This is a genomic window from Lunatibacter salilacus (assembly GCF_009797935.1).
GTDB classification, from domain to species: Bacteria; Bacteroidota; Bacteroidia; order Cytophagales; family Cyclobacteriaceae; genus Lunatibacter; species Lunatibacter salilacus.
Genome location: NZ_VOLC01000028.1, coordinates 1 through 57,671 on the forward strand (window position 1 = coordinate 1; position 57,671 = coordinate 57,671).

Below are 57,671 nucleotides of genomic sequence, written 5' to 3' on the forward strand. Positions count from 1 at the left end.
CTGGATTTCATCTGTTTATAATTTGATTTTTAACGGTCAGATGGAATCTCGCAACTATAATCATCCCACTGTGTGACGATCTCGTCATGCTGGATTTCATCTGTTTATAATTTGATTTTTAACGGTCAGATGGAATCTCGCAACGATAATCATCCCACTGTGTGACGTTTTCGTCATGCTCGATTTCATGTGTTTATAATTTGTTTTTCAGAGGTCATAACTTGTCCCGGTTTGCCGGAGTAGCCTGTCCCGAATTTATTCGGGAAAATCTCGCCATGATTATCATCCCGTGTGCGACGATCTCGTCATGCCTGCCTGTCCGGTAGGCAGGCTCGATTTCAGCAAAATTTATACTGATGCGTCAAAATTTATATTGCATTCAGCATTCTTTATGGTTTTGTCCGCAGGGTTGTTTAGTTACTCACTTGTCGCTGGCCTTACTTTGTGCTTCATTCAAAACTATAAAAAAATGAAATCACATAACTTACTTATTGCTATTTTATTTGCAGGCATCCTGGTTATTTCATCTTGTGGCAGCAATTCATCAGGTTCCGAAAACAGAGCAGAAGATATCCACGGGGCTGTTATCTCCGATGATATGGCGGCGGTCGAAATGTACATCAGTAACGGAGGCGACCTTAATGTCAGGGACCCTTTTGGTGGCTCCAGCCCCTTGATTTCAGCGGCAGTATTTGGCAAGCCGGAAATGGCTAAAGTCCTATTGGAAGCTGGGGCCGATATTAATTTCCAGAATAATGAAGGCAGCACAGCCTTGCATACGGCAGCTTTTTTTTGCCGGCCAGAAATCGTAAGGATACTTCTCGACAACGGTGCAGATAAAACGATAACCAACAAATATGGGGGAACAGCCTATGATAATGTAAGAGGATCTTTTGATGAAATGAAGGATTCCTATGACATGATGGGAACTATGCTTGGACCAATGGGGCTTACGCTTGACTATGATTATATCAAAAAAACTAGGCCGGAGATTGCGGCGATGTTGAGGCCTTGACGGAGCCAAACCTGTCAGGTTTAAAAGAAAAATATCCTAGCCTAGTCAGATTCGGTAAAAACCTGACAGGTTTATCTAACTAAAACCTGCAGGTTTCCTTTGAAAAATCTTTTAAGCTGGTCAGAATCATCTAAAACCTGACAGGTTTACCTAACCAAAAACCTGCCAGGTTTAACTTTCCATTTCCCACAAATTAAATTCTATGTCCACCACCGAAAGACGCTACGACATTGACTGGCTGCGGGTAATCGCTATCGGATTACTTTTGGTCTACCATATTGCCATTGGTTTTCAGCCTTGGGGCGGGATGATTGCCTTTATTGCAAATCCCAAGTCCTGGCCAGCACTTTGGATTCCCATGTCCTTGATTAATATATGGAGGATTCCGCTGTTATTCTTTGTATCAGGAATGGGCCTATACTTTGCGATGGGCAAGCGGAATTTCGTCCAGCTGATTACAGAACGCAGCAGGCGTATCTTGCTTCCTTTTGTTTTTGGCGTGTTTGCCATCGTTCCGATCCACCTCCTTATCTGGCGCTATAATAACAACATGAATTTAACGTATATGTGGGATGCTGGACATTTGTGGTTTTTGGCAAACATCTTTGCCTATGTCCTTCTCTTAGCTCCTTTGTTTTATCTGTTAAGATCTAAGAAAGCCAATAAGGTCAGAGATTGGATTACCAGGGTTCTCAGTAATCCTTTGGGTCTGGTACTGGTGGCTGCGGCATTGGTAGGAGAGGCCATTATCCTTGATCCCATTCCTTACGAATTGTATGCCCGCACATGGCATGGTTTTTTTCTGGGATTGTTGGCGTTCTTTTTTGGGTATTGCTTTGTTCTTGCGGGTAGCGGGTTTTGGAAAATGATTCAAAGATGGAGATGGATTTGGCTGGTGATGGGGGTAGGGTTGTTTTTTCTTCGTACATTTTATTTTGGATTCCAAGTACCGATATATTTGGTACCGATAGAATCATTTGCCTGGATTGTTGTGGTGTTGGCCTTTGGCAGCAAACATTTGAATAAACCTGGAAAGCTGTTGGCTTATCTCAGTGAGGCAGCTTATCCTGTCTATATCGTCCACATGATTTTTCTATATATGGGATCGCTTTTGATTTTCCCATTGGATATTGCGGTGCAATTACAGTTTTTGCTGGTGATGATTTTCACGGTAGTGGGATGTTTGGCGGCTTTTGAGGGCATCCGAAGGGTGAAGTTGCTGCGGTTGTTGTTTGGGTTGAGGACGTAATTGCTAGGCCTTTCATCAATTTTGATTTGCGGTTGCATTATTCATTGTTGTGCAAAAGGAATTTTGATGGTCATTTCCGAAAAAATTTATCATCATCCCATTTTTGGGGATTGCTGATGATATAATTGGAAATGCGGCGATAGGATTGTTCGTTCCGGATAATGTTATCCCAATAATTGCGTTGCCATAATTTTCCGTTGAATCGGGGCCATCCCAACGTTTTTACGCCACGAATATATTCGAATAATCATACCCCTTTAATCGGATAGACTTACGATGGTGGATTTTTGGATTGTATCTACTTTTCATTTCCTACCCCTTCCTTAATATCTTCTCCATTTTCTTTCCCTGGGCCAGTTCATCTACTATTTTGTCCAAAAAACGGACCTTCTGTGTCAAGGGATTCTCAATGTCCTCAATTCGGTAACCACAAATCATTCCCTTAATCAGGTGTGCGTTTGGATTTAATTTAGCTTGCTGGAAGAAAGTTTCAAACGTTGCGTTCTGATCAATTAGGTCCTGCACTTTACTCTCGTCAAATCCCGTTAGCCATTCTATGACTTCGTGCAATTCTTCTTTTGTCCTGCCTTTTTTCTCGACTTTGGTGACGTAATGTGGATATACCGAGGAGAAGGTCATTTTTGCCATGCGTTCATTGTGGGTGTCGCTCGTATTCATACCTTTTTAGTTTAGAAACACTTTCCAATATCTAGAATTTTCTTTCCCGATTTATTGTGGAGCTCCAATGTATAAAAAGTTTGGGTTTTCTAAAAGCGTGAACCTAAGATCCTGATTTTAGGTAGTGTATAACCTAACCTAAACCTTTAATATTCCCCGAAACCCCCTTGCTCCGTAATAGGATTCGGCGCCGTTGTGATAAATAAAAACCTGGCCATATCGCCAATCTCCAAAAATGGCACCTCCGAGCTTTCGGATCTCCGTGGGAGTTTCTATCCAACTCGAGGTTTTTGTATCGAATTTACCCAAACGCTGCAAATCCCTGTATTGCTCCTCATTCAATATCTTTATGCCTATTTCTTCCGCCATACCAATTGCACTGTTTTTTGGCTTATGTTCTTTCCGGGATTCCAAGGCCTCATGGTCGTAACAAATACTTCGGCGGCCTTTAGGGTCTCTGGAGAACAGTCTACAAAAATAAATGCTCCGGTTTTCTCGTCCTTGCCAACCACATCCGGTTCACCCTCTGTGATGTCCATTTCATTGAGAGACCAGAGTTTTTTTGGTTCGAACAAAAGCCTGTCTTCTACCTGCTGCCATTCAATCCCCCGGTGGCGGTTTGTATTTTTCAGGAATCGGATTTTCAATATTTTGAGCAAGGATTCAGTAAGGTCGGTGGTAAGTTTCATCGGTAGTTTTTGGATTAACTTAAAGATTTGAGGGATTGAATATGATTTCCCCTAGAGTTCAATCTTTCGTGTTCTAAAAATACGACTGCTACAGGGATAATTGCAAACAAATATATCTTAATTATGAAGCAAAAAGCCGCCTGAAATTTCTTATTTTTCCTTCTAAAAATAAAGCGATAAACAAGTTAAACCATCGAATGGATATTAGATTTCAGTTTATTCTCATTCTATTATTCTTCCAGCCTAACAATCTCTTATTTTGTTGTAGCTCGTAAGTTAGTTATAAATTCATCACACCATGACCCGAAAAGAAGTCCTCTTAAAAAGCTGGGAAATTTCAAACGATATGGAAAACTGGTTTGTCCCAATCAGAAAAGCCCTCGAAAATGTGGATGCAAAACAAGCTGTATGGAAGCCGGAAGGAATCGCTGATTTTAACTCTATTCAGGAAATAACACATCACCTTTTCTATTATAAAGCCAGGTTTTTGTGCAGGCTGTGCGGCATAGATTTTGAGTCAGTGGCAAACAATGAAACGACCTTCCTGGCTGGACTTGCTTGGGAATGGGAAGAAGTCAAACAGGAGCTTTTTTCCGTCAATTCCAAAATTGTCACCCATATCCAATCTCTCAAAGACGCTGATCTTGAACTGCAACAGCCTGAGGAAGCTATCGGTCAGCAAGTATTGGATTTAGCCACGCATGATGCTTACCATGCAGGTCAGTTGGTCTTGATCCGAAAGCTGCAGGGTGCTTGGTAATCCCGTCGGGTAATACCAATTTCCCGATTATCCGGCTGGATTTTCACTGGATCAATATCTTAATTCTCTTTGCAAACATTCAAGGGAACATACTAGGACCGATTAACATTTCCCCCAAAAAAGGTATAGAAAATTTTTTATAATGTTACCTCCTAATAAAAATTTGCAATATTAAACCTACTTGAAGATCAAAGAAAAAACATTCTCTATATGATGTCGACGTCCTTTCAACTATCAATTATTTTATTTTGTGTCATCTGCCAAAGTTGCCAAGAAGGTAAGCATGATGATCTGAAGGATTACAGTCATGTGACCGAGAACATGGTCTTTGCTTCACCAAGGGTTGTGAATCAAAATCCAATAACCGTTCCATTGTCTCCCTTCGAAAGTCTGAAAACCATCAGGATTCCCGAAGGATATGAATTGGAATTGGTTGCGAGTGAGCCGATGATATCAGAACCTGTAGCGATTGCATGGGATGGGAACGGGCGTATGTATGTTGCGCAAATGGAAACGTATATGCAAACCGTAGATGCCGAAGGACAGGATGAAGCCAGAAGCCGGATAATGTTGCTTGAAGACACCAATAATGATGGTAAAATGGACAAGAGCAGCGTATTTTTGGACAGCCTTAGATTACCCAGAATGCTGCTTACTGTGGGAGAGGAGGTTTTTGTAAATGAAACCAACACTTTTGATATATATGCCTATAAAGATACCAATGGCGATGGAAAAGCGGATCAAAAAAGAGCGGTATTTCAATCTGAAGAGAAAGCTTTCGGGAATGTAGAGCATCAACGAAGCGGGTTGGATTGGAATCTGGACAATTGGATATATGTAACCACCGATCCAGTACGGTTCAAGTACAAAGGAGGAAGGTTGGAAGTTGATTCCTTGGCTGGAGGATCTAATGGGCAGTGGGGCTTGACGCATGATGACTACGGCAGGTTGTTCTTTAGCAGAGCGGCGGCAGGTAAGGCAGCAACAGGATTTCAGATCAATCCGGTATATGGGCAACTTGATATGGAGGAAGCATATAGCCCCGATTTTAATGAAGTTTGGCCCATAATCAAAACTCCAGATGTAAACGGGGGTCCCAAAACACTGCGTGCCGACAGTACCGTAAAAACTTTTACCTCAGCTGCCGGACAGGCGGTTTACAGGGGAGACAGATTACCGCACACAATGTCTGGCGATTATTTTGTAGCTGAGCCGGTGGGTAGAATAATTAGAAGGGCTAATGTAAGCTCGGACAATGGGTTGATCAAGCTTACAAATGCCTATGATGAGGAAGAATTTATTTCCTCCACCGACATGAACTTCCGGCCTGTCAATATGTATACCGGGCCGGATGGTTGTTTGTATATCGTGGATATGTACAGGGGGATAATTCAAGAATCTACTTGGGCCCAACCCGGTAGCTATCTGTATGCGCAGATAATGAATAATCAACTACAGAAAAATGTGAGAAACGGCCGGATATACAGGTTGGTTCATAATGATATACCACGTGGTCCTACCCCCAATATGCTGGAGGAATCGACTAAAAAACTTGTCACTTATCTGAACCATCCAAATGGCTGGTGGAGAGATAATGCCCAAAAGGAAATTATCGATCGAGGAGATAAATCAGTTGTGGAGGATTTGAAAACTATAGCCAAAGGAGAAAAAGGTCCATTGAGTACATTTCCTTGCCCTCTTGCAATTATACACGCCTTATGGACATTAGAAGGGCTGGATGCGCTGGATTTGAATGTGATTTCCCTAGCGCTTCAAAATAAGGCACCTGAGGTTAGGAAAGCGGCCGTTTGGATAAGTGAACCCTTTTTGAAAAGCCACCACAAAGAAACCATGGAGATGTTGGAGCCGCTTAAATCCGATGTTGATCCGGACGTTCGTTTTCAGTTGTTGCTATCCCTTCATTCTGTCGAAGACCCACAGACCGCAGAGACGATTGAAGGAATAAGATGGCAGTCAGTAGACAGTTTACTGTTGTCGGGAATCACCAAAAGCTTGGAGAAAAACGAAGAGGCGAAAACCTACGGAGCCAAACTGGTAGCTTTGAATCCCGAGGCAAGGGAAATGGTTATAAAGGGAGCCACTATTTTCAAGACACTTTGCGTAGGATGCCACGGTCCTGAGGGCCAAGGACTCCCAGTCCATATTGCGCCGCCACTGATTGGAAAATTCAAATTGCTGGAATACAAAAAGGGAGTAATCCAGATAATGCTTCATGGGCTGGAGGGTCCTGTGGATGGGAAAGAATATCCAGAAATTATGCCTCCTATGGGAGAAAATGACGATGAATGGATTGCCTCGGTATTAAGCTACGTACGTTACGACCTTGGCATGAGAAGTTTTCCAGAAATGGGTTCGGGTTATCTTGATTTCGCAATCGTCCAGCCGGAACTCGTTAGGCAAGTAAGGAATGAACATAAGGGTAGAAAGCAACCTTGGACTTGGGAGGAAATTAAATTGGGTAAGTAAGACACGTTAATAATTCATAACCAAAAAATTGCTATCAAAAGGACTGGGCTAAAATAGGGGTACAGGATTTTTTATGATGAAGAAAATATCTATTGCAGGTGGGAAAATCTATATTGAAAAAAAGGACAGCACGAAGGAGCTACTTAACATAATTGGAATCTAACCATGACAGCAAATGATTCAAGTATTGATGATTTTTCATTTTCCCAACCTTACCGATTGATACCCCATAAAGCTGACGACTAGCTTCCGGGACGCATCGGCAAATATCGAAAAATCTCCGTTTATATCCGTTACCGTTCCTTTTGTAGTATCCACTATAATAATATGTGCCCCTGGAAGGGTATTTCCTTCGGGGTCACGCACTGTACCCGTCCAAAAGCCATCCGCATAGCTGGCGTCAACTTTCAGCTCACCGTTTCTCTGCTCTACTCCCTCCACGATAATTTTACCTGTAGGATGCCCGTCTTGACCTACCTTTTCCTTGTCAAGGCTAAAGTGTATGGGCAATACCATTTGTACCCTAACCGGACGGCCCCGTTGCATACCCGGTTTGAAAGCCGCAGAATTCTTTACTACCCTAATTGCCTCCTCCTCACAGCCTCCTCCAAGTTCGTTAATGGCCGATACATTGGAAAGTGAACCGTCTTTTTCTACCACAAACTGAACGACAACCTCTCCTTCAATGCCATTTCTCCGTGCCCGCAAAGGATACTCTAGTTCATTTACGACATACATATAAAAGGCAGGCATCCCCCCTTTGAATTCAGGTTGTGTCTCTACCTCGAAAAACGTGTCATCTGTGACCTGATTTTGTTTTTGGCTTGTAGAAGGATTTTGTTGTGCGTTAATTTCTACAGAAAATCCCGCAATAATTAACAAGGATATAAGGCTGAAGCTAAAGATTCGAAACTGCATAATATTTTTGGTTATGGGCTTGTTCATCATGGTTAATCGATTTTTTAATGCGGAGGAGGAAATAGAACTGGTCAATATTCCCGGGTTATTGTGTATTGTCAACTCAAGAAGAAGTTTTTTATACTTTATCGGGTGCGCCGCCTGCTGTACTTCATGGTCTGCAAGGTATTCGTGGTTCAGTACCATGGCTCTTTTTACCAGATATACCACCGGGTTAAACCAGAAGACAACAAGTAAAAACTCCATCCACAGCAGGTCTAAATGGTGCCGGTGATTAATGTGAACCCGTTCATGGGAAAGTATCATCTGTGTGTTTTCGCTACGTTCATTATAAATGGCAGGGTGCATAAAAATATATTTGCCAAAACTAAATGGAGAAAGGACTTTTTCTGACAGAATCAGCAATGCGCCCGGTATGTGCTGAACCGGGGCATTTTTTGTCCAAACAATCAACTGATTCAGGGCTTTTAGTTTTGTTATCAGTAAAAAGAAAAACACTGGAATGTATACAAAAAGAAACCATTGTATAGGTGAGAAGGCTTTGGGACTTGGGTTTGATTGGCTTACTGTCGCCGATTGAGAAAGGTCAATGGGGAGATATTCAATCTGTACAGGGTTTTGATCTGGCACAACTATCGGAAAGCTAAGGAAAGGAATAATCATGGCGGCGGGAATAAGCGCCAACAGTATCCAACGGTTTAGCTGAAATGATTTTTCCTTTGCCAAAAAGAGGTGGAATAGCAGCATCAAAAATGCCGAACAGGCGATAAATTTGACTAAGACCATCATTTCTTTCTGTGTTCAATTTCCGTTTCCACCAGTTTTTTAATCTCCTCCAACTCTTTTGTTGTCAGGTCGGCCTTTTTGGTGAAAAATGAGGCAAACTGAAGCGGGCTGTCGGAAAAGAAATCTCTGATAATGGTTTTCACCTGACCTGAAAAATAATCGGGCTTCTCCACCAGTGCGTGATATTGCCTGGAGTTTCCAAATAGTTTGAAATCCACAAATCCTTTATTTTGCATGCGTTTCAGTAGCGTCGCCACCGTACTTGGTGCAGGCTTTGGATTAGGATGAACTTCCAAAAGCTCTTTCATAAATATGGGCTGATTCGACCATATCAGTTCCATTAGTTTCTCTTCGGATTTGGATAACGCCATTCTACAGAATATCATTTGTTTCTACAAACGTAGAATTAATTTTGATATAATCAAACTATATGTTAAAAATTTTACCACATAGGACACAAAAGCGCACATAGTTTTTAAAATAAAGAATTAGTTTATTTAATTTCCCTATGTGAACTATGCTACTATGTGGTTAAAAAGGCCGGAGCCGTTATTGAATTAGGGCATAGATTTTTGCCGCATAGGTCCCATAAATTTTATTCTTTTTTATGAACCTCTATGTGATAAAAAATCGCAAAATTATTTGCGCAACCAATTAATCGCATTTATATTCGCAACCATATAGTAGCAAATAAAACAGAATGGATGTGAGAAGAGATGTTTTTCAGGCGATAGCGGACCCGACAAGGAGGGCTATAATTCTTTTACTGGCAGTAGGGGCGATGACACCGAATGGTATTGCTGAGCATTTTCAGACCAGCAGACAGGCGGTGTCTAAGCACATTAAAGTATTGGCGGAATGTGATATTCTTACCTATCAACAACAGGGGAGAGAGATTTATTACCACCTCAATACGGATAAAATGAAAGAAATCGAAAAATGGTTGGATCAGTTCAGGCAGCTATTGGCGAAAAGGTTCGATCAGTTGGATAACGTATTATATCAACTAAAACAAAATAAAAAATGAACTCAGCCGTACTTTTCAATTTTAATGTGGACAAAAAGAACAACACCATCCACGTTGTAAGATCCTTCGACGCTCCCCTTGATTTGGTGTGGGCAGCTTGGACCGAAGCAGATATTCTCGACCAATGGTGGGCACCAAAGCCCTATCAGGCAATTACGAAATCCATGGATTTCAATGTCGGCGGTTGTTGGCATTATTATATGCTAGGTCCAGAAGGTGATACCCACTGGAGCAGGTTTGACTTTGAAAGCATAGAAAAGGAAAAGTCCTTTTCAGGAATTGACGCCTTCTGCGATGAATTTTCAACTATCAATGATACTAAACCTCGAGTAAAATGGAGAAATGACTTTTCCGAGGAGACGAATGGTACATTGGTGGATATTTTTCTTCAATTTGACTCTTTGGAGGATCTGGAAGCCATTATTGAAATGGGCTTCAAAGAAGGCTTCACGGCAGGTCTGGAGAATCTGGACCAATATATCAGTGCGCAATAGAATCCATCATTAAAACAGTAGCATTATGTTTATCCACCTTCACCTTATAATATACAAAGGATGTAAACAATGGCAGTAAATTTTAATAATCTGTCGCAATCCACCCTCATTATGTCCAATTCTACCATTGTTTTGGTTTTCAAATTCGGTTAATTTTATACCTTCTGCACTTGGAAAAAACGTTTTGCGGTTTTGAGGAGGATATAGCCTCAATTTGGTATTCCGATTAGAGTAACTATGAAATCACAAAAAACTAAACGGACCTGCAAGTTTGGACATGTCTTTTACAAAAGTAGTGAATGTCCAACCTGCCCGACCTGTGAGAAACTAAAAGAATCAGCGACGGGCTTTCTGGGGCTTCTGAGTAATCCAGCCAGAAACACTTTATTAAATCACGGAATTGATACCATTCAAAAACTTGCTAACCATACAGAGAAGGAAATACTAGCGCTTCACGGAATGGGGAAAGCATCACTACCGACACTACACAAAGCATTAGCGGACGAACAATTGAACTTCAAAAACAGCAACAATGGAAAAAATAACGATTAATGCCGATATACATGTGTTAGCCGTTGCGGCTCCATTCTTTCCTGAAGGGGTTCCAACAGCATTTGACAAACTCCATTCTTTACTGGACGACTCAACTCCAAGAAGAATATTTGGCTTATCCCGACCGGAAAAAGACGGAGATATAGTATATAGGGCGGCGGCGGAGGAAATGAGTGAGGGTGAGGCTCAGCAATTGGAGAGCGAGTCCCTTACCATCAAAAAAGGGACTTATATTTCGATGACTGTGGATAATTATAAACAAGATATTCCCGCCATCGGTAGAGCCTTTGAGGAATTATTGGAAGTCCCAAACTTGGATCCTGAGGGATATTGCGTGGAATTGTATGATCCAAAATCGGCCGGATATGGTACTGCCAACGAATCGGTAATATGCATGATTCGACTTGATGATTAAAGAATCATTTTATGAACACATCCATCAATGCCTTCAATGAATCCCAAGATGAACCCGAACGGGAAATCTGTGAGCTGTTGCGTAAATTAATTGATAAAGAACTTCCGGAGGCTGAAAGCAAAATATGGCACGCCCATCCCGTTTGGTTCTTGGAGGGCAATCCCATCGTCGGATATAGCAAACTGAAGACTGGAATTCGATTGATGTTTTGGAGCGGATTGGATTTCGGCGAAGAAAAACTACAGCCGGGAACGGGCAAATTTAAAGATGCATCCATTCTTTATACTTCTGCAGAGCAGGTTGACAAAGTGGACTTAAACCGGTGGCTTTATAAGTCAACCCAAATCCAATGGGATTACAAAAATCTGATCAAACGCAAAGGAAAGCTGGTAAAACTCAACTAATTCATACGACAATGAGAGCACCCATTCAACCCTATTTACATTTCCAAGATAATTGCAGAGAAGCAATGGATTTCTACCAAGGTCTCTTTGGCGGAAATTTGGAACTGATGCCCATCGGTCAATCCCCTGCCAAAGATCAGTTCCCCGAGAAGCTACATAATCAGATTATGCATGCGAGTTTGAGCAACGGTGATTTCAATATTATGGCGTCCGACATGTGTGGTCAAGGCGAATTGAAACGGGGCAATGCGGTTCAGCTAAACCTTAACTGCGCCACAGAAGAAGAGATCCGAGAGCTTTACCAAAAACTTTCACAAAATGGAAAAATTATTGAGGAATTGAAGGAGCAGTTTTGGGGAGCACTGTTTGCCATGGTTATTGACAAATTCGGGGTACGGTGGATGTTGTCTTTTGATAAAAGCGAAAATGAAGCAGCTTGAAAATTAGGCAAGGTATGCTTATCTTTTCCTGAAATAGCGGAAGAGACACGCTTTGAAAAAACATCGTTTCGAGTGAAAAAGGATATTTGGCACCAAACCAATAAGGAGTTCATCGTCATTTAACGAAAGACACCAAGCAAAAGAGACACAGACAAATGAGAACGAAATGAATAAAAAACAATGGTACGAAACATTATTTGAAAATTACGGTCAGAAATACGACAATGAAAGTTTCACACAGGGTACAATTGGAGAATGCGATTTCATTGAGAGGGAACTGGATTTCAATAAAGAGTTGAAAATCATTGATATCGGGTGTGGCACTGGGCGTCATTCCATAGAATTGTCAAAGAGAGGTTATTCGATGACCGGGATTGATTTGTCTGAATCTTTACTCAAAAAAGCTAAAGAAAAGGCTAAGCAAAACGGGGTAAAGGTTGATTTTATGAGATGCGATGCACGAAATTTACCTTTTGAAAAGGAATTTGACGTTGCTATCATGTTGTGCGAAGGTGGTTTTCCTTTAATGGAGACGGACGAGATGAATTACGAGATTCTGAAAAACGTTTCTCGGTCGTTAAAGGGAAAATCAAAATTCATATTCACAACATTAAACGGATTATTCCCATTATTTCACTCAATGAAAGATTTTCACGATGAGGGAGCTGTTGACGGAAACGCGACGTACGACAGCAAGAATTTTGACTTAATGACATTTAGAGATTACAACATCACAAAAGTGGTGGATGACAGCGGAGTAGAAAAAGAATTAGCGTGTAATGAAAGGTATTATGTTCCATGCGAAATAACATGGTTACTTAAAACACTTGGATTCACAAAAATTGAGATTTTCGGAGCTAAGCTCGGAGCTTTTTCCCGTGAAGATAAATTGAAAACAGATGACTTTGAAATGTTAGTAATTACAGAAAAATAAAAACCACGCGTGTTTTTGGAACAACTTGGATTTGATATAAGCAATTCTCGTGGTTTCAGAAAAGGCTCTTAAAACCCAGTTAAGACAAAGTATTTTAAGTATTGTAAAATATGTATTAGTCCAATAAACCGGGAATTTATTCTGTATCTTGAAGATATGCTTTAATCAATGGAAAGGATTGAAGAGTACCTTGATGGGGTTAATTTTTTTTAGCTAAAATTACCTAAATCCAGAGGCAGGAGTGGTGGATGGTAAATTGGGCATGATGTGTTGAAGGTAAAGTCTAATTGTTTCTATTACTCGATAATAAATTTTGCCTATTCGAAGGTCCTATGGCGTAAACAAAGTCTCTAGGAATCAGAATTTGATCTCACCCTACTAACAAAAGACAAACATTTTGATGACATTGACGGGATATCAATTGAGAAGCTTTGATTACCGACATTGAAAAGAATAATACAAGTACGCTCTTAGGGAAACTTCCCTACGACTTCATCTCACTACAACCCCACTCCATGCTTACGGTTTCAAGCTTACATATGTGATAAGCAAAAAATTCCGAATTCAAACGTTTGGGATGTTTGCGAAATGACGTTTATTTTCAAAAAAAATTATCGACTTAGGAGCCACCTAAACCAATACGCTGTTATTTACCCTAATTTATTAGTTTGTTAACAAAACGATGTATCCTAGGAAGTGAATGGTCAAAGTTTGGAACCTATTACAGCATTATTGTAATTGTATCTAAATCGTCAATTTACGAATAGCAATGCTACATCTTTTTAATTCGGCGTTGAGTTCTGTAAGGGGAAAAGTATCAGGGCTTGCCGGTTTTATTTTTAGTTCAATACGTTTTTTCCTCAACATTGCATATCCACGGGTATACCTCGGATCCACTACTCCGGAACTTATGGGTAAATACTCGGACCGTAAACGGGAAGGAAATAAATATAGGGTGTTGCTCTTGGTTTTGGAGCTACACCCGTCACTGAGTTGATTATAGTATTTTTTCATTTTGCTTATTGATGTGTCACAATATAAATAACCCCATTTGTAGCATAGCGGGGAGGGGGTTGGGTTCCGGGCAAAATATAGAACATGCCGTCAGGGCCAATTTCTAACGTTCGGTTGGGATGTTGCCCTCCACCGGGCAATAAGGACGTCAGTAAAGTAGGGGATCCTAAAGTACCGTCACCATATTCCGAACGGTATATTTCTTTTATGGGGATCATATACAGCAAACTCCCGCTAATGGTGAAATCATGTATATCAGTAAATTTTGCGACTACGTCTCTTCTATTTGTAATTCCATCTCCATTCGTGTCCTCCAGCAAAAGTACCTCACCGGCTCTGTTTGCCACATATATCTGTCCGGTGGAATTGGCCCGCATCATGCGGGGTTCGGCGATGTCTTCGGCAAATTTCTGACCCTGGAATCCGTTCGGAACCGACAGCTGCTGTACCCGCTCGTCGTTCGCATCTAGCAACGCCGGTATAAATACGTAAGTGTTGTTTTGGGCTTGGGTAGTATTTTCATTCGTTTCCGGGATTAATGTGTCCCAAAAATCATCATCAACACAGGCTAATACCAATATGGAGGCAATGGAGACCAAACTTATTGTGTAAATAATATTTTTCATAGTTTAGCTATTTAATAGCAAGCTATGTTTCAATTATTGTTCCACCATTTAAAAATATTAGAAATAAGTCAATTAATGGTGTTTTTTGGCTTTTTTAGATTTTAAATATGATTTTTAATGTTATTAAGTGCTTTAAACACCTCAATATGTTACCTTTTATTCCCGTCTTATTAAGACTGCTTTTCCCTAATGTGGAAACTAACACGTTAAATCCTAGTATGTTTTTATACTTAATTTCTGGAACAGCGGTAAAATTTAAAGAAGAATTGAACCGTTAAATTGACCTAAATTACTTTTTCTTTACCTGCTCCAGCAAAACAACATCTTCCTGCCATTCTTTCAATTGCTTTTCAAAAGCTGCTAGGGTTTTGATAATTCGGAGGGTATGGGGAGAGCCTTTCTTGATGGTCTCTGTGCGTAAGTCTACTTCAACCGCTCTAATCGCATATTCCAGTTCATTTCTTTCGCTTTGATTTCGCCGAAAATCAAATATTTGGTCCACCGGGGAGGCTAGAAACTCTTTGAGAATCTTCCATAATCTTGAAGCATTTTTGGGAAGGTTAGGCATTGGTCTCGACCAGTCGGCCGGCGGCTGGGGTTTATTGTTAACCCGATCCTGTAAATTCGCAACGGTAAAGGTTAGTAACGCCGCTGACAGGTTGGTTTTCTTTTCCAGATTAAGAATCACTTTCGTAAGCACCCCGTTGATGTAGGACCGTTGTTCGTTTTCCATAAGAATGCCCGCTATAGCCGCTACCCATTTTTCTTGCTGGGGGAATGTACTTTCCAGCTCAAAAAGATGGCTTAGAGCAGCAGCATTAACAAGTTGCGTTTGCTGCTGACCGGAGGCGACTTCGCTAAAATATTCCGCCAAAACCGCCGTTTGCGATTCTGCCAAGCTCCTGCCGGAGGAAGTTTCCTTCAAGGCATTTAGAATCACCAGCAGATGGTGCATGTCGGAAATATTTCTCTGTTGGCTTATGCCTTTAAAAATTTTTTCGAAATGGTTGACAGCATAGGTTTCTATGAGTTTAGCCCAAAAGTCAGGATGTATATGTTGGAAAAAACGCAGAAGAAGGGGATAACCTAATTTTTCAAAGTATATTTCGTCACCACGCCCTACTAGCCAATCAGCAACGACGTTGTAGTTGGCTTTGGGTGCTTCACCTTCCGTATTTAACAGGGAGTTTAGGATAGTTTGACAAGTGGTAATTTCCCTCTCAGAAAGTTGGTTCCTCTTGTTGTTATAATAGCCCACCCACTCCAACTGATTGGAAAGGTCCTGACTCAGCAGCATCGCTTCGTGAGCTTCTTTAGGCCAAAAAATTACCGCACCATAATGATACCAGAACATCAGGTCCGGACCATAGTTGCCCATGTATCCGGAATTCTCCTTTACAATCGGATCTCCCTCATTTAGTTTGAAGGTGGCAAGCAGTTCGTCTTCGTCCACCTCGATTTTCAGCAAGGGCGGCGGCCCTTCCTCAGCCCAGTGTTCGATGGATACCCAGCCGTCATGCACTTCCTCCATTTCCAAATCGTCATCCGGTTCATCATCCCACCCGTACCCAGCAGGAGCAGGTATGCCGGTGAGATAGGAGGTGACAAGGCACATTTTGGCATAATATCCGGCATTATCCGCTGCACGGATCAATGCTTCCGCCCTCGTACGGTCATTTAGTTTTAATTGCTCCGTCGAAAAATTTTCAGGGGTATACTGATGCCCTAACAACACGATTCCTGGAGAGAAGACTTTGCTTCCTTCGCACGCCTTCAGGATGGAAGCCAATTGCGAGACATGTTCTCCAAGTGGTTCCAGGCGAACAGCTTTATCGGTTTTTTTCTGAATCAGGTTATAGACTAGACATACTCTATAGCCTTCTGTCAACGGTTTGATTTCATGTTCGCAGTCCGCATAAAAAGCCACATAAGGGATCTTGTAGCTGCTCGCCGGCTCAGCAAAACTTACGGATTTTTCTTCCCCGTCAAATCTGACCAAGAGTTCACCGCCCCTATGCTTGGACGGCACACCAATGATCAGGGTGCCAAACATTCCCTTTTCTTTTTCGGAGTCTCTATGAGAAACAAAGAAATCCCCTTTTTCATAAATAAGCATCTTATACAGCTGAACTTCCACCTCTACCTCTTCGATGCCTAGTTGGGGTTTGATGATAGCCGTCACCTTTAGTAAAAATCTATCCCATTGGGAACCACTAAAATGAAGTTTTCCCGCATCAATCTCCCAAGCACTCCGCACGGAATCGTCAAGGATCGTTTGGCTGCCTTTGCCAAATGGAGCTTTGTGGGCCTCTTGTATCAAAGCCTTCGCCTGTAAGCCGTTGATAGGGTAGGCAATTTCACCAAGACCTTCAACAGATAGACCAGGAAATATAAACCCGGACTGATGACTGGTAACAAAAGAGCCGTTTCCTTTTATCAGGCTAAGACTATCTAACAATTCAGTTCCGAAATTTCGCATTGATGGGGTGGAGTATTTCAACCTCAAAAATAACTAATCCAAACCGCATACTTTTCATGGAATAGAAATTTCTTATGGGGAAGGCTTAGAATGGAGCATAGCCGTTTGAGGCTTTTTATTTCGCAATATTTAATCTATCCCCGAGAGGAATGTGGTCCCTTCTGTAGTTGCCTTTGTTTTGATACCGGAGATAGAATAAACCAACCAGTAAAATCGATTCAGAAAAGTCTCCCCCGGATATGAATGACAATTCCATCATACAACTGAAATCCTCAGAGTCCAAAAAAAATCCAGCTACCAGGGCAATCAACTCTGAGGCGTAAAGGAGACCGTCCGATAACAAGCCGATCTCAGTAGTAGACAAATCATAGAAGTGATGCCAAGCGAGCAACTGGTGAAATACAATTTCATCAATACCTGCCATTATGCCAATGCCAAGAAAAACCCCCGCCCATATTGAGCTAGAGGGTTTTACGATTTCTTTTGGGATCGCCTGCATTCCCTGTCAAGTTATCATTCTATTTGGTCATCTATTTCCTCTATAGGCACTCGCTTGATAAATTCGTCATAATATGGATTATCTTGGTCTGAATATGTGCCGTAAGCATTTAAAATATAGCCTTTCTCGTCTGATTCGCTATGGATAAGGTAGATGACAGCCATATCTGATGGGTCGGATTCCCCTTCGAACCGATATACTTTGACGATCTTTAACTGTTCCGGCTTGTAGAGAGTATCTGAACCGTCAAAGTTCGCACCGGCGCGGTTGATATTCAGTTCTTTTCCATAGCCTCTTTCAGGAAGCAGGTTCAACACCTGGGAATAGGTGGTCATTGATTTGGAGGTGCTCATAAAATAGTTGATTTAAAGTATGAAGCGGATGTATTTCCGCTAAGAAGCATTCTACAAGTATGAGTCCAATTTGGATTAGCTGATAGAACCTCCCTGATTTATGATAAAGATGTAATTTAAATGTGTACCTGTTGATTTTGCCTTGGAAATCTCTTTAAAAAGGAGTCAAATTTGCCACATAATGGGGAGATTTGGATTGGTACAAAATTGATTAATCCTTTTTGGGACCATATTGAAGAGTCTGCGGAGCATATTATTTCTCCGATTTCAATCGGTCCACCCTATCTTAGAATTCCTTTTTTTTATTTAAGAAAAGCAGTTTTCAATTACAGGAATGCTGAAGTAATTACTGATATTTTACAAATGCCTTAATTCCGATTTCCTTTCTAGATTTCTTTTTACGCTTCAAGACTTTGGGGATTTACAAAACCTCAAGGTAAACAGAACAATATTTAAAGTGGCATAATATTGGGATTCCCTTGCAAAAATTATTCTTATAAAATGGAGTAATCAATATTGGAAAGAAAGATTTCTTACAAAACAGAACAAATTATATGAGATTTATTGATTCTAGAACGCATGCCGTTATAGACTACATGTCAGGGATTTTATTTATTGCGAGTCCATGGTTGTTTGGGTTTTTTAATCACGGAGCAGCTATGAGCCTTCCATTAATTGCGGGAGTGTCAATTATAATGATCAGCTTAATAACGGATTTTGAGTATGGCTTACTCCCCGCAGTATCCTTGCCAACGCACCTCAATTTAGATGTGATCATAGGAGTCATACTTTTGGCTTCACCTTGGGTTTTTGGGTTTACTGCAAGAGTGATGTGGCCGCATGTCATTTTCGGGATGGTACTGGTAATTGCAGGTTTGTTTACGGAAAGGCAGATCCGCCCGGCTTTGTATTAATAAAAATATGAAAACACCGAATAAAAATCTAGGAACGGTTTGGGGCAGAGACTCTGAACAACCAGTTTTCAATTCTCTAAACGGTGATTTGGAAGCGGATGTAGCTATAATTGGAGGAGGAATTACAGGTATCAGTGCTGCCTATCTTTTATCAAAGGCCGGATTGCAGGTGATAGTTTTAGAAGCTGCTGAAGTGGGGAAGGGGACTACCGGTTTCTCGACCGGAAATCTTTATGCTCCGATAGACTCAAGACTTTTTTCATTGGACGAAAAGCATGGAGGGGATGCGGTAAAGGAAGTTGTAGCCTCCCGGGTTGCGGCGATTGATTTTATAGAAGAGCGGGTGGATGAATTTGGTATTGAATGCGGTTTCCAACGGGTTCCGTGGCATTTGTTCACCACACCTGTGGAGGATAATGGAATGGGGGAAATATTGAAGGAACATCGCGCGGCGTTAGAAGCGGGATTGGAAGTCTCAACCCGGGTGCCGGCAGATTTTCCGTTGTCAGTTACGGACATCATTACCATTCCCGGTCAGGCGCAATTTGATCCTCTAGTTTATACCCGTGAACTTGCCGCAAATATATCATCCAGGCATTGCCAGATTTTTGAAAACACCCCAGTACTCGATATATCAGACAAAGATCCATGTGTATTGCTTACCCATAATGGCACGGTAAGAGCTAAGAAAGTCATAATGGCTACCCATACCCCGAAGGGCATTTACGCGGTTCAGGCTGCTATGGAATCAAAGCGTGAATTTGCTTTAGCGGTACGATTAAAGGTACCTTTGCCGCCCCCGGCAATTTACTGGCATGCCACTGCCGGCGGACAGTATTCAATCCGCCCATATCAGTCGAGCGAGGGGGATTATCTGATAGTCTTGGGTCGATCCTATACAGTAGGCAAAAACGATCAGATGAAAGGCAGTTACCAGTCACTGGAGAAATATATTCGGTCACGATTTGACGTAGAACGAATCGACCATATTTGGGCGGCTCAGAATTACAGGCCAGCAGATCACTTGCCCTACATCGGTAAAAGTGTAGGTGACAACAATATTTACATCGCAACGGGCTTTGCTGCGGATGGTCTGGTGTATGGGACTACCGCAGCCCTAATTATCAGCGACTTGATTCAGGATAAAAACAATAAGTGGGAGCAACTGTATGATCCGAAAAGACTTACTCCAGTGGCTTCGGCAAAAACGGTTATAAAGGAAAACCTTCATGTCGGAAAGGAGTTGCTAAAGGATTATATTTTTTATGATAGAAATACGGAACTAAACCAACTTAAAGATGGGGAAGGCAAATTGGTGACGGTGGATGGAGAAAAAGTGGCAGCTCACCGAGACGGACAGGGAACCTTGCACCTCGTATCCTCCATTTGCCCCCATATGGGCTGCATCGTTCACTGGAACGAAGTGGAAACAAGCTGGGACTGCCCCTGCCATGGTAGCCGCTTCTCTATAGATGGAGATGTGATAGAAGGACCTGCGTATCAGGGACTGGCTAAGCCTTCGAAGTGAATTTTGCTTTTATTAATTATATTAATGTAGCCCAGATGGCGTATGCCTTCCTTTGCAAATTCAGTATGCCCGGTAAGTGCGGGCATGACGCCTTCGAACAAGAAATTAAAGCCGGTTGTCGCCCAGAAGATTGTTTTTATCCTTTTTGAGGTTTTCATGGGATTTGTGTTTTTGTAGCTATAATGACGGGAATAAAAAAGAGAAATTTTCCCCAAACACCGTATTTTTCACTGTAGAATCATCATTGGTTTATGATTTTATCTCCAAAGCCTTTATCTTTAAAACCCTACTTTTGGCAATCAAATGAAACCAATGGACCCAACAAGCTTACATCAATTTTTAAGTCAGGATATCGCCCCTACTTTAAGTTACCTGGGTGCAATTCAAGGTGTTATTTTGGCGGTGATTGTATGGAATTATCCTCAACAGCATAAAATATCCAACCGAATCTTAAGTCTTTTTTTGTTGTCACTTGTATACTTATACGTTGGTCCCAGGGTACTAGATTTAATCGATTCACCATTTCAGAGGCTATATTATGCTTTTAGAACACTCGCTCCTCTATTCTTACTGTTTTATATTCAAAGTCTACATCAGAAAGTACTCCAGAAGAAATACTTATTATTTTTACTATTAATTCCTCTTGATACCCTAATTGCCTATTTTACTATTAAACATAGGCTGAATGGACAAGTTGATTCATGGGACCTAAACATACTTAGTCAGATCTGGTTCATATTAATTTTCGCACTGTATCTACCTTTCATTTATAATCAATTCAGGCAGTACAGATTCAAAGTTTTACAGAGTGTATCAAGTACCCAAAAAATTGGGCTAAAATGGGTCAATCAATTATTTTTTGGATTTTTATTTATAATGAGTTTTGATTTTATTCTAAGCGTGGTAGCAGGCCGGTATTCATTCCTTGACGGGGCTGCAGCGAGTTTGATAAGTATCCTTGCTTTCACAGTATTTATATATTTCATTACAATAAAAGGCAAATTGTCGCCTCAGATTTATCAATTGAGAAATCTCCCCGATTCACCACAATTGGACAAAAGTCCTATTTCCGAGGAAGAAACAAAGCAATTAAAACTTGTTGCTAAAAAGGTACATCATCTGATGGAGACAGAAAAAATATTTCGAGAGGAAGGTTTATCAGTCAAAGAAATTGCTGATAAAATTGAAGAAAAGCCTTATGTAGTATCACAGGCTATCAATACTTGCCTAGGCAAAAATTTTTTCGAGCTGGTCAATGGTTACCGCGTTAGGGAGGCTAAAAAACTGATGATGGATGACAGCCTTAGTCACCTTTCAATGGTAGGTATAGCCTTCGAGGCAGGCTTCAGCTCCAAAACCGCTTTTAATACTGCTTTTAAAAGACACTCCGGGATGACCCCAAGCCAATTCAAAAAAGAGACGACCCTGGTCTCATGATCATTTAATTTTCACCAAGTGCACAGAGTCCAGTAACGACTCATTTATTTCTCCGTCCATATTTTGATTATGCGGTTCAAAGGAAATGGTAAACGAATTGCTGCCTTTCTCCAGGTCTACTTTCAGCCCATTACTTTTCCCCCAATCTTCCCAATTGCCTAAACCCCTCTGGGGGAATACAAACGTTCCGATTATCTTGCCTTCCAAATACAAAGTCCTCATTGCGCATTTATTGTCTGTATTGATAGGCCCATTACCATTGCTGTATCGGACGTGTAGGGCGTATGTCCCAGGATCTAAAGTTTCAACGTTAAACTTCACTTCTACATTTTCTTTAATATTTATATACCCTCTTCCGGTATAGCCCTGAAACACATTCTCGACCATATCATTAAACAAAGACAGATCGACTTCAATTAAGGGGGAGGAGGTAACAAAAATTGGCTCACTGGCAAATGAGGAGTACCCATTTTCCCCAACCGCTAGCACCTGATATTCACCGGAAGCTAAATCCGGTATATCCCAATGCGACTCCTCAGTCGTTTGGATTGGTGTACCGTTTTCTAAGATTTGATAATAGTGGGCGGATTCCTGCTTATCCCAGGTAAGGCGGAGATCGTGATAGTCTACAATTGGGGTGTGTGGGGAAAAAGCATTCTCCACCAGGTTAAATTGCTGCCGCGTTGGCGAGCTTGATGTTAAAAAAATCCTAAGACTATGGTGCCCATCTAAATCCCCGGGAATTTTCGCTTCCATAATAACATCCCCGTCCAGCGTCACATATTTTATCTCGTTGCCAAATCCCTCAAGCTCAATATCTAGCATGGAATTTCTGTAGACAAACCCAGAAATCTTCTTGTTACCATCGTATTTTTCAGGAACAAAAGGTGTGAAAACCAACCCGTCTGGTGAAAACTCCATCCCAAAAAACACCTTATACACCATGCCGAGGTTGCCCGCAACACTCCATAGTTGCCTGTCTGAATTTTTCACCGTTCCTTCATCATCACCAGTGTGGGCATCAAAATTTTCCTTATTGCTTAAGAATAATCCGGCAGCCCGGAACATAGCATCAAGGCTCTGGGTCAATGCGGCTTCGTTGCCTACCTTCGCTGCGGCCAAAGACCAAAATGCCTGAACAAACGGCCAAATTCCATTATTATGGTATGAAGGTATTTTAGGAATTTGGGGAAAGATGGATGGGATGCCAAAATTTACCACTGGGGAATTGGTCACTACTATCTGCTGCCGTTCACCATCAGCAACGTCAAAAAGGACAGTCAAGCTCTCTCCCAAGGCCTCCGCCCTGAGTGAGAGGCTTTTGTGCGTTCGCCCATATAGGTACTGTCCATAGTATCCTCTATGGGCAATCCATAGATAATCATTGATGCTTTTTTTGATTGCATCTGCAAGGTTTTCTTGGTTTTCAAACAGCTCTCTATCTCCGAGTGTCTTTCCAATTTCCGACAGAATCAGATGGGCTTTATAATGAACTGCATTAGTTCCAAGCGATTCGGATTCATAAATGTCGGCAGGCTGCATCCATTCAGGATAAGACTGCTCCCTCCAGTCCAAAAACGATGATTCGCCCTTCATTAACCCGGTTTCCGGATCAAAGGCGTTGTACCGGTCATCCGCTAGGGTAGCTTGAATGATCGGGAATATTTCTTCCAGCCATGCTTTATCCCCTGTCACTAGATAAATTTCCCAAGCTGCAACAGCCCATACTACCCGATCCGTGGAAACGGGGTAAGCGCCTCCTGTGCCGGTATCTTGAATGATCCTTCCATTTTTTACTTTTTTTCTAAGGCTGGTTTTAGATACTTCTGGATTTAAAAACGCCAAGGAAAGCAAAATACTATAGCTGATATCCCTCGTCCACACACCTTCCCAAAGGGCACCTGTTCTGAAAGTGCCGTCAGATTCGGTGTTAAGCACCAGTTCCTCCAACGACATATTATAAAGCGCATCAATTAGAAGCTGATCACTGGAATAGCCGGGATAACCCGAAATATCTTGGGTCAAATTCCAGGATTTTGGATCCTTCGACGGGTGGGTATTTTTATATTGTCCTGATTTATAAGTTGAAGAAATTGTTGTCGGGGAGGTGGCCTTTGCGGTAAAAGGGCCTTGGACCACACTATCCTGCAAAATTCCGTAGTGATCCTTATTTTCCATTTCTTTATTGAACATCTGTCTTAGTTATTTTTCAAAGAATCAGAATCCCGACCAATAGCCCGGAATTCTGATTTGAAAGAAAGATTGGTTTTAAATTAATTCAACCTGTTTTTTCTGAGCAACCTTTTGACAAAACCAATCAAGAATAATACCGGAACGGTGAAGAAGTCAATTTGATATCCCATATTTCCACTGCCACTTAGAAATATACCAATCTGGTTTTGAAAAGGATTGTCATTGACCACATAGGTCCAGGTGGATGATGGCTTTTTTAGATCCAAAGCATTTAGGTTTTGAGGATCAGCGGCCATGGTTTTCAAATTGGCATCAATGGATGACATGATCTGTTTGAAATGAATATCCGTCTTTTCAAAGAACATCCTCAATGGATCCTGCCCTCCAATTCGTTCCCAGTAAATTCCTTGGCGTAGCTGCATGACAAAGTCCAAATGCTGAGCCCAATGGAGGTCATATTGGTAAAGTATAAATTCCCGTAGGACGGATTGCCATTTATTTTTATGGCTACCATTTTCGGGTAGATAATTGTAAAAAGCCTCGTTTCGGTGGTTAATTACTATTTTCCGTTGGATTTCTATAAAGGATGAATAATTATACAATGTGTGCCGGATCTCGTACATCTGGGCTGAGATAATCCGCTGAGCCTGTGCAATGGTGCTGTTGAAAGTCCGTTGGACCAGTGCGGAATTTTGGTTTACATTCCTGTATTTTTTGGGCAATAGCTCTTGGAGCTTGTATTTTACCATCAGATCATCTTCCAAGCTGACGATAAACTGCGAGGAACCCGGATCTCCCTGCCTTCCAGCCCGACCCCTTAGCTGATTATCGATACGGACACTTTCATGGCGGTTAGTTCCAATGACATGCAGGCCTCCCAATTTGACAACTTGTGTTCTCTCATCTACATCCTTTCCCCCAAGCATAATGTCAGTACCCCGGCCAGCCAGATTTGTTGAAATCGTAATGGCATCCAATTTTCCTGCGTTTGCGACAAGGTTGGCTTCTACAGCATCGTTTTTTGCATTTAAAACAACGCTTTGAAGATTTAGTCTGGACAACTCCAGATGAAGTTCCTCGGATTCCTTTACCGTAAATGTCCCGATTAGAATTGGTCTTCTCAGTTTGTGGACGGCCTTGATTTCCGCAATCAATGCCTGAAGTTTTGCAGCCTTTGATGAGAATATCAGATCTTCCAAATCCCTCCGGATACAGGGTAAGTTTGGAGGGATTACAACCACGCCGAGGTTGTAAAAATTCGAGAATTCCTCGACGGCCTCTTGGGCAGTACCCGTCATACCAGCCAATTTTGGATACAGGTTCATCAAATGTTGTATAGTAATTGATCCCAAGATATTACCTTCGGACTGTATGGGAAGCTGCTCCTTAGCTTCAACGGCAGTTTGAAGTCCATTTTGCCATTTTCTATCTTCAACCACCCTTCCGGTAAGCTCATCCACGAGTAAAATTCGTGAATCCTTAATGATATAATCCACATCCCTGTGTAATAATACCCGAGCCTGTAAGGCCAGGTTGATAGCAGAATGGATCAATATATTGGCATCTTCAAAGAGGTTTTTAAGGCCATAATATTCTTCTGCTTTTTCTATTCCCCGTTGTGTTAAGTAAACATTTCGGCTGTATTCATCTAAGGAAAAATCAATCCCGGACATCATTCCTGAGACGAATTGAGCAACTTCGTAATGATCCAAGGTCGATTGCCCAAATTCCCCAGCCAGAACCAAGGGATTTCGTGCTTCGTCTATCAGCAGCGCATCGGCCTCATCCACAATGGCAAAGTGAAATTCCCGCATCACCAATTCATCGGGATGATAAGTCATGCAGTCACGAAGATAGTCAAAACCAACTTCCTTAGCGGTAGCGTAGGTGATGTCGGCTTGATAGGCTGGGGCTTTTTCTTTTGGCTTCATTCCATCGACCACAAATCCCACTGTTAATCCAAAAAACTCATATACCGGACGCATCCAGTTGGCGTCCCGCTTTGCCAGGTAATCGTTGTAAGTAAGAATATGAACACCCTTTTCAGTCAGTGCATTTAAGATGGCCGGAAGAACCGCAGTGAGGGTTTTGCCTTCTCCCGTTTGCATCTCTATTACTTTTCCCTGATGAAGGGCTATAGCTCCGATTAGCTGTACTTCAAAAGGGGTGACTTTCAATTTCCTTTTGATGACTTCCTTCACCGCCGCGTATATATCCGGTAGATTATAATTCTCATGATTGTCATCCTTTGCCGCCTTTTTCAAGTTCATGCAATGTTTTTTTAGCTCCTTATAGGTCATTCTTTCCAGCATTTGCCCCACTTTATCTATTTCTTGCAAAGCAGACTCGAAAGAACACAAGTCGAAAAGGGTCTTATCGCCGTTCAGTTTATTTAGGTATCTATTTATCGAAGTTGAAATTTTATATGCTTTCATTTTTACACTATTCGTGAGGTTAAAGAAGACAGGAAATCCAGCCCCTGTCATATTGGAGGAGTAAAGAAATTGGGATGTAGTTTATGAAAACCGCATAAATAGATTTACTCAAACCCTTTTCAGGGATGTGCATATCCATTAAACCAAGAAGTTTTCCTGTTAAGTAATCGGTTTTACTAAATTAAACTACATCAGGCTGAAAGCAAGATGGTCTTCGTCGTCAAGATTAAGATGAGGGATGTTGGATTTTGAGGTAACAAGAAAAAAGGCAATGGATGAAAAAGATAGATTTTCTTGGTTAGCTAACTTTTGGTTATAAACGAAAAATCTATGTTTATTGAGAAAAACACCCGATATGCCGGGATGAGGGATTGGTGTTTTATCTAGCCCAGCAACATCAAAAACATCGAAGTTCGGGATATGAATATCCTTAAACAATTCCGTTTCCTGAAAGTATTCGGTATTGGGCTTCCAAGGTAAATCACCTGTACAAAAAAAGTCAACATTCAACAACCCAAAGTCAATACCTTTTACGATCGCCAAAAAGAGGAAAATCCTAGCGAGGTTTGACTTAAAGGAATTAGTGAAGTATCGTTTCAAAACTGATTGTAATATGGAAGAAAGATAACAGAAAAAGTTGGGAATTCTAACATTTAACCGTTTTCACAGATGAATGAAAGGCGCAATTGGTTCTCGTAAGTCTCTTACCAAATTGCCATTCAATCCTTCGTCAGCCAAGATCATGTTCACGGACTTTGCAGGGTAATGGGGACCTTTGACTTATCGCTGCCTTTAGGCCTTCAAGGTTTCGAACACCTTGAAGGTCTGGTCTCGCTCAGGATTTCGTCTCTACACACCTATTCGGTACGTAGAGACTCAACAGGATTCATAAGTGCGGCTTTGATGGCTTCGTAGCCAACAGCTAGCCAAGCCACGACAATCACGATTGCTCCCGCAGCCAGGTAAGTCCAGATGGATATATTTATGCGGTAGGCAAAGCTTTCCAACCATTGACTCATTAGCCACCAGGCTATAGGGGAGGCAACAAGTGCCGAAACAACCACCAACTTTAGAAAATCTTTTGAAAGCATGGCCACGATAGTTGATATGTCCGCCCCAAGAACTTTTCTGATTCCAATTTCTTTATTCCGATGTTTTGCGGTAAACATAGCTAGACCAAATAACCCAAGGCAGGCGACAAAAATGATAAGCCCAGCAAACACGGACAGGATGTACCCCATTCTTCGCTCAGTTTCATAGGCTTGGTAAAAGCGATCGTCCAAAAAGGAATACATAAAAGGCTCGTCTGACGCAAGTACAGTCCACTTTAATTTGATCTCTTCCAACAGGCCGCTTACATCATCTGTATTAATCTTAGCGATCACGGCACCGTCAGTATTGCCTTTCACCATGACCAGCGGAAAGATACGCTCGTGCAAAGATCGAAAATGGAAATCCTTTACAATGCCAATAACCTGATAGGATTTTATATTTCCGTCCTTATCGGTGCGGGTTAGCGTTTTTCCCAAGGCCTCATTTTCCCAATTTAATGCCAAGGCCGCGGTTTCATTCAAGATAATGGAGGTCAGATCGGATCCAAATTCATCGGCGAAATTTCTACCTGCTACCATTTCCATCCCCATTGTCGGGATGTATTCGTTATCCACATCGTATCTCAGTGTTTTTATCTGCTTGCTGACGTCTTCTTCCGGATACAAAAAGAAGTTGTTGTTGTTGGTCAGCCCAGAAGGGAGATATCCGGAAATGCTTACATTTTCGACTCTGGAATCTTGAAGTAACCGTTGCCGAAACACCTCCGCATTATTACCCAACTGCCTAGTGTTGGGGAGAATCAAAACCTGCTCTTTGTCGTAGCCGAGGTCTTTGTTATGTATATATTCCAGTTGACTGTAAACGACAATCGTTCCGATAATTAGGACTACTGACACGGTAAACTGAAAGACTACCAGCCCACTCCGCAAACTAAGCGATCTTTTGCCCTTTAAGCTGGGAAAAAGGGACCCTTTCAATACGGAAATAGGTTTGAAGGAGGATAGGAAAAATGCCGGATAAATTCCGGCAACTATTCCAACCAACAGACCGAATGATAGCAGGGAAGGTAGAGTCCAAAGGTTGGAAAAATAATGAATAGAGATTTCTTTATCCGCAAGTTCATTAAAAATTGGCAACATTAATTTAACCAGCACCATTGCAATCAATAAGGCAAAGAGGCTCAATAGTGTATATTCCGTCAAAAACTGCCAAACAAGTTGTCGTTGATCCGAACCCAGTACTTTACGGACCCCCACTTCCCTGGCTCTTTTGCTGGCACTGGCCGTAGAGAGGTTTATAAAATTGATACTGGCTATCAATATCATAAAAAGAGCAATGGCTCCGAAAATATAGAGGAAACGGATATCCCCACCAGGTCCCAATTCCCCCATCATATCAGAATGTAAATAAATCGAGGAAAGAGGTTGGAGGAAGATTCCTATATTGTTTCCCGCCTGCTTGAATTGGTCAAAACTGATTCCCATAGCCTCTTGCAGCTGCGGTCCCATGTATTTTTCAGCTACTTCTGGAAGTTTTGCTTCCAAGTTTTGGTAATCATAACCAGACTGCAATAACAGATAGGTGTAATACTCTGAAACCATCCAAGAAGGATTTTTCGATTCTGGAAAGGTTGCCATGGAAGCCAAGAGATCAAAATGAAAATGGGAGTTTACAGGCATATCTTCCATCACTCCCGTCACGATAAACCTGTCCATGCCGTCATTCATCCAAAGCTCTTTCCCAAGCGCATCTTCATTTTTAAATAAGGTTTGGGCTGTGGTGGCGGAGATGACAATCGAATTGGGTTCTCCCAATGCGTTTGTTGGATCTCCTGCAATAAAAGGAAAGGTAAAAACCTGAAAAAAATTGGCATCAACAAAAGCGGACGATTTATTTCGGAATGCTTGGCCGCTGTAGGTGATTTTCGGATATCCCATCAGCCGAATACGGGTAGCTTGTTCTACCTCCGGATAGTCTGCCATAAGCGCGTCTGCAACTGGGGGCATTACATGCGCTTCATTTATCAACCCCCCTTGGACTGATCCCCGAAACACCACCCGTACAATCCGGTCTGCATTTTCATGGAAACGGTCAAATACCAGATCGCTTTGAACAGAAGCCATAATCAGCAGGCAAGTGGCGATTCCGATTGCCAGCCCAAGTATATTGATGGCCGTAAAGGCTTTGTTGCGAAGCAGGTTTCTAAGTGCTATTTTAAAGTAGTTCTTTATCATGGTAAATACTTGTTCTCGTTCAGTAAATGCTTATCTTTTTTACCTCTTTCACCGAATTCCCACAAGCCATTTTATTTTGAGAGGCATTTGCAGATACAGTGGCAATAATACGGATGAAGAGATAGTAAGCCTTATTTCGTATTACCTATCTACTTCTATACCACTAAAAATGTACGTAAAAACCGCCAATGAAGGAGAAAGTGGAGTCAATGGCTCGTGTTTTCGTACATAAGCGGTCGCAAGCGGGCAAAAAAATAAGTGCCTTTCCATAATCAAGATGCTGCAATATTTTAAATGTGATTTCCCTATCAACTATTAAAATCGCGAATACGATCGCAAAATTAATATGAAATTTGCGATTGAATTCGCAAAAATAATAGAAAGTCGCCTTCTACACAGTAGTCAAACCATATTTGAAATGTGTATAACTTTGATGTATCTTCACACATCTAATATTATCTAAGTATGCGTACGAATATTGAATTGGATGATGAACTTGTAGAGTAGGCGTTAAATATCAGCAAGTTGAAAACAAAGAAGGACGTTGTTCACGAAGCATTGGAGCAATATGTGGCTTCATTGAAAAAGAAGCAGCTTTTATCGCTTCGTGAAAAGGATTCTTGGGTAGGTGATTTTCGACAAATGGGGGAAATGTGAGTGATCACCTTCGAAAATATATGATGACTCAGACTGCGACCTATTAGGCAAGTATTTCGATTTAAAAATCCGGAAATTGTAACTTTTCCAAAATAAAGGCCAAATCTAAAATACCGATTTACTACATAGACGAAGAGAAGGGTATGGAAATGCTGGTCGAGCAGGCGGTAAATTCAACTTTTGAGGAAAATATCACTAGGTATTTTCAGGTATTGGCATTCAATTACTCCTTGGCGGGAATTGATATTTATAATCATCCCATGGAAAAGAAAATCTACTACATTGAGGATGAACCACAATAAAAAGTAGAAATAGCCAAAGAAATCCATTAACTATGGGGAGGAACTTTTAATGGTTTTTAATAAACCACTCAATATTCTCCCTGATCTTTGTGCCCAAATAGTAAGGCAAATTCATTAACAAATATGGCTTTCCTTGGGGTGTCTGGGTTTTTTCCACCTGGAATATCCCTCCATAGATCCGCACTGCATATGGATGATCTGCTATTTCCACAAATTGGTGTAAGGATCTCAATGAACCAGTCGCACCTGATTTGATTTCAATGGGGATGATTTTGTCCTGCCAGACATAAACGAGATCTACTTCGGCACTGGACTGATTTTTTTCACGTACCCAAAAATTTGGTTTCTGGTCGGAGTAGACCTGCAACGAAATCAATTCTTGGGTAACTAGATGGGGAATAAGTGACCCTTTATATGCGCTGCCAAAATCCTCCATACCGAGAAGTTGGCCCTGAATGCCTAGGGTATAATTAACAAGACCAGTATCCAACATCTGTACTCTTGGGGCCTTTTTTATATCAGCTTGTACTGGTGGCTTTAAATCTTTGGTCGGATAAATAAGCCTCAATATCCGTGCATGTTCCAAGCTGCGGAAACATTCCCCTACTTCCCGAGATCGATAGTTTGAGTTTCCAAAACCTTGGAATTTTATTCTTTGGTCTAAAGCCAACGGTGCGGTTTCCATGAGATGTCTGATGATTTTTCTTTCGTTGTCGTTCCCCGCATATTTCTCTATATCACTTTTGTAGGTTCCCCAAATGCTTTCATAAATCTGAGGAAGATCTGCCAGATTGTTTTTTGACAATTCAGTTCGAATGATCTCAGGCATACCGCCGATTATCGCATACCGATGAAATAATCCCATCAAGACCTTATGGACAGATTTTTTTATTGGGATTTCATTAGTGCGTTCTATTGCTGCCTTATTTCCGACAGCCTCCAAATATTCTAAAAAATTTAACGGGTGTAGGTATAAAAATTGGACTCGGCCAACTGGAAAGCTCCTAACATCTTTTAAGGCAAACTCTAGCAACGAACCCGCCGCAATTACATGAAGTTGAGGGATTTCTTCATAAAAATAACGGAGCAGATGAATGGCCTTGGGTGACTCTTGGATTTCATCCAAAAACAGCAACGTTTCACCCGTTTTTTCGGATCGAATATTATTTGAAAGGAATAATGCCTCGGCAATACTGTGGACGTCTTCAAGATCTTCAAAAAATGCACGATCAAGAGTCTTTTCTAAATTTAGAAGAATAGAATGCTCGTAAGTTTTGGCAAAATCCTTTACCAATGTAGTTTTCCCTACTTGCCTTGCTCCCCTGATAATTAGGGGTTTTCTTTTGTCAATGCTGTTTTTCCATTGAATCAAATAACTGAATGCCTGTCTTTTAAATCCCATCCTATATTATTTGTAACAAAGTAAGGGTAATATTAGCAAATATTTGTAACAAAGTAAGGGTAAATATCGGAATATTTTGTAATAAAGTAAGGGTAGATTTTCATTTATTCTGTAACAAAGTAAGGGCACCTACGGGATATATAGATCAAGTACGCCTGAATATCCTCTTCTTCGATGTATGGATGTTCAATATCGGAAGTCATTCTTCACTATATTCCTACAAATGATTCTTTCGACACCTGACATAATCCCGGATAAATTATATAAATTTAAGATTTAACTCGTTATTGAATTTTCTTAGTGCCTAACCTATGTATGTAAAAAGACATTATAGTTTGTGGATGACCATACGCTGGTCCAGGAAATCACTTTATTATGGACTGCTATACGCTTCATCGGTTACCCTAATTTATGAGTTGACTGATTTGGAATTTACCCTACCCTGGGAGCCAATCAGTGTGATCGGTATTGCAGTTGCTTTCTATTTGGGTTTCAAAAACAACAGTTCCTATGACCGAATGTGGGAAGCCCGGAAGATCTGGGGAGCCATTGTCAATGACAGCCGAACTTTCGCAACGGCAATTTTGACACTGATGAAAACCAACCCTACTGAAAAGGTAGTAAAAATCCAAAAGGAACTGATAAGACGGCATCTTGCATGGCTCTTAGCACTTCAAAATGTGCTAAGAAAAAAACGTACTTGGGAACATAACGAGGATCCTACCAAACTGGGATTTGCACCCTCCTTTTGTGAGGACTACAAAGAGGGGATTGATAATGAGATTTTACAATATATCTCTGCTGAAGAATACGAATTTTATAAAACCAAAAGCAATATACCTTCCCAATTGCTTAAAAAACAGGCAGAGGCCATCCAATTGCTCGAAGCAGAAGGGCTGATTTCTGATTTCAAGCACGTCTGGCTCCATCAGATCATTGGCAAACTTTACGACAATCAGGGCATGTGTGAGCGGATCAAAAATTTTCCTTTACCCAGACAATACGCTTCCACAGCGTTGTGGATGAATTATGTATTCTGTGCGTTGATCCCTTTTGGCTTACTCAATATATTTCAGACATCCTCCGTGCTCCATATCTGGCTGACTATACCGTTTTCGGGACTGATTATATGGATTTTTTTTCTGATGGACCGGATCGGGGATTATTCAGAAAACCCCTTTGAGGCGGCTTATAACGACGTGCCTATTAGTTCCATTACCCGGGCCATCGAAATAGACCTCAGAGAGATGATTGGCGATGAAAATATACCAGAACCCTATCCGGTAGAAAATGGGTTTTTGATGTAAATAAAAATGTTTTCAGTTAATTTTACCACGACTTTTCCCTACGATGCTGAATTTTAGCTTTAGATCTCGTTAATACGGTACTAAGTCTTTTAAAATCAAGAATTGAAAGTTCGAAACCACTCTAAGTCGAGAATCATTTGTGAGAAATGCAATATCTGGTGCAGATTGCGCGGTGGCTAAATGAATGGCATCGGGTAGACGTATACCTTTGAAACTAGCCCGTAAATGTGCAGCGTCCTTTAATATCTGCCTACTTACAGGAATTGCTTAAAAGTGTTCGAATCAGTTAATGTCTTGTCAAACATTTCTTGCGCCTTCAAATCCTTAACAATTATTGGTTTAACAAGGCATTCTGCAAGGCTAAGCTCCGAAGTCAAAGCGGAAAGGTTACCCTTATCAACACTTTCAAAAACGTCTTCAAGTTCTTTACAAAAGGGGTCTATTCCTTCCAATGCGTAAATGAAAATGTTTGCATCAAAATATACCTGAGATTTTTTAAGCCGTTGTAGCTCTTTCAGGATTACTCCCATTCATCTCGGAGTTTATTTATATGATCATCGATTTCTCCAATGGAATTATAGTTGCCCTTTGCGGCTCCAATCATATCGGCAAGACGTATTTTTGCAGTTGTCTTTTCTAATTTATCTTTCGCTTGGTAAAGACTTTCCCAATCTTTGATTACTGCTGTGTTTTTGAGTCTTAACGACGCATATAACAGTGCCGCCTTGATGTCCTCTTTTTCGAGAACAGGATGTTCCTCCAATATCTCCTTTTCCGAAAGCCCACTGGCAAGCAGTTCCAATACATCGCCAACCGGGAATCTTAAACCTCTTACGGTTGGTCTTCCTCCCATTAAGCCAGGCTTGATCGTTATACGTTCTAGAAGTGTTTTCTGGTCAACCGTCATGTCCGATCAAAATCTAGTGCGTTGCAGATTTATTTAATTCTAAAAAAATAAAATTTTTTGAATTTTTTTCCTAAAAAACTCAGGTACCTAATTAACACTTTCAAAATATACTCCCCTTCTATTTCCTCAAAATTTCAAGAAACCTATCAACGGTCTTTTTTCCTAATCCAGGCACATTCAACAATGCCTCGTTCTCCGCTGTAAATACAGCGTAAAGACTATCGAACTTTGCCAACATCCTCTCCGCCCTATCCACGCCAACACCGGGAAAGCCTTTTAGGATTTGCACCCTTTGGATATGTAAAGGAGGTTGTTTTTTAGTATATGACTGAGGAAAAAACCGCTGTTCCTCCAACCTGTCTTTGGTAAGTTGTTTGAAGCACTGCAACATCACCTGGACGGACTCCGGATAATTTTTCGTTTTGATTATGGGAAGCCTGAAGGCAAGGGAGAGGGAAATTAAAATTCCCTGTATGGCCTGTCGGGTAAAATCCGTATCCTTAAACTGACGGTTCCTTCCTTCCAAAATATAGATTGCTGGAATAGGGGATGTTGCGAGCAATTTTGCCTGTTTGAAAAGTCGTCCGTCTTTGATTGAATGGCAGAAGTCGGGAATGGTCTTTCTTTCCACCAACAAATCACTGTCCAACAGATAATCGCCGACATCCATGCGTTGTCGGCAAACAATCATATTCCCCAACTTCCGAAACTCGTCCTCCAACGCAACCGATTCCCGGTCATCGATGCTGACCTGTAACGGAAAATAGGAGGAGGTTTTTAAAAATTTGGACATGGAAAAATGGCATTTGCCTCCCTAAATTACAAACAATTCATATAAAATCAGATAACAGTTAAGTTCTTTTTTTTGCTGACAAGTCAATCTAAAATCTTGTAGTCAAAAAGCAGAAAAAAAGATGAAACATACGAGGCATATAAGTTTTAAAATGAAAACAGAACTAAAACGGATTGCACAGCGACTCTTCCACTTTGTTCCGTGAGCCTCAATCCTGAGTTCCTCAGGTTTTCATCACTTCGCACCTACTCGGTGCGAAGTGATTCAACCCTGATATTAAGGTCAGGATTTCGTCTTTACGCACCTACTCGGTGCGTAAAGACTCAACAGGATTTTTTAGGGCGGCGTTTAGGGCTTGGGAGCTTATTGTGAGGACGGCGATTAACAGCGTAATCACTGCCGCACCCGCAAATATCCACCAGCCCATGTCAATTCTATAGGCAAAGTTTTCCAGCCAAAGGTTCATGGCATACCAAGCAATAGGTGTAGCTAAAACAAATGCAATCAGTGTCAATTTCACAAAATCTTTACTGAGAAGCGCCAAGATAACGGTGACATTGGCACCCATCACTTTGCGGATTCCTATTTCCTTGGTCCGCTGTTGGACTGATACCGTTATCATTCCTAATAGACCCAGGCTGGAGAGCAAAATGCTTAAGCCACCAAATGCCACACTCAATGTCAACGCCCTGCGGTCATCCTTGTACAGCCTGTCAAATTCCTCATCCGAAAAAGAATATTCAAAGGGATGTTCAGGGGTAAATTCATTCCATACGTTTTTGGCATGGTCCACTGCTTGAGTTGCATTTCCCGCGTTCACCTTAACCAAATAAGAAGAAGCCCCAAATTGGTCAATACTAAACACAATCGGATCAATTTTTTCATGTAAACTCTTGTGGTGATAGTCCTTAACCACGCCAATGATAGTGCCATTTTGCTCCCAACCTGTCTGTGACGACCTAGTAGAAAATGAGGTCCCCACTACAGGTTCCTGAAGCTCAAAAATTTTAACAGCGGTTTCATTAATTATCAGGTTGTTGATGTCCGCAGTATTTTCCGCTTGAAACCACCGACCCGAAACCAGGGTTAGGTTTGCCAATTCAGCATAATCTTCATCCGCCCAAATCATGACAGCATCCAAAGGTTCTTTTTGGTCTGGGTAACCTGACCAGGAAATACTGACAGGTCGTTTCCTTTTGTCATCCAGAATTGATGCGCCATTTACTTGGGAGACAGACTGGATGGCACTACTTGCAAGTAAACTGGTTTTAATACTGTTAACCCGGGTTCTATGGCGTTCCTGTGCCTCTACATCACCAAATCCAAATCCCAAAGGCAAAGGGACATGTAACCTAAACACCTGTTCCTTTTGGTAACTCTCTGTTTGCTGCTGAATAAAAGCAAATTGATAATAGATCGTAACAATTCCCACAAGCAGCACAACGGTAAAAACGAGTTGGCCGGTTACCAACACCTTTCTGAATCCCTGACGACTAACTCCTGCCAACACCTGGTTTTTTAACAAACCTATAGGTTTTAATGTAGCCAAAACCATAGCTGGATAAAGGCTGGTCATAATAAAAACCAGCGCAACAATCCCAAAAATTAACAATAAAATTTGAGGATTCATCAGGTTGAGTACAAGGTTTCTTTCTGCAAATACATTGAAATCAGGAAGTATCAAAAAAACCAACAACAAGGTTACACCTGCTGCCAGTATGATGGAAAGGAAGGTTTCCACCATTACCTGAATAAATAAATGATATTTTGACGCACCCACAATTTTCCGAATCCCGATTTCCTTTATACGGGTACCGATCCTCGCAATGGACAGGTTGACGAAATTGACGCTGGCTACCGCAAGCAGTATTATAGCAAGAATTGAAAAGACCCAAAGGTTAAGGGTGTTTCCATGCGGAATAACCTGATCAAGAAGGCCAGTTTCAAAATGTAAATCCGTAAGGGCAATTAATCGGGTTCTCCTGGGTGAATCAGCCATCCATGGTGGCCTATTACTTTTTATGATTTCATCAATTTTTTCTTCGGCTTCTTTGACAGATGCACCTTCGAAGAGTTTTAAAAAAAGTATTTGAGAATACATTCCCCAAGATTTTTTGTCCCCTGCATCCGCAGGTCTTTCATCGTAAAGGGAATTTGAAATCAGGATGTCCTGCTGAAAGGAGGAGTTGGCCGGAATGTCTTCAATAATTGCGGCTACGTCATAGGCAACTGAATCAATATAGAGAGACTGCTCTAAAGGAGGACTGTCGCCAAAGTATTTTGCAGCCTTGGTACGGGTTAGGATAACCGAACGGGGATTGTTGAAAAAATAATCCAAGCTTCCCCGGTGAACTTTATAATCGAACATGTGTACCCAGTCCTCGCCTACAATGAGGGCATTTGTTTCCTTGAATTGGTGGCCATTGATTTCTAATATTTTCCGCCCTAAACTGTAACCTGCCATCGCCATTTGTTCTATTTCAGGTACCTTCTCCTGAATGGCCTCTAATGTTGGGTATGACGAAGTGCCCCCAAAAAGATATTCGGCTTTAATCGTATCATAATCAGCTCTCAAATAAATCCGGTCCGCTTCCGGATAATAGTCGTCGAAGCGCAGCTCATTTTGACTCCAAAGCAGAATAAGAACGGCTGCTGCCATGGCGACAGACAGCCCACCTATATGTATCGCTGAGCTTATTTTAGTCTGCAAAAAATACCGGAAGGCGATTTTAAAATAGTTCTTTAGCATAATTGAGTTTATTAATGATCATCGACCAAGTCAGGTACCTCCATTTTCATTCTTCAAGAAATAATAAAGCAGGATGTCTTAATCTTAGTTTGCGATATTCATGCCAGTGAAAATAAGGTTAAATCTTCGTTTAGAGCCCATTTTTCAATTTGCAATCAAAAACTCCCGAACAAAAATGATCGTATGCGGGCAAAAATACACCAACTTCAATTGGTGATATGCGTCTCCACTCCCCAACTTGTCCGGGCCCTTTGACAAACATCCCCAAACGAAATCTAATGCCCCATGGAACCTGCGGCTTGGCATCGGCTTCCAGGTCCAATGTAATCCAATTTGAAAAAGGCTTTTATTCCATTATTTTTTTAAGGCTACTCTAACTAAACTTGCTGGGTAAATCCGCCGTTAGCGGCTACGTCCCACACTTCCATGCTTTTAAAAAAAGGTTTATCCTGATCCAAATTGATCTGGAGTTTGCCCTGTTGATAGTTTTCTATCGGCCAGGTAACTTCTAGGTATTCTTGCTCTAGTTTGGCCTTGGCCTTTCCGTTTTTATCAACCTTGGACAGATCTACCTGGGTCTGGGCGAAGACGCAGGAGCATACAAGCAAAAGTACTTTTATCAAACTGTATCGGATAAGTTGGGTTCTCATGGGTATCGAAAGCCGATACCCATGCAAATAGATAATTACTCCATACTTCTTCTGTTAATCAAATACAGGAATGGTAATCCTTTCTCCGCCTTTCATAGCGGATTCATGGGCGCAGATCCCCGCACAGGTGTAGTTTGCGGCTTTGACGGCATCTACGGCAGAATCCCGTCCCTCGACCATGGCAGCTACAAACTCCTGGACCAGGTGTGGATGTGATCCGCCATGTCCGGCACCCTGTAGGAAAGATACATGGTTGGGGTCGTCTATTTTTTCTCTTTTAGTAAAGTGTTTTATCGGCTCTATCAACAGTTCATCCGTATCCGGAACGTCGATCCTGCGGGCGTTTTCCCCCCCGTCAAATATCACATGACTTTCATCCTCCAATTGTTCCCATTCGAAAGACATCTTGGTACCATACACGTCATAGGATTCTCTATATTGCCTCACCACGTCAAAAAGAGAGCGGGTAGCTTCTGCCACAACATCAGAATCTTTAAGGGTAAACGTAGCCGTTTCAACCGCAAAGGGTGATCCGTATCGTTTGGCTAGATCTTCGGATAGCCTACCTGACCCATGGCAAACCACCGTTTCCGCAATCGTATTGTTGATTCGTAATAGGGGAGATATAGCGTGGGTGCCGTTTAGCATAGGAGGGAAGCCTTTCCAATATTCCGCCCAGCCTTCCATACTCATATCTTGGATGTGGGAGCCGCGGACAAACTGAATCTTACCCAATTCACCGCTTTCCGCCAGTTTAAGTCCATAAAGGAATTCCCGGGTATAAAGAGCCGTCTCCATCATCATATAGACTTTGTTGGCTTTCTTTTTGGCTTCCACGATGGCCTTACAATCTTCCACAGTCATGGCCATGGGGATGGTGCAGGCAGTATGCTTGTTGCCGTTAAGCGAAGCAATAGTCATTTTGGCGTGCTCCGGCACAGGCGTAACTATATGGATGGCATCCACATCCTCTCTCTTAGGCACGTCTTCAAAATTGGTAAAGCAAAGGTCCCTGTTTAAGTTGAATTTCGTAGCCAACTCATCGAGGGTTTTCTGATTTCGGGTACAAATGCCGACCTCTTTGATATTGGGGTGACTTTGATAAATAGGGATAAACTCTTTTCCGAATCCCATCCCAACAATGACAACAGTGAATTTTTTTTGACTCATTTTTTAGCTGAATTTTTTAGTATGCGGATTATTTATTTAGCAACCCATCGGATTGCGTTCGTAAGCAGTTTATGATAGGCATCCAAGTCATGGGACTCTCCATCGTGACCCAATGCAATTCCCACTATCTTTGTCTTTGGGTGATTGACTACAAAAACCGAAGGGTAAGTATCCGGTTTGTCACTTTTAGCGGTGGCCAACACTTGGATTCCGGGACCTTTTGGGTCCACTTTATAGTAATACAATTCATCCTTCAGCGTGAATTTTGCGGGAACTCCTTTCATTACCGGGTGCTTTTTGTCTGTGACAGTCACTTCGAACTCCCCATACCGATCATGGCCTCTAGATCCCCCGCTGACTATATTTAGATTATACTCTGGCCAATCCGCCCAGTTATACCAAAGGGCAGCATGACCCAAAACAAGCCCTTTACCGCTGTCCGCAAACGCCATAATAGCTTCGCGGGTTTTAGGGTCTTTAAAAGGTTGATTGTTGGTCAGGTAAAGCACGTCGATATCCTCCAATTGATCCAAGACCGAATCGGTATCATCGGTGTAAGTAACATCTGCGAAGTTCTTCTTTCGTAAGATCTCCACATCCCTGCCCTTATACCAAGTATCGAAATCATGCGATTCTCCACCGCCAACCATCAATACTTTGATCGGGTTTTTTGGTGGATCCGCATACACATGTCCAATTAGACCCGCACAAATCAGCAGGATTAGCACTACTAGCCTGAAAAATCCATCTGTTGATAGGAAGGTCTCGGCAAACTTATTTTTTTTCATATAGGTAACTTTAGGGGTTTTTAAGATTTTTCTACCACCATGATTCCACTCATCATACGCCAGTGACCGGGAAAGGTGCATACAAAGGGATAGTTGCCAGGCGTGGTCGGGGCGGTAAATTTGAGCGTGTACACTTCATTTGGTCCCAGCATTTCCGTTGCAAAAAGCACCTCCGGCATATCTGGAACGTAGTGTTTTTCAGATGCCTTCGGGTCTCTGAGCATGGCGTCTGCGGCTTCACCTACTTTTTGGAGGGTGTTTGGTTTAAGGATCAACAGGTTATGCTGCATCCCATCCAAATTGTCCAATTCGAGAATGATTTTCTTTCCGGCCTTTACAGTAATGGTATCTTGATCAAACTTCATCAGTTCAGGTACGACCTCTAACCAAATGGTCGTCGCATCATCCTGTTCGATTTTCACCCGTTCAGATAAAGTCGGATAAGGGGGGATACGATTTGACTTAGAAAACTCCGAAATCAAATTTGTGGTACCATTGCACATGGTCATTGCATCCAAATCTACCCCTACCTCAATACTTTTACTTTTTTGAGATGATGTATTACCTGCAACCCCCAACAGGCAAGCTGATAATACCAGGGTTAATACTCCTTGTTGAATCATAGTAATTTATTGTTGGTTTAATTTAATTCCAAAACCAGCCCCTGTAAATTGCCTTCAAAGGGAAAGTCTTTCTCATAGCTAGCTACATTGTCCTCACCGCCAAGGTCCCTTCCGGACCGTACACTTGGAAACACAGGAGATTTAAATAGCGGAACAGCGGATGCTGATGCGTAGATTTCGTCATTTACAAGAAGGCTGAGTTTGCCGTTACGTTCCAAACTGATTTTTACATCAAAACTGTCCGGTAGCTCTCTACCCTTGGAAGTTAGGGTGGTTGATTGGCCGTTCTGCATCAGGTCAAATATCAGTTGGCCATCCTTTATATACAAGGAATAACCGGACTGACGGTTGCCATGTGCCAAAATTACCCCGGAAGGGTTTTCATCTCTTCTTCCCGAAATATTGGCTTTAATCCGTATTTCCTTATCGGTCAAATCCGGTGAATACTGAAGTTGGTTTCGTCTTCCCAACTCATACCTTTCGGTAGCTACCCCGGTCAAAAGTCTTGCCAGCAACCCGGAAGCCTGTCCAGCCTTGGATGCATGTGCGGTAAATGCTTCGCTATGTACGGAAGTTGCCGCAAAAAGGGCTTTGATCAACCAGTCATCCTGTGCATTTTCTTTTATATCAGCGGCTTCAGCCAGCATCTGACCAACTTCAGGAGAGGTTGGCATAGTAGCAAGTTCCAAGAACGCGTGCATTCTTACATTGAGGTTGGGATCCTTTGTCAGTCCGGCCTGCTGTATGGCGTTTAAGGTCTGCTCAGTCTTTGGCAAAGTGGCTAATGCTGCTTTTTTCACGCCGGCGGCCGGGTGCTTTAAAGCATCTTGCACCGCTTTTATGGCCTGAGGGTTATTTCCCTCCAGTTCTCCCATGCCATGAAGTGTCCAAATGGCATGTACGGCCGGACCGTTAAGTCCTATCTCGTCAACAGATTTGTCGTTTATAAGGGCGATCAGATCGGGAATCACAGCCTTGTTTTTTGATTCCACCAAAAGACGCTGCCCAGTCATTCTCCAAAACATATTACTGTGGGATAGCGCATCCACTAGTCCGTCTGAGTCCTCCTTTGCAAGGGTCATGGGTGCATTCTTCTTGGCATTTTTGTAGATAACCCGGTAAATTCTACCGTGGTTGGTATCCCTTAGCTCACTGTGAAATGCATTGCCCTGTCCATGGGGTTGGTCTTCAAATGGCAGCACCATCCTGGAAGGTGCCTGCCGCTCTACAAACACATTATGTTGAATGATAAAATTATACCAATCCGCTACCCAAACAGCCCCGTCCGGTCCAACGGCGGAGTATACAGGACCAAACCATTCATCGGAGCTGGCCAATAGGCTCCAACCGTCTTTTTCAGCAAATCCCGCTCCTGAAGGCTCTATAATGGCGTTGTGTGTAAGGCGGATAGTGGGTTCGTTTACAAAGGCTATTCTGTTCCAGTATTCTTTTGGAAAATCCCTTGCGGTATAGAAATTGATTCCGGCTGCCGAGGTAAAACCACCTACCACATCTACTTGACGTAGGTTGGGTGTCAGGGAATGTCCGTCATAGTGCCCGTCGATTTTTTGAATTGATTGTATTTGAAAGGGTGGCTTGTCTTCCTCTTCTGTCGCCTCTGGCAGGCTTCGTTGTAAATACTTCGCAGGTACAGAATAGTATGCGGCATGGGTATTGTTGGCCGTGGAAATAAAAACGTTGTTGTCCTCTGTAAAACCAAGACCCCAAGTATTATTACTGGTGGAAGCAAGGTATTCAAAATCCTTTCCGTCAGGCTTCAAATTATAAAGTCCCTGCGGAAATGACATTCTTTGTCCATTTACTGTCCCTTTAAATCCGGAGTAGCCGGTCACCCCCCAGATTTTATTGTCAAAGCCATATTGCAAGTTGGAAGGGCCGGCATGGGTGTCGTTTTTCCCCCATCCTGTCATAATTACCTCCCGGACATCTGCTACATCATCGCCGTCTGTGTCCTTTAAGAAAACGAAATCCGGTGCCATGGATACGATAACCCCTCCGTTGGCAAATACCATGCTCGTAGGAATGTTAAGGCCGTCAGCAAATACAGTGAACTTGTCCGCCCTTCCGTCGCCGTTGGTATCCTCGCAGATTTTGATCCGGTCATTAGCCTCGCCGTCCGTTTCTTTGAATGTATTGGGGTAATCTACAGATTCCACGATCCACAACCTCCCTCTTTCATCCCAAGCCATGGCAATGGGATTCTGTATATCCGGTTCAGAAGCAAACAGGCTGATTTCAAAATCTATGGGCTTTTGGATAAGTTTTTGGGATTCAGAAGGAGATAGGGCTGGCTGTATACGGGGAACTTCATACCTTTTGGTGAAATCTGAGATAGGTTCATCGTAAATGGATACTTGAGGGATATTCAAAGCGGCAATGCTTTGTTGTATACCTTCGCCCATTGCCCAAAGGATTCCGTTTTTCACTAAATTTAGAAAATCCAGGTTTTGCCAGGTCCGCTCATCGTGTCCATATGCTGTATAAAAAACCCTTCCCTGACCAACGTTTCTTACCCAGGTATACGGTTCTGATTTACCATTTTCTTCCCGAATCATCAATACGTCCATATCCTCGTTAATCCGCTGATGCACGTAGGTTTCGTCCCCGGTAGTAAATTCATTGATGCCTTGCATAATGGGATGGTCGGCTTTGACAATTTTACCTGTAAACTCCCCCTCACCATGCGAGGCAAACTGACCGCCAATGGTGTTGATATACCAGTCTGAGTTTTTAAAGCAGCCTGTTGCCGAATGAAGTGGGATTAAGCCTTTTCCGGATTCCACAAATGCTTTCATGGCAGCTTCCTGATCCGGTGAAAGGTGCTCGTGGTTGGCATAGATCACCAAGCCATCGAATTTTGCAAGGTTTTCGGAATTGAGGTCTTCCGTAGTTTCGGTATAAGTTAGATTGATGCCACTGATAAAAATCGCCGTTGCCAGCCAAGGTGCAAACCTTCCCGAGTCATGATGTTCGCTATCGTGTCCGAGAAATAGGATTTCAGCTCTGCGGGGTTTTATGTCTTCGGCATACTCTCCTCCTGTTTTGCGAATATTTGTTTTGTCGGTGCATTGGAAAGCAAGTAAACCTATAAAAAAGAGCAACAGCAACCTTCGAGAAGTATGCTTGATATTTTGGCTTTTTTGGGATTTTGTCATTGGGTTTTTAGGGGGTAAAATGATGCTGATACTTGCGGGGGAAAACTATCCTATTTTATTTTTGAGTGCTAGTTTGTCGGGTTTTTTACAAGGGTACATTGTCTTTCTTATTTGCGTTTTGCTTTGCTGTCATTTGACCGTAGTTCACAATCAATTAATTTAAACAACCGGTTGCGTAAACTTACAGATTATTTTTAATTTGACAACGTTGAAGGTATGGTTTTTTGGTTGAAAAGACCCCCATTAGATGGTGCTACTACTTGAATCCCTGATTTGCAATTCCGCAGTCAGCACTCTTTTTTCGGGAATGTGATCTTGTCCGTTAATTTGATTTAATAATAATTCAATTGAAGTTTCTCCGATCTTAAATGCCGGCTGCACCAAGGAGGAAAGCTGCGGCTCAACCACCCGGGCAATCGGTTCGTCGCAAAAGCCTACGACCGCAACCTCGTCAGGGATGTTGACATGGTTTCTTTTTAAGGTCACCATCACCCCGATGGCGATTGGATCACAAATCGCAAAAATGGCATCGGGCTTTATCCCCCTGTCAAGCATTTCCTGTGCCGCCATACTGCCATTTTCCTGCTCCAGTCCGGAGCCACAATCGATTAGCAGATTTTCATCAAACGGTATCCCATACGCGGACAGTGCGTCTTTATAGCCTTCAATCCGCTTTTGGGTAATCTGCAATAAAGGTGGTCCCGCAAAATGGGCTATCTTCCGGCGTCCCTCCCTAATTAGGTGTTCCACGGCAGTAAACGCTCCCTGATAGTCATCTATTGTCACACTGCTCACCTCCATATCCGCACACACCCGGTCAAAGAAAACGATGGGTACATTTTTGCTTTGATATACCTTAAAATGGTCAGAATTGACCGTTTCTCGGGAAATGGAAACGATCAATCCATCGACTTTGCTGGATAGCAGTGCCTGCGACACAATCACCTCCCGTTCATAGGATTCCGCCGACTGGCAAATGATTACCTTATAGCCGGATTTATATGCCAGTTCCTCAATCCCGGAAATTACCGTGGAAAAATAATAATGGCTAAGCATGGGGACGATTACCCCGATAGTTTTGGTGGACTTTTTTGATAGGCTGTAGGCAATATTGTTGGGGTGATAATTGTATTTTTTTGCCAGATCCTGAATGGCTTGCCTAGTCTTTTTGCCTATAGAGGGATGGTCTTTCAAAGCACGGGACACCGTTGATTTGGAAACTTTAAGTTCCCGTGCTATATCCAACATGGTGGCATCTTTGTACTCCGTCATCCAAATTCTGTTTTATTGCATTTTTAATTATCAAAGATAAATATAGTTCTTTTAGGTTAAGAAAGTTGGGTATCTGAATTTGTATCCACCAGGATGTTCAAATTTGCTTTCAGGATTACTGCATTTTTTATCCTAAGCTCAGAATCACATCAAAAAATTGAAGCAATATATGGAGGTTTCCTCTTTGGGATTCCCCGTCATTTTTCTGAAACTATGACCTGAAAAATCACAACTGAATTCCCGAAGTCGATTTGAAATTTTGTGCAAAATGGCTTAAATGATTCACTCAGACAAAAAACTCGATAAGCAGGAAAGATTAAATTACATTTTTATGGATTTTATTGGATGACTAAAAAGGAAATTTTCAATAAAAATATATTATACAAATATTTATTATTGATATATATTGTATTTGAAGTCTCGTTTTAAGCGGTCTGAATTAGAAATGTTTTTTGAAACTATTTAAAGGTATTTTATAAATTTCGCCTCTAAAGTATCTGCTGTTAGGTGTTGTTTATTAGTATTTTACCTGCAAGATTTGGCAAATAATACTACTACCGTGAATACACAGAGACTTTTCCTCGTATTATTTTTAACCTTAATTTTCTGGCAGTCAGGTTTAGCCCAGAACTATATTATGGTTGGGCAAAATGAAAAGTACAGTGAAATCTCTGCAACCAATTTTGTCTACGTTCACCAAGTCAACACCCCAGTTCATGTAGATCTGTCAATAGCGCGATTTTCCACAAGCCCCCCAAACGCGGTGTTTTATGGTTTCAATTCTCCTAACCCGATTCCGGCTAACTGGGTGTTGGAAATTTTGCCAGGTGTCAATTATCAAATTATCAATCAAAACAATGTCCTATACACGGGAACTCCCAATCAAACCCTGACTGTAAGAGGAAGGGTAAAGAATACGGAAGGCGTTGTAATTTCCGGATTGGGAAATATTGAATTACGATACAGAATTGTGGGGAATTTCACTCTTTCCTCCTCCTTCAACAATACCTGTACCGGTGAATACTTGGTTAGCGTTAACGAACATACTTTTTCCAATACGGTCATCTCCAGGCCGTATACGGTTGAAGTCTTTGCAGGGGGCAACTTAGTCGATGGATTTCCCCAGGTTTTCGATGGTCCGGGCGCAAACATTATCAGTTTGGGGGGACTTGACCTTTCGCCTCCCAATTACGAGTTTGTGGTTACCAACGTAATTGGACAGGAAGTGAGAGGCTCGTTTACCATTTTTGAGGCTTACTATCCCCAAGCCATCGTTACATTTGCCGGTTTTGAGTGTTCTGATTCTCCGTCGGGAAAAATTGACATTGAGGTAGAGGGAGCGGCATTGCCAATAAGATGGACCCTGACAGATGATTTAGGTAGTGAAATAATTAGCAGCGAGAGCACGGGAGATTTTCAGACGTTTGGGGTTTCGGTGGTAATACCCAATTTAGGTGCGGGCAATTATGAATTTACCTTTATAGATAAAAATGAATGTGGTGGATCGGTACCACTGTCCATTTCAAATCCCTTAGAAATAAAACTGGATCTGGTAGATTCCAGTCCGGTTACTTGCCCCTCAGGAAATGACGGTGCTTTGTTGTTCTCCACCAAAGGGGGATGGACCCAGCCTTCTGAGGAGAACCCATTTAATCCCGTCAATTGGGGGCCTTCCTATATATATGAATTGGCAAAAGATGGGATACCTGTTGCAGATGTGCCATTAAGGTATGCCGGCTATGATGACGATAATATCCAAACCAGTTGGATGGCTTACTTTGACAATTTGGAAGCAGGCTCATACACGATTAAAGTTTCGGAAATAATTGCAGCCAATGATCGGGCACCGGAAGACATTGAGTACGCTTGTGCAAGAACGTTGGGACCGTTTATAATTGGAGAACCTGAGGAATTCGAATTGAACCTCACCCAAACTGATGTCTTCTGCCATGGGGAATCCTCAGGTGAACTGTCCATTGCGCCAACAGGTGGTACCCCTGATTATTCCATCACCTGGTACCGGGGTAATTTTTCAGACTTGAATAATCCCGGGGGACTTCCTGAGGTACTTAAAAATGAGATTATTCCCTCCGGGGGAAGCAGCATGCTGGCAGGTCTTCCTATAGGTCCATATGCTGTCTTGGTTGGAGATGCCAATAGTTGTGTAAATGTTTACAACTTTGAAATTACGCAACCGGATGAGTTGCTTTTTTCCGTAGAAGAAGTAGTAGATGTCAGCTGTTTTGGTGAGGCAACGGGTGAAATCACCATACGCATCGACCAAGAATCTGTTGGAGGATATAGCACCTCCCTGACCGGTGTTGATTTCACGGGAGAACTCGTGTCTTTTTCCAGTCCATTTTCTTCCGATCATACGTTTACCGGACTGAAGGCAGGTACCTATGAGGTTTTGGTCGAAGATGCCAATCTCTGTCAGGTGCTAATAGAGGAGATTATGATCACGCAGCCTGACTCTGAATTGGTAATAGAAGCGGGTGAAATTTCAACTTTTGGTGACAAAAACATTTCCTGCTTTGGAGCTAGTGATGGTTGGATTTCTCCTGCCATACTTGGCGGAGTGGGGGAATATCAAATTAATTGGAACGGGCCGTCAGGTTTCACTGCAACCACACCCGCTATTTCAGATCTGTCTTCCGGGGATTATACCTTGGTGGTGACTGACGAAAATGGTTGTACAGCCAGTTTTTCCTATACCCTGGAACAGCCTGACGACATAGTTGTGTCAGGTTCGATTTTTGATTTCAATGGTTTTGGCGTTAGCTGCCAGGGGGCCTCGGATGGATCCCTCACCTTGGAAGTTGTGGGAGGGACTGCACCTTATGCATTTTCCTGGACGACTATGGGCGGGAGCCTTACTCAGGCACAAATGAGCCAGCAAAACCTCGCGGGAATATCTGCAGGGACTTATATGGTGGAGATACGGGATAACAACGGATGTATTAAGGCAGAGACTTTTGTCCTAAACCAGCCCCAAGAGCTATTATTGGAAGAGGCTGTGGCGGTAGACGTGCTTTGTAAAGGAGATGCTTCCGGATCTGTTGCTATTCAAGTTTTGCAGGAATCTGTAGGACCTTACGTCTTTTCCTTGAATCAAGGCGGCATAGAGCTCACCAATCTGCGCACGGAGCAGCTTGGTTATGTTTTTGAAAATCTTGTAGCGGGTTCTTATAAAATTCTGGTAGAAGACAATAATGGCTGTTTTAAAGAAATTTCCGTCAACATAGACGAACCGGATGCCGGAATAGAAATTATCCCCGGAGGACTTTCAACTATTTCCTGTTTTGGTGCTGCTGACGGCACGATTTCCATTGACGTGACAGGAGGCGGAGGGCCTTCCAATACCCCCCATTATGAATTTTCTTGGACCTTTGACGGTCAGCCTTTTGTTCAGAACGCAAGTTCAACCCCAAGATCCCTGAGAGGCCTGGAACCTGGTAGATACCAAGTGACGGTATCTGATGGAGAGGACTGTTCGGTAATCTCAGAGGAATTCGTTGTATCCCAACCGAATGAACTGGAAGTTTCTGGCATGCTTTCAGATTACAACGGATTTGGCATAGGTAGGCAAGGGGCATCGGATGGTTATATTGCGTTGACTGTGGCTGGAGGAACAGCACCTTTCGAGTATTCTTGGACTACAGTGGATGGCCTGATCCCTGCCGGAATGGAAAATCAAAATTACCTGAATGGTTTAGTTGCAGGAACATACTCAGTGGTAATAATAGATGCGATGGGTTGTAGCACCTCGGAGGAATGGACCCTTATCGAACCACAGGAATTAATCTTGGAAGAGCCTGTACTATATCCTATTGATTGTTATGGAGAAAATAGCGGGCGTGTTTTGATAAGCATAGAAACGGCCTCTGTTCCACCATTCCAATACATCATTTCCGGCATAACTTATGAAAATATATTCTATAATCAGGAAATTTTAAGTCCTGAGAGTTCCCTTGAATTCCAGGGCTTGTTAGCTGGACGCTATTCGGTCACCGTCCGTGATGCCAACGGTGTGGAGGAAACCTTGGAAGATCTCATCCTCTTGCAGCCTGCCACTGGCATGGCCCTTATCGACGAGGAGGTAAATGCCATTACCTGTTTTGGAGAGGGCGATGGGAGCATCAGCATCGGGATTACCGGGGGTGGAGGATTGGAAAGTATGCCGGTATACACTTACACCTGGTATCGGGACGGACAGCCTTATGCCCTGCGGGGTGGGGATTCCCCTAATGCATTGACCAACCTCTCCCCGGGTGTTTATTTTGTAGAGGTGGAGGATGGGCATGGCTGCTCCGTTACTTCTGAATATTATGTGGTCGATCAACCGGATGAGCTACGAATCGATGGGCTACTTACGGACTATTCCACCTATGGAGTCAGTTGTCATGGGGCTTCAGACGGAGAAATCAGCTTAACAATCGAGGGTGGCATCGACCCTTATAAATATACTTGGATTTCTGAGGACGGTACGCTTGACGACGCATTTGTAAACCAAAAGGACCTGACCGGACTGCCTGCCGGAAGCTATTCGGTGACTGTGGAAGATGCCAATGGCTGCACCGAATCCGCTACCTTTATCTTGACGACTCCCAACGAACTTCTTCTGGATGCGCCTTCCAAAGTGGATATACTATGTCAGGGAGCAACCACTGGTGCTATAGTCGCTACAATAAGTCAACAGTCGGTAGGTCCTTATACCTACAGGCTGGTAGAGGGAAATACACTTTTGGCCAGCGAACAAACTACCCAAGCCTCCTATACATTTGAGGGCCTATCCCTAGGCACTTACCTGATAGAGGTGGAGGATCAAAATGGCTGTGTGAAAGTTTCCCGACCCTTAGATATACTTGAACCCGGTGATGGAATTGCATTTACTTTGGAAGAATTTAATTCTATCAGCTGTTTTAATGCTGCTGATGGATCGATCACCATTGATGTAGAGGGTGGGGGTGGACCGTCAAATCAACCGGACTATTCGTTCTCTTGGTCTTTAAATGGGAGTCCTTTTGTGCCAAATAGCAGTTCTACGGCTCGTCAGTTGGTGGGTCTACAGCCTGGAATCTATCAGGTAACCGTCAATGACGGCTTTGGCTGTGTGCTGTCATCCAGAGAGTTTAACCTGACCGAGGCGGATGAATTGATAATCAGCGGTAGCTTATCGGGCTATAATGGTTTTGGCGTCACCTGCAATGGGGCTGCTGACGGAGCCATTACGTTGTCCCTGTCAGGTGGCATGGGGCCATTTTCGTATAGCTGGTCTACTTCGGATGGGATGCTTTCTGAAGAACAGAAATCACAGAAGGACCTTTTCGGGTTGCTTGCCGGCACCTATAGCTTAGAGGTGATGGATGAAAACGGGTGTACCGAATCAGCTTTTTTCACCCTAACCCAACCCAATCAGCTAGAGCTCAGTTTGGCCGATGTGGTAGATGTAACTTGTAAAGGAGCAGCAACAGGATCTTTGAAGGCCAATATCACCCAAGAGGCCGTGGGTCCATACATCTATACGCTTTATGCGGATGTCACTGTCATCAATACCGCGACCACCGCAGACTTAAGTTATACGTTTGAAGGGCTTGTCGCAGGGCATTATAAAGTGCTTGTTCAGGATGACAATGGATGCATTCAGGAATCTTCCACGTTGGAAATAATAGAACCAGAAGCTGGACTTGAGTTTTTACTTCAGGAAAAGTCAGACATTCTTTGTACCGGAGAGGCTGACGGAACTATCGATGTAGAGGTAATAGGAGGGGGCGGTCCGGCCAATTTGCAGGAATACACCTTTTCTTGGTTCTATAACGGTCAGCCCTACGCAGTTAATAGCAGCTCCACTAATACAGCTTTGAGAGACTTGGTCGGTGGCGATTATTACCTGGTAGTAGAAGATGGATTTGGATGCTCAATTATCTCTGATACGTTTTCCATTTCCCAACCCATTGCCATGGAGGTATCCGGTACCATTTCAACTTATAATGGCTTTGAAATTAGTTGTCATGGAGGTAATGATGGAACCATCGCGTTGACTATGTCAGGAGGGTCAGGTGTATTCGCGTTCAGCTGGTCCACCTCTGATGGCAACATACCTTCGGGACAAGAGAGCAACCGGGACCTTACTGGATTGACTGCGGGAACCTATACCGTCTCCATTAGGGACCAAACCGGTTGTGAACTTTCAGCAAGCTATACCATAAGGGAGCCTGAGACCTTGATCTTGAGTGAGGATAGTTCCTTGCGTCGGCATATTGCCTGCTATGGAGAAGCTACTGGGGGCATTGTGGCAGTGGGAGCTGGAGGGAATGCGCCTTACACCTTTATCATCTCAGGAGAAACTTTTGAGGGAAACGATTACAACTTTACCTCTGACGCTACCACACAAAACATCTTTGCTTTTGAGGGGTTGGAAGCCGGGGATTATCGTGTTGAAATCGAAGACCGAAATGGCTGTACTGTCTCCATCGCAAACAACATCACTATCAACCAGACAGTGGCTCCTTTGGCAATAGTAAATGAAGAGTTGTCAGATTTTAATGGATTTGGGGTTTCCTGTTTTGGGGAAAATGATGGGTTTATTCACTTGGAGGTAGATGGAGGAATAGGCCCTTACACATATAGCTGGAGTGGTCCAAATGGATTTACCGCCAACAGCCTAAATTTGGATAGAGTCGCTCCCGGTATATATACCTTCACCCTCAACGACCAAAATGGTTGCGAAGTAACCAGAGATTTTAATTTGGTTGGTCCGGAACCGATTGACGTGCAGACATTGCAACAAAATGTGCTTTGTGGCGGAGAAAACAACGGTAGCATTTTTATACAGGATGTAAACGGGGGTACGGGTAGCTACCAATTTGTGTGGATGAAAGACGGTAGTGGAGTAATCTCCAGAACTTTTCAACCAACCAACCTGCGGAATATTGGGCCAGGCAGGTATATCCTGATCGTCACGGACGACAGTAATTGTGAAGTGATCCAAACCTTTACCATCACCGAGCCGGAACCGGTGGAGGTGCAGGTGACTTCCAAATCTGATAACGCATGTTTCGAAGACAATAATGGCAGCATTGAAGTTTCCGTAGCCGGAGGCACAGCCCCATACACCTATTCGTGGACAGGTCCCGAAGGATTCGTAAACACGTCCAGAAATCTTCAGAACCTGTATGCCGGTGAGTATACACTGCATGTTACCGATGCCGTTCAGTGTGTGACAACAATCAACGTCTCTGTTGATGAGCCGGAAGAGATCCTTATTGAGGAGACATTAAGTCCAATTACCTGTAATGGGGAAAACAACGGTCAGATCATTTTGGATATTTCTGGTGGAGCCGGTGTATTCCAATACAGGTGGACCGGACCAAATGGTTTCTCCTCAACCAACAAGAATATCAGGGATCTCTTTGCTGGAGACTACCTCTTACAGATCACCGACGAGATCAACTGCACATTGGAACGGAAATTCACGATTACCGAACCGGGTGAACTGAAAGCAAACCCCGTCATTTCAAATTATAATGGATTTGAGGTTAGTTGCAAAGGCGGCAGCACCGGATCTATAGACCTACAGCTTTCTGGAGGGACTGGCACGTATACTGTGATATGGGAAGGTCCCCAGGGTTTTTATTCGGAAGCAGAAAGAATAGAAGAACTCTATCCCGGCGAATACGAAGTGTTTGTTAAGGATGAGCGAGATTGTTGGTTCAGGACCACCTACCTCCTGAGGGAACCGGATCAATTGGTAATTGGTGAGGAGAACCTTACGCCTAAGAGGGTTTCTTGCTTTAATGGAAGGGATGGCAGCATATTGGTAAGCCTGCCCAACCAATCTGTAGGGCCATATCTGTATGAAATCAGGGGGCAGTATTTGAATGGAGTTTATCATGAGGATGCAATCCAAACATCAGAATTGTCTCATGAGTTTTCAGATTTAAGGGCTGGCTTATATGATGTTGCAGTCACTGATGCCAATGGTTGCCATATTACGGAAGTGGCCGGGGTGGAGATTAGTCAACCGCAAACTGTTTTGGAGGCAAAGGTCGAGGTTACTGATGTCCAATGCTATTTAGCCAACAATGGTACAGTCCGCGTACAGGCCGAGGGAGGAACTGCACCCTATACCATCCTATGGAACAGCGGGTCCGAAACCTGGACATTGGACAATTTGGCCCCAGGTAGTTACACCGCAGTGATTACAGACCGAAACGGATGTGAGGCGAGTGTCGCGGCAGCGATTCAGGAAGCTCCCGTCTATATAACCAAGCCAGAAGTGTCGGACATTTCCTGTAAAGGATCGAATGACGGCTTTATCAAATTGAATATCCAAGGTGGCGCGGCTCCAGTTAGAGTGAAATGGGACCATGGCCCACAGACACCGGAGCTTTTCAATCTATCTTCGGGCACCTATTCGGCAACCATACTTGATGGAAGCAACTGCGAGATCAGGGAGGTGTTTGTAATAAATGAGCCCGACCAACTGCGTATGACGTCCTCAGTAATTCACGCTGTGAATTGCGAAAATCCGACGAGTGGGGCTATCGAGGTAAATCCAACAGGCGGTACCCCGCCCTACACCTATGAATGGAGCGACGGCAGCAATAAAAGGTTTGCAGTAAATCTGGGAATCGGGCAGTATAGTGTTAGGGTGAGGGACGCCAGGGGATGTTCTCTAACAGAGCAGTTTACCATTCTTGGATCTGAACCAATACAGGCAGTAGTGATCCAGTACCCTTCCAAGATCTGCGAACCCAGAACCATGCAGACAGTATTTGAAACAGTAGTCTCCGGTGGACAGCCACCTTACGATATCTCGTGGGACAGAGGCGCGTCCAGTAATGAAGGGGCCACCATGGTGACGCAGGAGGAAGGTTTGTTTTCCCTTACCGTTACAGATCAGTTGGGTTGTCAGTACGTAGAGGTTTTCTCCGTAAAGGCTGAAGACGATATTCTATTGGATTTCGAATACCGGTCGGATAGCTATGGCGAGTTTTACGAACATTTGGCCAATTATGACATTCATTTTACCAACCACAGTGTCGGAGAGATAAGGGAATTCGGTTGGAATTTCGGAGACGGCAATACGAGCAGTGACAGGGACCCGGTACATAGATATGGAAAATCCGGGAATTATGTGGTTACACTTTCGATGAAGGATGTGGATGGATGTACAACCCAAATCCAAAAGGAAATTCACATCACCGATTATTTCCTGGAGATTCCCAATATCTTTACTCCTAATGGAGATGGTCTGAATGACCGTTTCTTCCCCAAATTCATCCACGTTGTAAGCTTGGAATTATGGGTTTTGAACAAATGGGGAGAATACATTTTTCATACCAGCAAGTTGGATGATAAAGGTTGGGATGGAACCTTGGAGGGTGTGGATGCCCCCCAGGGTAATTATGTGTACAAATTAAGATTCACCACAAGGGACGGTAGAGTGCAGGATCGCACGGGCCAAATCTTCTTAGCCAGATAATTATGAAACGGATTTTACTGCTGCTGCTATTGGTTGGTTGTATGGGGAGGGTTCAGGGACAGGATTTCCACTTCTCCCAGTTTTATTCGGCGCCTCTGTATTTGAACCCCGCGCTGACTGGTTCTTCTGAAATGACCCGGATGGGTATTAATTACAGGAAACAGTGGCCCGGCCTAGAGTTTGATTTTAAAGGGTATTCGGCTTTTGTGGATCATTACAGTTTCGATCTTAAAAGTGGAATTGGCTTGGCGGTTCATAGCTTCAATGAACAGCATCTGAAACTCAGCTCCACGGAAGTTTCATTCCTGTATTCCTATAATTTGGATCTGTCGGATACTTGGAACGTAAGGATGGGGAGTCAGACATCCTACGTGATGAAAAATGGATTTTTTGATAACTCACTGTTCGGCGACCAGATAGATGTTTTCAATAGGACAATCCAGCCCGGGTCTACGGATTTTCTCACTACTGTCGACCCTTTTAATTATTTGGATCTTTCATTCGGGTTTTTGTTGACCACGCCGGATGTTTGGTTTGGAGGGAGTGCCCATCATGTCAACAATCCCACAATAAGGTACAGCGGAGAAAACCGGCATGATTTTATGGACACTAAATTCAGTGCACATGGTGGGGTTCAGTTTGATTTCGAACCGCAGAATTACTGGGGGGAGGGCGTACAGAGAAACATGACCGTGATGGGAAATTATATCATTCAGGGCCCCTTTTCTCAATTGGACATCAGCTCCCAAATGCTTTATGACCAATATATTGTTGGATTGGGGTTCCGTGGGATTCCGGGTAACAACCGCATGCCTAACCAGGACTCAATAATATTTCTGTTAGGCTTTAGCTTGGAAAGTGGAATTGTAATCGGCTATAGCTATGACTGGATGATCAGCAATGTTGGGATGTACACAAAAGGATCCCATGAATTTTCTATGAGATACCAGTTTATGGCAGGGGATCCCCGAAAAAGGAATAGAAGGAGTAGGGTACTTAAATGTTTCAAGTCCCTCATCTGATCTATTATCCTTCTTGATAGTGATTTAAATTTATCGCTCTAGCTAAACGCAGTCGGTTATAGCGTTGAAGGAAGATGGAATATAGGTTTGGCAAAATCCAGAATTTCAATTCTGTGTCTAAATCAAATGTCCCAGCAGGCTATGGTAAATCGGAAATGCTCTCGTACGGTATCGAGTTATATGCTGCCTTACAGCCTGTAATACCCTGCTCATCCACGATAATAAAATGCTAATTAAATGGTGAAATATCCCTAGATGCGGCTACATCACCAACAATCCACCGTCAATTACCATAGTGCTTCCTGTCATATAGTTGGATGCGTCACTGGCCAAAAAGAGTGCTGCGTTGCCGATCTCTTCAGGTTCTCCCATCCGTTGGAGGGGTAACATTTGAATAAACTGTTCCATCTGCGTTTTCATCGCCTCCTTCTGCTCTGGAGATAAATTATCTCCAGCCATTTTTGCCACTCCGGGAGTAGTGACTCCTCCGGGCGCAATGTCATTTACATTGATGCCATATCTGCCAACCTCTTTAGCAAAGGCCCTTGTGAGCATCCTTAGGCCACCTTTTGAGGAATCATAGTGGGATAAATTGCCGGAAGGCTTGATGCTGTCTACGGAGGAAATATTGATGATCTTGCCTCCGTGGTTTTTCTCAATCATTTTTTTCACCGCCAATTTGGAAAGAAAGGCCACAGCTTTCAGATTTATCGCCTGGGTTTTATCCCATAGTTCCTCCGTTAAGTCAGTGACGGGACAATAGGAAAATATACCCGCATTATTTACCAAAATGTGTAAATCGCCAAATGCCTCAATGGTTTGGTCAATAATCGGTTCAAGATTTTTGCTGTCGCTCAAATCAGCCTGAACGTACTGCGCTTTGCGTCCAAGAGCTGCTATATCTCTTAATGTGGCAGCCGCTTCAGATGTGTCTACGATATCAGTTATCAGGACTGAAGCCCCTGCTTCTGCCAAACGGAGGGCAATACCTTTGCCTATACCCATTGTACCTCCGGTTACAATGGCCACCTTGCCTGTGAGGTCAAAGAGTTTTTCAATTGAGGTTTTCATGGTTTAATTAGTTTTGTTACTAACTGAATTTTCCGCCGCTACCATATTTTCAATTCCCCGTATCAACGCATCCGGATTATAGGAAATACTGTCGATTCCTTCATCAACCAGGAATTTCGCAAAGGCAGGAAGGTCACTGGGAGCCTGCCCGCACAGTCCGACTTTGATGCCATTCCGTTTGGCGGCATGAATGGTTTCTTTTATCAGTCCCTTTACGGCGGGATTTTCTTCATTGAACAGGTAGCTTACCAAGGCGGAATCCCTGTCCAGTCCCAGCGTCAGCTGGGTCAAGTCGTTCGATCCTATGGAAAACCCATCAAACAGCTTCGCAAATTCATCTGCCAATAGAACATTGCTAGGGATCTCAATCATCACGTATATTTCCAGGCCGTTTTCTTTTTGCTTCAACCCGTTCGCAGCCATTTCGGCAAGCACTTTTTCGCCTTCCTCTACTGTACGGCAAAAGGGGATCATCAATTTCACATTCGTCATGCCCATTTCATCCCGTACTTTTTTCATGGCTTCACATTCCAGCGCAAACCCCTTTCGGTAAAAGTCGCTGTAATAACGTGAGGCACCCCGCAGCCCTATCATCGGGTTTTCCTCATGCGGTTCAAAATATTTCCCCCCGATCAGGTTGGCGTATTCGTTGCTTTTAAAGTCACTCATGCGTACAATGACA

General features: G+C 42.7%; 46 protein-coding genes and 1 pseudogene (1 of these 47 running past the window's edge). 19 read left to right on the forward strand and 28 right to left on the reverse strand.

Features of this window, described 5'->3' with window-relative positions:
- Positions 1–469: 469 nt before the first annotated feature.
- Positions 470–1,015, forward strand: coding sequence for an ankyrin repeat domain-containing protein (locus tag FQ608_RS25345; protein WP_199856474.1), 546 nt, complete (start codon positions 470–472; stop codon positions 1,013–1,015).
- A 202-nt stretch (positions 1,016–1,217) separates the two neighbouring features.
- Entirely contained in the window at positions 1,218–2,264 is a 1,047-nt protein-coding gene (locus FQ608_RS25350) for an acyltransferase family protein (protein ID WP_158861297.1), read from the forward strand.
- Positions 2,265–2,576: 312 nt separating this feature from the next.
- On the opposite strand, the gene FQ608_RS25355 is transcribed toward FQ608_RS25350, so the two are convergent.
- Together FQ608_RS25355 and FQ608_RS25360 are read right to left on the reverse strand one after the other, a co-directional pair.
- On the reverse strand, positions 2,577–2,942 hold the full coding sequence (locus FQ608_RS25355; RefSeq protein WP_158861298.1) for a DUF2200 domain-containing protein: 366 nt from the start codon (positions 2,940–2,942) through the stop codon (positions 2,577–2,579).
- A gap of 138 nt (positions 2,943–3,080) precedes the next feature.
- Positions 3,081–3,631, reverse strand: a pseudogene (locus FQ608_RS25360) (DUF4256 domain-containing protein).
- 298 nt (positions 3,632–3,929) lie between these two features.
- Here FQ608_RS25360 and FQ608_RS25365 point away from each other — a divergent pair.
- Together FQ608_RS25365 and FQ608_RS25370 are read left to right on the forward strand one after the other, a co-directional pair.
- The gene (locus tag FQ608_RS25365) at positions 3,930–4,391 is read left to right on the forward strand and encodes a DinB family protein (RefSeq protein ID WP_158861299.1); all 462 of its coding nucleotides are present in this window, start codon (positions 3,930–3,932) and stop codon (positions 4,389–4,391) included.
- Positions 4,392–4,601: 210 nt separating this feature from the next.
- A complete protein-coding gene (locus FQ608_RS25370; protein ID WP_158861300.1) occupies positions 4,602–6,878 on the forward strand; it encodes a DUF7133 domain-containing protein in 2,277 nt (758 codons plus the stop codon).
- Between the two features lie 198 nt (positions 6,879–7,076).
- Here FQ608_RS25370 and FQ608_RS25375 read toward each other — a convergent pair whose 3' ends face one another.
- Together FQ608_RS25375 and FQ608_RS25380 are read right to left on the reverse strand one after the other, a co-directional pair.
- Positions 7,077–8,585 carry a M56 family metallopeptidase gene (locus tag FQ608_RS25375; RefSeq protein WP_158861301.1) on the reverse strand — a complete coding sequence of 503 codons (1,509 nt, stop codon included), beginning with the start codon at positions 8,583–8,585 and terminating at the stop codon, positions 7,077–7,079.
- Entirely contained in the window at positions 8,582–8,953 is a 372-nt protein-coding gene (locus tag FQ608_RS25380; RefSeq protein ID WP_158861302.1) for a BlaI/MecI/CopY family transcriptional regulator, read from the reverse strand. The genes FQ608_RS25375 and FQ608_RS25380 overlap by 4 nt, the downstream gene beginning before the upstream one ends.
- Positions 8,954–9,288: 335 nt before the next feature.
- Here FQ608_RS25380 and FQ608_RS25385 point away from each other — a divergent pair, with 335 nt between their 5' ends.
- The 7 genes from FQ608_RS25385 to FQ608_RS25415 all read left to right on the forward strand — a co-directional run bounded on the left by FQ608_RS25385 (position 9,289) and on the right by FQ608_RS25415 (position 12,848).
- The gene (locus FQ608_RS25385) at positions 9,289–9,609 is read left to right on the forward strand and encodes an ArsR/SmtB family transcription factor (protein ID WP_158861345.1); all 321 of its coding nucleotides are present in this window, start codon (positions 9,289–9,291) and stop codon (positions 9,607–9,609) included.
- A complete protein-coding gene (locus FQ608_RS25390) occupies positions 9,606–10,103 on the forward strand; it encodes an SRPBCC family protein (RefSeq protein ID WP_158861303.1) in 498 nt (165 codons plus the stop codon). The genes FQ608_RS25385 and FQ608_RS25390 overlap by 4 nt, the downstream gene beginning before the upstream one ends.
- Before the next feature lie 237 nt (positions 10,104–10,340).
- Entirely contained in the window at positions 10,341–10,655 is a 315-nt protein-coding gene (locus FQ608_RS25395) for an RNA polymerase alpha subunit C-terminal domain-containing protein (protein WP_158861304.1), read from the forward strand.
- Positions 10,636–11,070: a transcriptional regulator gene (locus tag FQ608_RS25400; protein WP_199856475.1), complete on the forward strand. Its 435-nt coding sequence runs from the start codon at positions 10,636–10,638 to the stop codon at positions 11,068–11,070. The genes FQ608_RS25395 and FQ608_RS25400 overlap by 20 nt, the downstream gene beginning before the upstream one ends.
- Before the next feature lie 11 nt (positions 11,071–11,081).
- Positions 11,082–11,474 carry a DUF1801 domain-containing protein gene (locus FQ608_RS25405; protein ID WP_158861305.1) on the forward strand — a complete coding sequence of 131 codons (393 nt, stop codon included), beginning with the start codon at positions 11,082–11,084 and terminating at the stop codon, positions 11,472–11,474.
- 11 nt (positions 11,475–11,485) lie between these two features.
- Positions 11,486–11,914, forward strand: a complete 429-nt coding sequence (locus tag FQ608_RS25410) for a VOC family protein (RefSeq protein WP_158861306.1) — start codon at positions 11,486–11,488, stop codon at positions 11,912–11,914.
- Between the two features lie 166 nt (positions 11,915–12,080).
- Positions 12,081–12,848, forward strand: coding sequence for a class I SAM-dependent methyltransferase (locus FQ608_RS25415; protein ID WP_158861307.1), 768 nt, complete (start codon positions 12,081–12,083; stop codon positions 12,846–12,848).
- Positions 12,849–13,867: 1,019 nt separating this feature from the next.
- Here FQ608_RS25415 and FQ608_RS25420 read toward each other — a convergent pair.
- The 4 genes from FQ608_RS25420 to FQ608_RS25435 form a co-directional block, all read right to left on the reverse strand.
- A complete protein-coding gene (locus FQ608_RS25420) occupies positions 13,868–14,488 on the reverse strand; it encodes a hypothetical protein (protein ID WP_158861308.1) in 621 nt (206 codons plus the stop codon).
- Between the two features lie 289 nt (positions 14,489–14,777).
- Positions 14,778–16,967 carry a 2OG-Fe(II) oxygenase gene (locus FQ608_RS25425; protein WP_158861309.1) on the reverse strand — a complete coding sequence of 730 codons (2,190 nt, stop codon included), beginning with the start codon at positions 16,965–16,967 and terminating at the stop codon, positions 14,778–14,780.
- A gap of 115 nt (positions 16,968–17,082) precedes the next feature.
- The gene (locus FQ608_RS25430; RefSeq protein ID WP_158861310.1) at positions 17,083–17,466 is read right to left on the reverse strand and encodes a DUF2243 domain-containing protein; all 384 of its coding nucleotides are present in this window, start codon (positions 17,464–17,466) and stop codon (positions 17,083–17,085) included.
- A 14-nt stretch (positions 17,467–17,480) separates the two neighbouring features.
- On the reverse strand, positions 17,481–17,819 hold the full coding sequence (locus FQ608_RS25435; protein ID WP_158861311.1) for a hypothetical protein: 339 nt from the start codon (positions 17,817–17,819) through the stop codon (positions 17,481–17,483).
- Between the two features lie 554 nt (positions 17,820–18,373).
- On the opposite strand from FQ608_RS25435, the gene FQ608_RS25440 reads away from it, so the two are divergent.
- Both FQ608_RS25440 and FQ608_RS25445 read left to right on the forward strand, forming a co-directional pair.
- On the forward strand, positions 18,374–18,733 hold the full coding sequence (locus FQ608_RS25440; protein WP_158861312.1) for an SPW repeat protein: 360 nt from the start codon (positions 18,374–18,376) through the stop codon (positions 18,731–18,733).
- Between the two features lie 7 nt (positions 18,734–18,740).
- The gene (locus tag FQ608_RS25445; RefSeq protein ID WP_158861313.1) at positions 18,741–20,261 is read left to right on the forward strand and encodes an FAD-dependent oxidoreductase; all 1,521 of its coding nucleotides are present in this window, start codon (positions 18,741–18,743) and stop codon (positions 20,259–20,261) included.
- On the opposite strand, the gene FQ608_RS25450 is transcribed toward FQ608_RS25445, so the two are convergent.
- Entirely contained in the window at positions 20,234–20,419 is a 186-nt protein-coding gene (locus FQ608_RS25450; RefSeq protein WP_199856476.1) for a hypothetical protein, read from the reverse strand. The genes FQ608_RS25445 and FQ608_RS25450 overlap by 28 nt on opposite strands.
- Positions 20,420–20,573: 154 nt before the next feature.
- Here FQ608_RS25450 and FQ608_RS25455 point away from each other — a divergent pair, with 154 nt between their 5' ends.
- Positions 20,574–21,698, forward strand: a complete 1,125-nt coding sequence (locus FQ608_RS25455; protein WP_158861314.1) for a helix-turn-helix domain-containing protein — start codon at positions 20,574–20,576, stop codon at positions 21,696–21,698.
- Here FQ608_RS25455 and FQ608_RS25460 read toward each other — a convergent pair whose 3' ends face one another.
- The 4 genes from FQ608_RS25460 to FQ608_RS25475 form a co-directional block, all read right to left on the reverse strand.
- Positions 21,699–23,891 carry an MGH1-like glycoside hydrolase domain-containing protein gene (locus FQ608_RS25460; RefSeq protein WP_158861315.1) on the reverse strand — a complete coding sequence of 731 codons (2,193 nt, stop codon included), beginning with the start codon at positions 23,889–23,891 and terminating at the stop codon, positions 21,699–21,701.
- 80 nt (positions 23,892–23,971) lie between these two features.
- Positions 23,972–26,326 carry a preprotein translocase subunit SecA gene (locus tag FQ608_RS25465; protein WP_158861316.1) on the reverse strand — a complete coding sequence of 785 codons (2,355 nt, stop codon included), beginning with the start codon at positions 26,324–26,326 and terminating at the stop codon, positions 23,972–23,974.
- A 186-nt stretch (positions 26,327–26,512) separates the two neighbouring features.
- Positions 26,513–26,926 carry a hypothetical protein gene (locus FQ608_RS25470; RefSeq protein WP_158861317.1) on the reverse strand — a complete coding sequence of 138 codons (414 nt, stop codon included), beginning with the start codon at positions 26,924–26,926 and terminating at the stop codon, positions 26,513–26,515.
- A 257-nt stretch (positions 26,927–27,183) separates the two neighbouring features.
- Positions 27,184–29,613 (reverse strand): ABC transporter permease, encoded by a 2,430-nt coding sequence (locus FQ608_RS25475; RefSeq protein WP_158861318.1) that lies wholly within the window; start codon positions 29,611–29,613, stop codon positions 27,184–27,186.
- A gap of 516 nt (positions 29,614–30,129) precedes the next feature.
- Between FQ608_RS25475 and FQ608_RS25480 the strand changes: the two genes are divergently transcribed.
- Together FQ608_RS25480 and FQ608_RS25485 are read left to right on the forward strand one after the other, a co-directional pair.
- Positions 30,130–30,270 (forward strand): type II toxin-antitoxin system VapB family antitoxin, encoded by a 141-nt coding sequence (locus tag FQ608_RS25480; protein WP_317168959.1) that lies wholly within the window; start codon positions 30,130–30,132, stop codon positions 30,268–30,270.
- Between the two features lie 143 nt (positions 30,271–30,413).
- Positions 30,414–30,572, forward strand: coding sequence for a hypothetical protein (locus FQ608_RS25485; RefSeq protein WP_158861319.1), 159 nt, complete (start codon positions 30,414–30,416; stop codon positions 30,570–30,572).
- Positions 30,573–30,618: 46 nt separating this feature from the next.
- On the opposite strand, the gene FQ608_RS25490 is transcribed toward FQ608_RS25485, so the two are convergent.
- A complete protein-coding gene (locus tag FQ608_RS25490) occupies positions 30,619–31,974 on the reverse strand; it encodes an ATP-binding protein (RefSeq protein WP_158861320.1) in 1,356 nt (451 codons plus the stop codon).
- A 311-nt stretch (positions 31,975–32,285) separates the two neighbouring features.
- Here FQ608_RS25490 and FQ608_RS25495 point away from each other — a divergent pair, with 311 nt between their 5' ends.
- Positions 32,286–33,281 (forward strand): bestrophin family protein, encoded by a 996-nt coding sequence (locus FQ608_RS25495; RefSeq protein WP_158861321.1) that lies wholly within the window; start codon positions 32,286–32,288, stop codon positions 33,279–33,281.
- A 69-nt stretch (positions 33,282–33,350) separates the two neighbouring features.
- Here the strand turns inward: FQ608_RS25495 and FQ608_RS28180 are convergent, their stop codons facing one another.
- The 11 genes from FQ608_RS28180 to FQ608_RS25550 form a co-directional block, all read right to left on the reverse strand.
- A complete protein-coding gene (locus FQ608_RS28180) occupies positions 33,351–33,545 on the reverse strand; it encodes a PIN domain-containing protein (protein WP_158861346.1) in 195 nt (64 codons plus the stop codon).
- Positions 33,536–33,811 carry a type II toxin-antitoxin system VapC family toxin gene (locus FQ608_RS25505; protein WP_158861322.1) on the reverse strand — a complete coding sequence of 92 codons (276 nt, stop codon included), beginning with the start codon at positions 33,809–33,811 and terminating at the stop codon, positions 33,536–33,538. The genes FQ608_RS28180 and FQ608_RS25505 overlap by 10 nt, the downstream gene beginning before the upstream one ends.
- The gene (locus FQ608_RS25510) at positions 33,802–34,188 is read right to left on the reverse strand and encodes a DUF433 domain-containing protein (protein WP_158861323.1); all 387 of its coding nucleotides are present in this window, start codon (positions 34,186–34,188) and stop codon (positions 33,802–33,804) included. Before FQ608_RS25510 ends, FQ608_RS25505 begins: the two co-directional genes overlap by 10 nt.
- A 118-nt stretch (positions 34,189–34,306) precedes the next feature.
- The gene (locus tag FQ608_RS25515) at positions 34,307–34,981 is read right to left on the reverse strand and encodes an ERCC4 domain-containing protein (protein ID WP_158861324.1); all 675 of its coding nucleotides are present in this window, start codon (positions 34,979–34,981) and stop codon (positions 34,307–34,309) included.
- A 304-nt stretch (positions 34,982–35,285) separates the two neighbouring features.
- Entirely contained in the window at positions 35,286–37,730 is a 2,445-nt protein-coding gene (locus FQ608_RS25520) for an FtsX-like permease family protein (protein WP_158861325.1), read from the reverse strand.
- A gap of 377 nt (positions 37,731–38,107) precedes the next feature.
- Positions 38,108–38,380, reverse strand: coding sequence for a hypothetical protein (locus FQ608_RS25525; protein ID WP_158861326.1), 273 nt, complete (start codon positions 38,378–38,380; stop codon positions 38,108–38,110).
- A gap of 54 nt (positions 38,381–38,434) precedes the next feature.
- Complete coding sequence (locus tag FQ608_RS25530; protein WP_158861327.1) at positions 38,435–39,550, reverse strand: Gfo/Idh/MocA family protein; 1,116 nt, start codon at positions 39,548–39,550, stop codon at positions 38,435–38,437.
- 32 nt (positions 39,551–39,582) lie between these two features.
- The gene (locus FQ608_RS25535; RefSeq protein ID WP_158861328.1) at positions 39,583–40,338 is read right to left on the reverse strand and encodes a ThuA domain-containing protein; all 756 of its coding nucleotides are present in this window, start codon (positions 40,336–40,338) and stop codon (positions 39,583–39,585) included.
- A gap of 20 nt (positions 40,339–40,358) precedes the next feature.
- Entirely contained in the window at positions 40,359–40,961 is a 603-nt protein-coding gene (locus tag FQ608_RS25540; RefSeq protein WP_158861329.1) for a plastocyanin/azurin family copper-binding protein, read from the reverse strand.
- A gap of 17 nt (positions 40,962–40,978) precedes the next feature.
- A complete protein-coding gene (locus FQ608_RS25545; RefSeq protein ID WP_158861331.1) occupies positions 40,979–44,137 on the reverse strand; it encodes a PVC-type heme-binding CxxCH protein in 3,159 nt (1,052 codons plus the stop codon).
- A gap of 243 nt (positions 44,138–44,380) precedes the next feature.
- Positions 44,381–45,409 carry a LacI family DNA-binding transcriptional regulator gene (locus tag FQ608_RS25550; RefSeq protein WP_158861332.1) on the reverse strand — a complete coding sequence of 343 codons (1,029 nt, stop codon included), beginning with the start codon at positions 45,407–45,409 and terminating at the stop codon, positions 44,381–44,383.
- Positions 45,410–45,968: 559 nt separating this feature from the next.
- Between FQ608_RS25550 and FQ608_RS25555 the strand changes: the two genes are divergently transcribed.
- Together FQ608_RS25555 and FQ608_RS25560 are read left to right on the forward strand one after the other, a co-directional pair.
- A complete protein-coding gene (locus tag FQ608_RS25555) occupies positions 45,969–54,896 on the forward strand; it encodes a PKD domain-containing protein (RefSeq protein ID WP_158861333.1) in 8,928 nt (2,975 codons plus the stop codon).
- A gap of 2 nt (positions 54,897–54,898) precedes the next feature.
- Complete coding sequence (locus tag FQ608_RS25560; RefSeq protein WP_158861334.1) at positions 54,899–55,918, forward strand: PorP/SprF family type IX secretion system membrane protein; 1,020 nt, start codon at positions 54,899–54,901, stop codon at positions 55,916–55,918.
- A gap of 139 nt (positions 55,919–56,057) precedes the next feature.
- On the opposite strand, the gene FQ608_RS27940 is transcribed toward FQ608_RS25560, so the two are convergent.
- The 3 genes in view from FQ608_RS27940 to ppsA are tightly spaced (at most 44 nt apart) and all read right to left on the reverse strand, a layout consistent with a single transcriptional unit that may run on beyond the window.
- Positions 56,058–56,135 (reverse strand): PH domain-containing protein, encoded by a 78-nt coding sequence (locus FQ608_RS27940; protein WP_317168960.1) that lies wholly within the window; start codon positions 56,133–56,135, stop codon positions 56,058–56,060.
- 44 nt (positions 56,136–56,179) lie between these two features.
- Positions 56,180–56,989: an SDR family NAD(P)-dependent oxidoreductase gene (locus FQ608_RS25565; RefSeq protein ID WP_158861335.1), complete on the reverse strand. Its 810-nt coding sequence runs from the start codon at positions 56,987–56,989 to the stop codon at positions 56,180–56,182.
- A 3-nt stretch (positions 56,990–56,992) separates the two neighbouring features.
- On the reverse strand, positions 56,993–57,671 hold the 3' portion of the coding sequence (ppsA, locus tag FQ608_RS25570; protein ID WP_158861336.1) for a phosphoenolpyruvate synthase. 1,730 nt of this gene lie beyond the right edge of the window; 679 of the gene's 2,409 nt are visible here — the last part of the coding sequence; its start codon lies off the right edge, out of view; it ends in the stop codon at positions 56,993–56,995.

Excerpts from the sequence above, each read along its gene's own strand:
- FQ608_RS25440 (WP_158861312.1), top strand. The coding sequence starts at position 18,374 with ATGAGATTTATTGATTCTAGAACGCATGCCGTTATAGACTACATGTCA.
- FQ608_RS25375 (WP_158861301.1), bottom strand. The coding sequence starts at position 8,585 with ATGATGGTCTTAGTCAAATTTATCGCCTGTTCGGCATTTTTGATGCTG.
- FQ608_RS25345 (WP_199856474.1), top strand. The coding sequence starts at position 470 with ATGAAATCACATAACTTACTTATTGCTATTTTATTTGCAGGCATCCTG.
- FQ608_RS25515 (WP_158861324.1), bottom strand. The coding sequence starts at position 34,981 with ATGTCCAAATTTTTAAAAACCTCCTCCTATTTTCCGTTACAGGTCAGC.
- FQ608_RS25365 (WP_158861299.1), top strand. The coding sequence starts at position 3,930 with ATGACCCGAAAAGAAGTCCTCTTAAAAAGCTGGGAAATTTCAAACGAT.
- FQ608_RS25395 (WP_158861304.1), top strand. The coding sequence starts at position 10,341 with ATGAAATCACAAAAAACTAAACGGACCTGCAAGTTTGGACATGTCTTT.
- FQ608_RS25550 (WP_158861332.1), bottom strand. The coding sequence starts at position 45,409 with ATGACGGAGTACAAAGATGCCACCATGTTGGATATAGCACGGGAACTT.
- FQ608_RS25545 (WP_158861331.1), bottom strand. The coding sequence starts at position 44,137 with ATGACAAAATCCCAAAAAAGCCAAAATATCAAGCATACTTCTCGAAGG.
- FQ608_RS25420 (WP_158861308.1), bottom strand. The coding sequence starts at position 14,488 with ATGAAAAATATTATTTACACAATAAGTTTGGTCTCCATTGCCTCCATA.
- FQ608_RS25445 (WP_158861313.1), top strand. The coding sequence starts at position 18,741 with ATGAAAACACCGAATAAAAATCTAGGAACGGTTTGGGGCAGAGACTCT.
- FQ608_RS25525 (WP_158861326.1), bottom strand. The coding sequence starts at position 38,380 with ATGAGAACCCAACTTATCCGATACAGTTTGATAAAAGTACTTTTGCTT.
- FQ608_RS25410 (WP_158861306.1), top strand. The coding sequence starts at position 11,486 with ATGAGAGCACCCATTCAACCCTATTTACATTTCCAAGATAATTGCAGA.
- FQ608_RS25380 (WP_158861302.1), bottom strand. The coding sequence starts at position 8,953 with ATGGCGTTATCCAAATCCGAAGAGAAACTAATGGAACTGATATGGTCG.
- FQ608_RS25390 (WP_158861303.1), top strand. The coding sequence starts at position 9,606 with ATGAACTCAGCCGTACTTTTCAATTTTAATGTGGACAAAAAGAACAAC.
- FQ608_RS25415 (WP_158861307.1), top strand. The coding sequence starts at position 12,081 with ATGAATAAAAAACAATGGTACGAAACATTATTTGAAAATTACGGTCAG.
- FQ608_RS25540 (WP_158861329.1), bottom strand. The coding sequence starts at position 40,961 with ATGATTCAACAAGGAGTATTAACCCTGGTATTATCAGCTTGCCTGTTG.
- FQ608_RS25510 (WP_158861323.1), bottom strand. The coding sequence starts at position 34,188 with ATGACGGTTGACCAGAAAACACTTCTAGAACGTATAACGATCAAGCCT.
- FQ608_RS25520 (WP_158861325.1), bottom strand. The coding sequence starts at position 37,730 with ATGCTAAAGAACTATTTTAAAATCGCCTTCCGGTATTTTTTGCAGACT.
- FQ608_RS25350 (WP_158861297.1), top strand. The coding sequence starts at position 1,218 with ATGTCCACCACCGAAAGACGCTACGACATTGACTGGCTGCGGGTAATC.
- FQ608_RS25565 (WP_158861335.1), bottom strand. The coding sequence starts at position 56,989 with ATGAAAACCTCAATTGAAAAACTCTTTGACCTCACAGGCAAGGTGGCC.
- FQ608_RS25355 (WP_158861298.1), bottom strand. The coding sequence starts at position 2,942 with ATGAATACGAGCGACACCCACAATGAACGCATGGCAAAAATGACCTTC.
- FQ608_RS25465 (WP_158861316.1), bottom strand. The coding sequence starts at position 26,326 with ATGAAAGCATATAAAATTTCAACTTCGATAAATAGATACCTAAATAAA.
- FQ608_RS25505 (WP_158861322.1), bottom strand. The coding sequence starts at position 33,811 with ATGGGAGTAATCCTGAAAGAGCTACAACGGCTTAAAAAATCTCAGGTA.
- FQ608_RS25535 (WP_158861328.1), bottom strand. The coding sequence starts at position 40,338 with ATGAAAAAAAATAAGTTTGCCGAGACCTTCCTATCAACAGATGGATTT.
- FQ608_RS25405 (WP_158861305.1), top strand. The coding sequence starts at position 11,082 with ATGAACACATCCATCAATGCCTTCAATGAATCCCAAGATGAACCCGAA.
- FQ608_RS25400 (WP_199856475.1), top strand. The coding sequence starts at position 10,636 with ATGGAAAAAATAACGATTAATGCCGATATACATGTGTTAGCCGTTGCG.
- FQ608_RS25450 (WP_199856476.1), bottom strand. The coding sequence starts at position 20,419 with ATGAAAACCTCAAAAAGGATAAAAACAATCTTCTGGGCGACAACCGGC.
- FQ608_RS25530 (WP_158861327.1), bottom strand. The coding sequence starts at position 39,550 with ATGAGTCAAAAAAAATTCACTGTTGTCATTGTTGGGATGGGATTCGGA.
- FQ608_RS25425 (WP_158861309.1), bottom strand. The coding sequence starts at position 16,967 with ATGCGAAATTTCGGAACTGAATTGTTAGATAGTCTTAGCCTGATAAAA.
- FQ608_RS25485 (WP_158861319.1), top strand. The coding sequence starts at position 30,414 with ATGGAAATGCTGGTCGAGCAGGCGGTAAATTCAACTTTTGAGGAAAAT.
- FQ608_RS25435 (WP_158861311.1), bottom strand. The coding sequence starts at position 17,819 with ATGAGCACCTCCAAATCAATGACCACCTATTCCCAGGTGTTGAACCTG.
- FQ608_RS25490 (WP_158861320.1), bottom strand. The coding sequence starts at position 31,974 with ATGGGATTTAAAAGACAGGCATTCAGTTATTTGATTCAATGGAAAAAC.
- FQ608_RS25560 (WP_158861334.1), top strand. The coding sequence starts at position 54,899 with ATGAAACGGATTTTACTGCTGCTGCTATTGGTTGGTTGTATGGGGAGG.
- FQ608_RS25430 (WP_158861310.1), bottom strand. The coding sequence starts at position 17,466 with ATGCAGGCGATCCCAAAAGAAATCGTAAAACCCTCTAGCTCAATATGG.
- FQ608_RS25460 (WP_158861315.1), bottom strand. The coding sequence starts at position 23,891 with ATGTTCAATAAAGAAATGGAAAATAAGGATCACTACGGAATTTTGCAG.
- FQ608_RS25495 (WP_158861321.1), top strand. The coding sequence starts at position 32,286 with ATGTATGTAAAAAGACATTATAGTTTGTGGATGACCATACGCTGGTCC.
- FQ608_RS25475 (WP_158861318.1), bottom strand. The coding sequence starts at position 29,613 with ATGATAAAGAACTACTTTAAAATAGCACTTAGAAACCTGCTTCGCAAC.
- FQ608_RS25455 (WP_158861314.1), top strand. The coding sequence starts at position 20,574 with ATGGACCCAACAAGCTTACATCAATTTTTAAGTCAGGATATCGCCCCT.
- FQ608_RS25370 (WP_158861300.1), top strand. The coding sequence starts at position 4,602 with ATGATGTCGACGTCCTTTCAACTATCAATTATTTTATTTTGTGTCATC.